Below are 57671 nucleotides of genomic sequence, written 5' to 3'. Positions count from 1 at the left end.
GCGCCGCGTAGTGATCCCGCACCTCGCGGGCGGCTTCCGGCTCCGCGCCCTGGAAGCTGAAGATCGATTGCTTCTGGTCGCCGACCGCGAAGATGGTGCGGGTGGCGCGGTCGGGATTTTCCGCCGCGGCGCCAACGCCCGCGAAGAACTCGCCGGTCAGCGCCTTGATGAGGTCCCATTGCTGATGGTTGGTGTCCTGCGCCTCGTCGACCAGGATATGGTCGATGCCGCCGTCGAGCTTGTAGAGCACCCATTGCGCGATGCCCTGCCGCTGCATCAGGTTGCGGGCTTTCAGGATCAGATCGTCGTAATCGAGCACCGCGCGCTGCGCCTTCAACGTCGTGTAGCGGCGCAGGATGTCGAGCGCCAGGATCGCGAGCGCATGGCTGTCAGCCAGGCATTGCGCGAGGCGCAGGCGCTCGAGGGTCGCGGCGATTCGATCCGCCTCGGCGCGCAGGGCTTCGGTGATGCCGGGCCAGGCCTGCTCGACGGCCTTGGTGGCAAGCCTATCGCGATGCTTGCCCTTGTCGGTGAAGTAGATGTCCGCGTAATCGTCGAAACCCTGGATGCGCGCATCGCGCTCGGCATGAAGCCAGAGCCGCAGTTGCTCGGCGCGCGCCTGGTCGGTCTTGCCGCCGTTCGACAGCTCCGCGATCGCACGCTTCAGGGCGGCGGTGTCGCAGGCGCCTTCGGCGCAGGCTTCGGTGAGGATAGCCTCCGGCGTCAGGTCTTCGGCGATGCCGAGCGTGGTCGCCATGGCCCGGCGCAAGCCTTCGACCGACCCCATGCGGTCGTCGCGGAGCGTTTCCAGCCGGTCGCGCTCCTGCATGAAGCCGTCGAGCAGCTCGTTGAGGCGGCTCTCATGCATCCGGCCGACGACATGGTCGAGCGCGGCGGCCAGCGATGCCGATTGCCGCGCTCGCGCCGCAATCAGCATCCCCTCGCGTGCCTCGAACAGCAGCTCGGCTGCGTTGTGCTCCTCGATCAGCTGGAAATGCGGCGCCACCCCCGCTTCCAGCGGGAAGCGCCGCAGCAGCGACTGGCAGAAGGCGTGGATGGTCTCGATCCGCATGCCGCCGGGCGCGTCGAGCACGCGCGCGAAGAGACTGCGCGCCTGCCGGATCATCGCGTCTTCCGGCCGGGCGCCGGTCAACCGGGTCAGGCTTGCGACCAGCGTCTCGGAATCGAGCACCGCCCATTCGCGGAGCTGGGTGGCGATGCGGTTCGCCATCTCCGCCGCCGCCGCGCGCGTGAAGGTGAGGCAGAGAATGCCGGTCGGCCTCGCGCCGGCCAGCAGCAGGCGCAGCACGCGGTCGCGCAACACCGTGGTCTTGCCCGAGCCGGCCGAGGCGTTGACCCAGGCACAGACCGCGGGATCGGCGGCCCGCCGCTGCGAGCGGGTCGCAATCGCCGTTGCATCCTCGGCCGGCCGGAACGGGATTACCTCAGCCATAATCGCCCGCTTCCTCGTCGGTCTGGTTGACCGACCATTCGCGAATCCGTTCGAGGTGTTCATAGTCATTGAAGCGCGACGCATATTCGGCGCGCGGCACCGGCGGATAGGCGGCGCCGTCCTGGCCGAAGGCGCGCAGCAGGCCGATCAGGCCGGCGCGGGCTTGCGCCGCGATGTCTTCGGGGTCGATCGCCGTCTTCTTCGGCCCCTGCACCGGCTTGATCTCGCCGGAAGTGGCGCCGCCGGAGAGACGCCAGTATTCGAGGCGACCGACCGGGCCCTTGGCGAAGTCCTTGAAGGCGCCGCCCTGAATGATCGCGGCCTCCAGGGCGAGCTGTGGGGCGAGACCGAGCAGGACTTCCTTGGAACTCGGCGGCTGGCCGGTCTTGTAGTCGATCACCACCAGGTCGCCGTTGGCCTGGCGATCGATCCGGTCGGCGCGGGCGGTGAGCTCGAAGGCGGGTTTGACCTCGGTGAGCTTCAGGCTGCCGGCCAATTCCGTGCGGCTCTCGTCCAGGCCGGGGCGCAGCGCGCTCTCGTTGGCGACGAACCAGCGGGCAATCTTCTCGAAGCGCGGCCACCAGAAGGCCATGACCGCGGGCTTCGCCTCGTAGGGCTTGAACTCGGCGCGGCCGATCTCCAGCAGGCGCGCTTCGGCCTCGGCTGAAAGATCGCCGGGGAATTCCGAGACGAAGCGGTGCAGGGCCTGGTGCACGATGGTGCCGAGGTCGGAGAAATCCGGATCCTGGTCGATCGGATCGAGCGGCCGGAGATTGAGGATGTGGCGGGCATAGATCGCGTAAGGATCGCGCATCCAGAGCTCGATCTGGGTGACCGAGAGGCCGGTCGGGCGGCGCTTCGCGCCCGGCATCGGCTTCGGCCGCAGGATCGGCTGCACCATATCGGCGCGATCGAGCCGCTGGCGCCAGCCGCGCCAGACCGGCGCCGACTGGCCGGAAGCCGCGATCAGGTTCTGGTCGATGCCGAGCAGCTTCAGATAGGCTTCGAGGCGCAGCAGCCAGCGCGCGGGAATGGTCGGCTGGCCGTCGGCGCGGAGGGCGCGGGTCAGCACCACCTGCCGGGCGCCCATCGCCTGCTGGAAGTCATGCGCCGAGAGGCCGATGCGGCGCTCCGGCGCGGGCAGGCCGAACGCGCGGCGCATCGGGCGGTTGAGCCAGGAATCGACCGCGGGCTCCGGCGGCCAGACGCCTTCGTTCAAGCCGCCGAGCACGACGAACTCCGCCTGCTGCAGGCGGGCTTCCAGCGGACCCCAGATGAACAGCCGCGGATGCTGGCCATAACGCGGCCGCACCGCGATGCCTTCCATCAGCTCCGGCAGCAAGGCGGCATAGCCGGCGCCGTCGAAGACCGGCATGTCGCGGGACGCCAGCAGCAGGTCCTGGATGAAATCCGCCAGCGCTTCGCCATCCTCGCCGGCCCAGAGACGCGCGACCCCGGTCTCCGCATCGGTGGCGGCGAGCGCTTCGGCGACTTCTACCTGCGCCGCCAGGCGTTCGGCGATGGGACGCGGGCCGTCGAGGCGATCGAAGGCGGCGGCCTGCGCGGTCAGCGCTTCGACGAAATACTGCGCCGCGCGCAGGGCGTCGCGCTCGGCTTCGCGGGTGCTGGCCTTGCGCGCGGCTTCGATCGTGTCGCGCAGGCCGGCAAGACCCGGCTTCGGCCGCGCCCCGCGCAGAATCGCCCGCTCGAGCGAACGCACCTTCTGCCGGAACTCCGGCGTCGGCAGGCCGCCCGAGGCGAGCGGGTGTTTCAGCAGGCTGAGCAGCGGCACCGGCGCCCATTGCGCGGCGGCGGCTTCGGCGAGCAGCAGGAAGAAGGCGGCGGGCGGCGTCAGGCGGAGGGCCTCGCCGGCGGAATCGTCGATCGCGATGCCCCAGCGCAAGAGCTCCGCCTTCACCCGCCGCGCCAGGCCGCGGTCCGGCGTCACCAGGGCGGCCCGTTCCGGCGCCGGGCGCTCGACCGCCTCGCGCAGCAGCAGGGCGATGACGCCGGCCTCCTCCTGCTCGGTCGCGCAGTCGATGCGCGCGACGTCGCGCCAGGCCCGCTCGACCACCGGTTCGCCGCCGGCGGCGCGGGTCTGCTGGGCGCGCTTGTCCCAGCTTTCGGTCACCGCGGCCGGCAGCAGCGCATCGGCGACGAGGCGCGCGCGCAACGGCGGCGCGCCGGTGAAGCCGTCGCTCGGCCAGAGCGCGACCGCCTTCGGTTCGGTCTCCAGGCGGTTCAGCAATTGGTGCAGGCCGAATTGCGGATGGCTCTGGTCCTCGGCGATCTGCTTCCAGGTCTCGTCATCGGCATCGCGGTCGAGGCCGGGCAGAACGACCATGCCCTGCGGCAATCCGGCGACCAGCGCGATCAGGTCGGCGCTGGCGGGAACCGAGCCGGTCGAGCCGGCGGCGATCACCGGGTCCTGCGGCGGCCGCTCACGCCAGAGCACGCATTGCCGTTCCAGCAGGATGTTGCGGCGGGTCGGCGGGTCCAGCACGCCCTCCTCGTTCAGGATCCGCGGCCAGTTCAGCTGCACCAGATCGAGGAACTGCACGGTCAGCTGCCAGTAGACGGAATCCGCAGGTGCGAGATCCTTCACCTTGCTGAAATCGAGCCGCTCGGTCTCGACCTGGTCGATCAGGCGCGCGAGCTCGGCGGCGAGCCGCACCGCCTGGTCGAAGGCGATGGTGCCGCTGCCGGCGCCGAGCCGCGCCTGCGGGGCGTGGTGGATCAGGCGCGCCAGCAGCATGCGCCGCCGCAGGTCGCCGATCGCCGGCGGTATCTCCGCCGCAACGATGCCGGGGACGCCGGCTTCGGCGATCGACTGGCTCTCTTCGTCGGGCTCGCCGATCGGCTGCAGCCGCGGCAGCAGCAGGCCGCCGCCGGGGACACCATCGCTGCCGCCGGCCTGGCGCAGGAAAGCCTCAGCCAAGGCGCGGGCGGCGCGGCGGTTCGGCAGCAGCACCGTCATCTTCGAGAGCGCAAGCGGCTCACCACCCGCGCGCGCGATCAGGCCCGCGGCCAGGGCATCGGCGAAGGGCACACCGGTCGGAATGGTATAGACGGGCTGGCGCGGACTCATCCGCGGGATGATTGCTTAGAATCTGATTCCGTGGAAGCCGAGTTCGCGCTCGACCTCGCGGAGATGCTGCGGCGTCGAGACATGGTACCACTCGCCGTCATGGCGGATGCCGTGCAGCCGGCCCTGCTCGATCGCGCGATTCCAGAGCAGGTTGACCGAATAGGCGCCGTCGGGCGAGGCCTCGAACAGGCGCGGATGGGTGATGTTGACGCCGCTGTAGAGGAACGGCGCCACTTCCCATTCCGGGCGACGCTTCAGCTTGCCTTCCTGGTCCATCAGGAAATCGCCCGGCCCGTCATAACCGATCGCGGTCACGGTCGGCTGGAGCAGCAGCAGCGAATCCATGCGCTCGGGATCCCAGGCCTTGGCGAGGCGGTGCAGCGCATCCTCGCGGCCGTTCAGCCAGATGATCTTGGCATTGACGACAAAGAAGGGATCGTCGCCCAGCAACGGCAGCGCTTTCTTGGTGCCGCCGCCGGTCTCCAGGATCTCCTTCTCCTCGGAATAGACGATCTCGATATCCTTGCGATTCTTCAGGTGCTCGCGGATCACCGCGCCGAGATGATGCAGGTTGATGACCGCGCGCTCGACGCCGGCGGCGGCGAGACGGTCGAGCACCACGTCGAGCATCGGCCGGCCGAGCACCTTCACCATCGCCTTCGGCACCGTGTCGGTCAGCGGGCGCAGCCGCGTCCCGTAGCCGGCCGCCATCACCATGGCGGATTTCGGGAAAGTGGAGGCGCTCACGCAGGGCTCCGTTCATCGACTTCAAGAATGCGCCGGTCCGCCGGGGGCAGGTGGCGCCGATACCAGGCCGCCACCGGCTCGAGGGCCGGGTGCGCCGTATAGCGCTCGATCAGGAACCAGACGCGGGGCATGAACTTCTGATAATGCAGCCTGCCGTCGCGCCGCAACAGCCGCGCGAAGGTGCCGACGATCCGCGTGTTCCAATGCGCGGTCTTGACCGCGAAAGCCGTCATGAAGGCGTCCCGGTCGAGCGCCGGAAAGGCCGCGAGATAGCGGCCGATCAGCGCGTCGCGCAAGGCGTCGGGAATCGCGCGCCGGTCGTTGGCGAGGAGGGTCGCGAGGTCGAACACCACCGGCGCCTGGACCGCATCCTGAAAGTCGATCACCCCGCAGGCGGCGACGCCCGGGCGGTCGAGCTTGAGCAGGTTGTCGGTGTGATAGTCGAACAGCGCGATCGAATCCGGGACGCCGCGCATCTTCGGCAGGACGGCGCGCCAGGCGGATTCGAATTCCTGGCGCAGGGTCTCGCTCGCTGCTGCGCCGTGGATCGCCGGCCAGTACCAGTCGAGCATTCGGAAGAGGCCGTCGAGCGCGCGGTCATCGTCGAAGACCGGCAGGCTGGCGAGATCGGCGGGCGTCGCGCGGCGGTGCAGTTCGATCAGCAGATCGACGGCGAGTTGGTAGAGCGCCGTTTCGTCCCCGCCGCTGCCGAGCAGCCGCGAGAAGGTGGCGTCGCCGAAATCCTCGACCAAGGCGAGCCCGGCAGCCGGATCCGCGGCAAAGACTTCCGGCGCGCTGAGGCCGAGCTTGCGCAGCAGCGCATCGACCTTCAGGAAGGGCTCGATCGGAAGGTCCGGCGGGCATTCCATCAGCAGGCAGCTGCGGCTGCCCTGGACCAGGCGCGTGTAGCGGCGCACCGAGCCGTCGCCGGCCAGCGGCGTCGCCTCGGCAGCAGCCCAGCCCTGCGCACCGAGAAACGTCATGCGAAGGCCTTGGCGATCGCTGCGGCGCGATCCTGCCAGGCGGGTGTCGGCAGCAAGGTCGCATGCCGCGCGGCATCGCCGGTGATGGCGAGGCGCAGCTCCAGATGCTCGCGCGGCTTCAACGCGCCGAGGCGATCCGGCCATTCGACCAGCGAGATGCCTTCGCCGAAGGCTTCCTCGATGCCGAGTTCCAGGGTCTCGTCCGGGGATTTCAGGCGGTAGAGATCGAAATGCCAGATCTGCACCGGCGCGCCGCCAGCCGCGGCGTCATAGGTCTGCACCAGGGTGAAGGTGGGACTCGGCACCTCTTCCGGGGCGGGTGTTAACGCATTGATGAAGGCCCGGGCGAAATGCGTCTTCCCGGCGCCGAGGTCGCCGGAAAGCAGAATCACGTCGCCGGGACGCGCTTCGGCCGCGAGCGCGGCGGCCAGTCTCTCGGTCGCCGCCTGGTTTGGCAGGATCACGTCGCTTTCGATCAAGTCATCAGGCTCCGGCTCACTCCTTATCGGCGCTGCTTGTACCTGGGACCGAATGAACATGGCAACTACACGGACAAACGGACAACCAACGGCGGAAAACCACGAGGGTGGCCGCCTTGATCCGCTACAGCTGCGCGGTGCAGTATGCCGCGCTGGCGCGGTCGGTTTGCAATAGCAGGTCTCTGCCACGAAGATGCGGCTTTTCGGTCTCCTTTCAACGATAATAGCGGTTGCACTCGTCGGCTCGGCCAGTCCCCATTCCACCTTGGCGCAGAACCTCGAGTCATCGTCCGGGGCACCGTTCCGGGACTGTCCGAACTGTCCGGAAATGGTGTTGGTTCCCGCCGGAACCTTCACCATGGGCTCGCCGGCAACGGAGCCCGGCCGGCGCGAAAACGAGGGTCCGCAGCAGAAGGTCACCCTCGCAGCGTTTGCAATCGGGCGATTCGAGCTGACGGTGGGCGAATTCCGTAGCTTTGTGCGGGAGGCCGGATATCGCACGGATTCCTTTTGCGACGTCAATCCGGATGGCGGCGTTCGCTGGACGTCGCAGCAGGGCTATGACTGGGAGCACCCCGGCCTGACCGGGTATCAACAGACCGATCGCAACCCTGTCGGCTGCATCAGCTGGTTCGACGCAAAAGCCTACGTGGCCTGGCTCTCCCACAAAACCGGCAAGACCTATCGGCTGCTAACCGAAGCTGAGTTCGAATACGCAGCGCGCGCCGGAAGCACGGCAGCGTATCCCTGGGGAACGGATCCCGACCTCGGCTGCAGCAGCGCCAATGGCGGCGACACCACCGCAGGTGCCGCCACCTGGTGGCGCGCCGATTGGCCAAGGCACCTCGCCTGCAACGACGGCTTCCTCTATTCAGCGCCGGCCGGAAGCCATCAACCCAATGCGTTTGGACTTTACGACATGATTGGAAACGCTTGGGAATGGGTCGAAGACTGTTACGCCGAAAGGTATGTTCCAACCCAAGGCCCGAGCGACATCGAAGAATCTTGCGGCATTCGTGTCATCCGCGGCGGCTCTTGGGCGAACAGCGTGCCCAACTTGCGGTCAAGCCTGCGCTTCCCGGCGCCGCCCGGCGAACATGACAACACCACGGGATTCCGTGTCGCAAAGACCATATATGTCGGATCATAGCCATCAATCGCTTTGATCGTCAGTTTCGAATGGGAGAGATTTCAGATGGCAGGGCAAACCCATAAGACGGATGTGGCGATCATCGGGGCGGGGCCGGTCGGCCTGTTCGCGGTGTTCGAATGCGGCATGCTGAAGATGCAGTGCCATCTGATCGACGCGCTGGAAGGCGCCGGCGGACAATGCGTGGCGCTCTATCCCGAGAAGCCGATCTACGACATCCCCGGCCATCCGCGGATCGATGCCGCCGAGCTCATCGCCAAGCTGGAGCAGCAGGCGGCGCCCTTCAAGCCCACCTATCACCTCGGCCACCGGGTCGAGAAGCTGACCCGGAACGGCGAGGGCTGGACGGTCGAGACCAACCAGGGTGCCACGATCGAAGCGCGCGCGGTGGTGATCGCCGCCGGCTGCGGCGCATTTGGTCCAAATAGACCCCCGCTCACCGATCTCGAGAAATACGAAGGCAGCAGTGTCTTCTACCTGGTGAAGCGACGCGAGGATTTCCGCGGCAAGCGCGTGGTCATCGCCGGCGGCGGTGACTCGGCGCTGGACTGGACCATCGGCCTGGCGGATGTCGCCGAGCGGATCATGGTGGTGCACCGCCGGCCGAAATTCCGGGGTGCTCCGGAATCCGTCGCCAAGATGGAAGCGCTGGCCAAGGAAGGCCGCATCGATCTCGTGGTGCCCTACCAGCTGCACGGGCTGGTCGGCGCGAACGGCAAGCTGGAAGCGGTCGAGGTCGCGACCCTCGACGGCCAAGTGAAGCGGCTGGAAGCCGATATCCTGCTGCCCTTCTTCGGTCTCGCCATGGATCTCGGGCCGATCGCGCATTGGGGCCTGAACGTCGAGCGCAACCACATCGTGGTCGATCCGCAGACCTGCGCGACCAGCGCACCGGGGATCTTCGCGGTCGGCGACATCGCCAACTACGCCGGCAAGCTGAAGCTGATCCTCTGCGGCTTCTCTGAGGCGGCGATGGCGGCACACGCGATCTATCCGCTGGTCCATCCCGGCGAGGCGCTGCATTTCGAATATTCGACGACCAGCGGCGTCCCGCGCTGAGCGAGTCTATTCCCCGCTGACCGCGATCGGCGCGCGCGCGATGGCTTCGAGCGGCAGGCGGCAGACCACCATGCGATAGCCGGGGCCGCTGCGGGTTTCCATGCTGCCGCCATGGAGCTCGATCAGCGTCTTCACCAGCGCCATGCCGAGGCCGCGCGTGGTGCCGCGGCCCAATGAGGCGCGCGCCACCGAGGTCACGCCGAAATCGGTCGCCTCGCCGCCGATGACGCCTTGCAACCCGGTCTGCTTCACCGAGATCGCGACGTGGTGGTCCTCGTTGCCGGCGGTGATCTCGACCCGGCTGCCGACCGAGCCGGAGCCGACCGCGTTGCTGATGAGATTGGCGAGCGCCTGCTTCAGGCGCTGCTCGTCGGCCTTCAGCGTCAGGCCTTCCGCGACCTCGTCCATCTTCAGCTCGATCTCGCGGCTGTGGGCACGCTGCTGGTAGAGCCGCAACACCGATTCCAGCACCGGCCGCAGCCGGATCTCGGCGATGTCGAGGCGGATGTACCCGGCCTCGATCGCCGCCACGTCGATCACGTCGCCGACCATCAGCAGCAGGCCCTGCGCCGCGTCGAGGATGCTGGCCGCATATTCCGCCTGGCGCTGATTCAGGGCGCCGAAATATTGCCGGATCAGCAGCTCGGCATAGCCGATGATGACGTTCAAGGGCGTGCGGAACTCGTAGGAGACGTTGGCGATGAATTCCGACTTCAGCCGGTCCGCTGCAATCAGGGCCTCGTTGCGGTCGCGGAGCGCGCGCTCCATGTTAATGCTGTCGGTGACGTCGGCGTATTTGAAGAGCTTGCCGCCGTCGGGCAGAGGAATGCCGGCGATGTCGATGATGGTGCCGTCCTTGCGCTCCAGCCGCAGGCTGCGCGGCGTGCGCTCGACCGCGTCGCTGACGATGCGCTGCCGGATCTCCGCCCAGTCATAGGGTCCCTCGAAGAAGGGCCGGACCAGATCGACGATCTTGGTGACATGCGGCTCGCCCTCGAGATCCTCGGCCGCGAGGTTCCAGAGCTTGGCATAGGCGGGGTTGTGGATCTTCAAGCGCCCGTCGCTGCCGAACACGGCGATGCCTTCGTAGAGATTGTCGATCGTCTCCTTCTGCACCGCGATCAGGGTGTTGTAGTTGCGCTCCATGGTGAGCTTGTCGGTCACGTCCTCGAAGGTGAGGGTGACGCCGCCGAAGGGATGCGGGGTCGCCACCATGCGGAAGGTGGCGTCGCCCGGCGTGTGCATCAGGTCTTCGAAAGGCTCGACCAGGGTCATCACATGGCGGATGAATTCCTGCTTGAAGGAACGGAAATCCGCCTGTTCGGCGATCTGCCGGCGCTCGCGCAGGGCTTCCAGCACCTGGTCGATGGTGGGCTCGCCGCGCAGGAAGGCGGCATCGAGCCCGAACTGGTCGCGATAGGCGGTGTTGAAGAACTTGACCCGCCGGTCCGGGCCGAAGATCACGATGCCGTTGCCGAGCGACTGCAGCACGTCGTCATGGGCCGCGATGTGGCGCACCAGCTCGGCATGGCTCTCCTCGAGCGCGGTCTGGTCCAGCGCGTAGCCGATCAGCGTCCCGTCCTCGAGCGGCACTTCATGGAAGTCGTAGAGCCGCCGGTGGCCGTCGACCACCAGCTGCTGGCTCTCCGACTGCGCGAGGCTGAGCTTCTGCGCCCGCTTGGCCAAGGCCTTGGCCGCCGAGCTGATCTCGCGGCTCTTGGCGATCACCTCGCCGGGCGTCGCGCCGAACAGCCGCGCATGGGCGCGGTTGCAATAAGTGACGCTCATGCCGGCATCGCGCCGCCAGACCGGATAAGGCAGCCGGTCGAGCAAAGCGGAAAGCTGTCCGAGCTCGGCCTTGCCCTGCTCATAGGGTGCGACCGTCTTTTGCAGCAGGTCCTCGACGTCGTCCAGGCAGAGCACCCGTTCCGTGCCGGCGGCGGAGCCGCTGAGCTTGAGGCCGCGCCCGGTCGCCGCGCATTTCGCGGTGCAAGTGAAGGTCGTCCCCAGCCGCTCCAAGGCGGCCAGGCCGGCGGCGATCTCCGGGCGATCGGATTCGACGAACAGCGCCTGCAAAGCCTCGGCATTGTCGGCCGGCCCGCCGAGCAGGCGCGCCGCGTTTTCCCCAACCTCGAACCTGCCGCCCGCCCGCCAGTGGATCTGGCCGAGGGACAAGGCCGCCGCGCGGGCGCTCAAGTGATCGCGCTCGGCCTCGGCCCGGGCCAAATCGGCGCGGGCCTGTTGCAGGCGGCGGAGCAAGATGACCGAGACGACCGCGCCGGCCAGGGCGAACAGCACGAAGATCCAGCCCACGGGGCCGACCGCTGGGCCGACCGCAGGCCCGGCTCCCGCGGCGGCTTGCGCGAGGGCGTCACGGGGAACGGCCGCCAGTACGGCGACCGGCGCCAAGATGCGCAGACTTGCGACTCCACCCCGCGTTCCCATCGGAGCGCAGTCTAGCCCCGATTCGCACCAAAGCTCAAAACGAAAGGGAGCGGCCCTGCAGACCGCTCCCCCTGAAGCTCGCCGGCTTTTGGCGCGCGGTTTCTAGTAGCGATACTGGTCGGTCTTGAACGGGCCGGCCTGGGCGACGCCCAGATAGGCGGCCTGCTTCTCCGAGAGCTTGGTCAGCTTGGCGCCGACCTTGGCGAGATGGAGCGAAGCCACCTTCTCGTCGAGATGCTTCGGCAGGACGTAGACCTTGTTCTCGTACTTCGAGTGGTTGGCCCAGAGCTCGATCTGCGCCAGCACCTGGTTGGTGAAGGAGGCCGACATCACGAAGCTCGGGTGGCCGGTGGCGCAGCCGAGATTGACCAGCCGGCCCTCAGCCAGGAGCAGGATGCGCTTGCCGTCGGCGAACTCGATCTCGTCCACCTGCGGCTTCACGTTGTGCCACTTCAGGTTCTTCAGGCCGGCGACCTGGATCTCGCTGTCGAAGTGGCCGATGTTGCAGACGATCGCCCGGTCCTTCATCGCGCGCATGTGGTCGACGGTGATGACATCGACGCAGCCGGTGGCGGTGACGAAGATGTCGGCCTTGGGGGCCGCGTCTTCCATGGTCACGACCTCGTAGCCTTCCATCGCCGCCTGCAGCGCGCAGATCGGGTCGGCCTCGGTCACCTGCACGCGGCAGCCGGCATGGCGCAGCGATTCCGCCGAGCCCTTGCCGACGTCGCCGAAGCCGGCGACCACGGCGACCTTGCCGGCCATCATGACATCAGTCGCGCGGCGGATCGCGTCCACCAGGCTCTCGCGGCAGCCATACTTGTTGTCGAACTTCGACTTCGTCACGCTGTCGTTCACGTTGATCGCCGGAACCTTGAGATCGCCGTTCTTGGCCATCTCGTAGAGGCGATGCACGCCGGTGGTGGTCTCTTCCGAGATGCCCTTCACCTTGGCGAGGAGCTGCGGGTACTTGTCGTGCATGATCTGGGTGAGGTCGCCGCCGTCATCCAGGATCATGTTCGGCGTCCAGCCGTTCGGGCCCTGGATGGTCTGCTCGATGCACCACCAGAATTCCTCTTCGTTCTGACCCTTCCAGGCGAAGACCGGGATGCCGGCGGCGGCCATCGCGGCGGCGGCGTGGTCCTGGGTCGAGAAGATGTTGCAGGAGGACCAGCGCACTTCGGCGCCGAGCGCGGTCAGCGTCTCGATGAGCGCCGCGGTCTGGATCGTCATGTGCAGGCAGCCGGCGATGCGGGCGCCCTTCAAGGGCTGCGACTTGCCGAACTCCTTGCGCAGCGCCATCAGGCCCGGCATCTCGGTCTCGGCGATGTTGAGCTCCTTGCGGCCCCAATCGGCGAGGCTCATATCGCGGACCTTGAAATCTCCGGTCTTGGTATCGGGGGCGGCGGACATCGGCTTCTCCTGCGTGTCGGTTTCGCGCAGCGCTATAGCAGGCGAAGGGAGCCGGAGCAAGATGGCGCGCGAGTCGAAATCCTCTTTTTATATTAAGGATTTAATGACTCTAATAGGCGCGATTAGGCGGTTGAAATGACCGGCCGATCGCCCGCGCCGCGCCGGGAAGGGCGCAGCACGGGCGGGTCGCGATCAGGCGGCTTCCGCGCCGGCCATGCCGGCATGGAAGACGGTATAGACGTAGACCGGGATGCCGAGCCCGCCGAGATGCTTCTCGACCAGCGGCTTCACGTCCCGCCAGTCGAGACCGCCGACGCCGGTCGCCAGCTTGGGCAGCGCCAGGCTCGCAAGCTTCTCGGCCTCGACCAGCTTGGCCAGGGCGCGGAGCGCGTGGTTGACGTTCTCCACCGAGGCGGCACCCGGTTTCTCGCCGTGCTTGTAGGCGGCGCCTTGGGTCATCAGGTTGACGATGCGCTTGCCGTCCGCGCCGGCCCAGGCCCAGATCTCGCCGGATTTCGGGTGGCTGGTCTGGCAATAGTGGCGGAAGTCCTTGACCATGGCGGGCCAGCGCTCGCGCAGGCTCAAGGCCAGGCCGGAATCGAAATGGTCGTTCGGGGCCACACCATGCGCGATGGCCGCGGCCTTGCTCATCAGGATGTCGCCCTGGACTTCAATGATCATCGAAACAGCTCCTTCATTGCTTCGATGATGGATAGCGCGGGCCGAAGACGCGCCGCGTTGATTCAGGTCAATGTCGTATTTGGGCAAGGGCCGTTCAAAACTGCGCCAACACCTGGAAGGCGAAGGGCGTCCAAAGCGCGCTCGGCAGGCCGGCGGCCTTGAGCCCCTCGCCCACCCAGACGTTGCAGGACTTGAGCAGGCTGAAGCGGCCGTGCGCGGCATAGAAGAGATCGGTTGCGCCATAACCGGGTGAAGCCGGCCAGCCGGGCGAGGCCATGGTCGTGCCGATATAATCGCTGAGCGCGCGGTATTGCGGGATGCTGATCGTCGTTTGGCGGCAGTCTTCGCTTGCACCGGGTCCGGGGCGGTACTGCACATGAAGGGCGGCAGGACCGAGACCGGTCAGTGCGCGCAGAGCCGTGCCGATATCAAAGTCGGCCCAGGTCGGCGTGGTGCGGTAGAAATCGAGATCGCCCCAGCCGATGCCGACATGGTCGAAAGGCGTGACATCGACCGGGTAATGCTGCGGCGGGAAGACTTCGGACCAATCCACCTCTGCCGTTTTCACCGGCAGCACGAAGTCGGTGTGGACACCGTTGGAGCAGACGGCAATCGGCACGCCGCCGGGTGTTTCGGTGAAGTCGCGGTTGACCGGAATGAAACCGAGCGCCAAGGCTGCACCCAAATAGAGTGCACCCAATGCTAGGATCGCGCCGACGGTCCTGCGCAGCAGCTTCAGCATGGTCGCAACTCCCCCGATGCGATGGATCGGGAGGGATGCTGCACGGTCATCACGGCCCGGACGCGGCGAGATTGCGGCGCACTGGCGCCGGATTTATGGCAGACGTGTAACGGTTGGGGTCCAAGCGCATCATCACCACTTTCCCCCTGACATGGCTTCAGCGCGGGAGAACCAGAAGTCATGCTGGATTTCGGCCGCTTCAATCGGTTCTAGCTTGCCGCCATTCAGCACGAACAGCGCGACAACTGCCCTCTCATAGAGATGTGGGCCTCGCGCAAAGAAGCCGGGGCCACTGTAGCGAATCAGCAGCGCGGCAAAGGCGCGTCCCCCAGCACCGAACGGCATCCAACGAGCCGTCCAGTTGTTCGGATCGGTTGTCTCGACCACCCCCTCATCAGCAAGGTCTAGTTCGCGCATCGCAAGTGCTGTCAGTGTGGGTCCAGGCGCATTTGACAACAAGAAAGCGCGAATCTCCGCCAACTTATCGGACGGTGTGTCACGCGCGATGAAATCATCGGTTTCAACGAACCGCTGCCCGGGTGCGTCTTCCGAAAACCTCGACAGATCTGCCATTCGAGCAAGGTCGCTGTCCAACTTCGAAGCAACGAAATCGTGTGTCGTGCCATCAAGTTCAATAGATGGCCATCCCAGGCCCAGGCGAGACGAGAGATGAAACCCGACACGGCAAACTGGGACAAGCTCTGAGTCTTCCGGGTCAAACACCGTCATCACGAGAGGATCCTCACCCCCTCCCGAATAGCCTTCCAGGTCTCCGAAGGAAGCGGATCCCGGCGGTACCACGACATAGGGTTTCTTGTCGTCCATAAGCACCGCAAATCCACTGTCATCACAGTTGACATCCGCCTCGGTGAAGGCAAAGGCAGAGCGCGCCCATGACTCGTCGGCTTGCTGCTCGAACGCGGACAACTGGTCACAGCGGTCATGACCGTGGTGGCCGGTGAAAACAAACATGAAGCGGCTCTTCGGCCGTGTGTCGACGGTCTCTGTATGCCAGGCGGAGTCGTTCGGATACTCAAAGTAATCGGCAGCCTTCGTGTCCGCCGCCACCGGGCAGTTTGCCGCGCTGTCACATCTGAGGATGCGCGCGAGATCATCCGGTGAGAGCTGCTTTGACTCCAAATACCGGATCCCAGGTGGCAGCAACGCCATCAGATCCGTTGATAAGTCATAGAGTCCACTTCCCGGTCTTTGGGGTGCGAGCCTATTGACCTCTTGCGCGATTTTCGCGCAAACCGTCCGTGTTTCTTCGGCGAGGACCGAACCGCCGGTGAAAAGAAGAGCCGCGGCCGCGAGAATGCCCTTGCGGGCAGCACGTCTTTTCATGTCGCCAGGGCGTTGAAGTCGTCGAGCAGCATGGCGATGCGGCCGGAATCGGTCTGCTCCATGACGCTGCGGGCGCATCTGGCCGCCGCGGCGAAGTCGAGGCTGCGGATCCGCTGCTTGATGCGTGGGATGTTGCCGACCGCCATCGAGAGCTCCTGGATGCCCAAGCCGAGCAGCAAGGGCACGAACTTCGGGTCGCCGGCGATCTCGCCGCAGACGCTGATCGGGATCCGGCCGCGGAGCGCGGCTTCGCTGGCGAACTGGATCAGGCGCAGGACCGCCGGGTGCAGCGGGTTGTAGAGATGCGCCACCTGCTCCTCGCCGCGGTCGATCGCCAGCGTGTACATGGTGAGGTCGTTGGAGCCGATCGCGAAGAAATCCGAGCATTGCGCCAAGGCGTCGGCGGCGAGCGCCGCACCGGGGATTTCGATCATCACGCCGAGCGGCGGCAGGGGATCGGCGATCTTCACACCGCGCTTCTTCAGCCGTTTCGCCACCTGCTCCAGCGCGGCGCGGGTCTGCTTCACTTCGGAGACCGCCGAGATCATCGGCAGCAGGATGCGGATCGGGCCATGGGCGCCGGCCCGCAGCATGGCACCCAGCTGTGCGTCGAGGAGGTCGCGGTCGCGCAGGCTCAAGCGGATCGCGCGCAGGCCCAGGGCCGGGTTCGCGGTCTCGACCATATGGTCCTTCAAGGCCGGCGCCAGCTTGTCATTGCCGATGTCGAGGGTGCGGATGGTGACCGGCCTGCCGCTCATGCCCTCGACGATCTCGCGCAGGATCTCGTATTGCTGGTCCTCGGTCGGCAGATCCGGGCGATTCATGTAGAGGAACTCGGTGCGCAGCAGGCCGACGCCGGCGGCACCGGCGGCGAGCGCGTTCTCGACCTCGCGCGGCAGCTCCAGGTTGGCGTAGAGGCCGATGCGGCGGCCGTCGGTGGTCATCGACGGCAGCTTGCGCAGCCGGCTGAGCTGCTTCTGCTCCTGCTCGATCTCGGCGGTGCGGCGCTCGTATTGCGCCAGGCGCTCGCGGTTCGGGTGGACGACCACGCGGCCGGTATAGCCGTCGATGACGAGCTGATCGCCGCTCTTCACCTTGGTCAGGAGCTCGGGGATGCCGAGCACCGCCGGCAGTTCCAGCGAGCGCGCCATGATCGCGGTGTGGCTCTGGGCGCCGCCGATCGCGGTGGCGAAGCCGGCGACGCGGTCCGGGTCGAGCAGCGCGGTGTCAGCCGGGGTCAGCTCCTCGGCGATGATGATGGCGCCTTCGGGCAGGTGCTTGAACGCCTCGTAGGGCGTCTGGGTGAGATTGCGCAGCAGGCGGTTGCCGACCTCGCGCACGTCGTCGGCGCGGGCCGCGAGATAGGCGTCGTCCAGCGCCTCGAACTCCTCGGCGACCGCCGAGATCGCCGCCTGCACCGCGGCCTCGGCGTTGATCTTGTCGCGGCGGATCCGGGCCTCAACCCCGCGCACGACGCGCGAGCCGGACAGCATCTGCATATGCGCGTCGAGCAGGAAGCCCAGCTCCTCCGCCGCGGCGCCGTGCAGCTCGGCGCTCTTGGTCTTCAGCTTCTTCAGCTGACGGTCGGATTTGCGCAGGGCCTCGTTGAAACGCTCGATCTCGGCATCGATCTCGGATTCCTTGATGTCGTATTCCGGGATCTGGACGGCGCCGATCTCGACCACATGCGCTTCGCCGATCGCGATGCCGGCGGAGACACCTAAGCCCTTGAGAACAACCTCGCGCCGCTCGCCATCCGCAGGTTTGCGCTTGCGGCGCGGCTTGGCTCCGTCGTCGGGCTTCTCATTCTTCATCGAACTTCCGGTCGATGAGATCGACCAGAGCGGCCAAGGCTGGCCCGGCGCCGGGGCCCGACGCGCGGAGCTCGATCTCGCAGCCGATGCCGGCGGCCAGCATCATCAGCCCCATGATCGAGCGGCCCTCGACGTCGGTCTCGCCCTTGATGACGCGGATGTCGGCGTCATAGGCGTTGGCGACCTTGACGAACTTGGCGGCAGCGCGGGCATGCAGGCCCTTCTGGTTCTGGATCCGCGCCTTGACGATCTGCAGAGATTCGCCGTCTGCCATCTCAGCACTCGCTCGCCTTGAGGAGCTGGGACGCGACGTTGATGTACTTGCGGCCGGCTTCCTGCGCGGCGGTTACCGCGGCCGGGAGACTCATCGAACCGCGCACGGAAGCGAGCTTGATCAGCATCGGCAAATTCACGCCGGCGATCACCTCGACATTGGCCTTGTCCAGGACCGAGATCGCGAGATTGCTGGGCGTGCCGCCGAACATGTCGGTCAGCAGCACCACGCCCTTGCCCTGGTCGACCTTGGCGACGGTCTCCAGGATCTCCTTGCGGCGCTGCTCCATGTCGTCTTCGGCGCCGATGCAGATCGCCGCGACGCCGGTCTGCTTTCCGACCACGTGCTCCAGGGCCGCGACGAACTCGCTGGCCAGGTTGCCGTGGGTCACCAACACAATGCCGATCATCATCCCCTTCCCGATTGCGGCGCGCCCGCTCCGGCCGAACCCGTAGGCGGCACGCTGCGGTCCAGATCGCGATGGCGCAGAATCACCGGCCGGCCCTTCCCTTCCAGCCACTGCGCCAGGCGGCGCGCGACATGGACCGAGCGGTGACGTCCCCCTGTGCACCCGATCGCGATCGTCAGATAGCTTTTTCCCTCCCGTTCGAACCCCGGCAAGAGCGGCCACAATAGTCCGGTCATGCCGGCGAAGAAACCGCCATAGGCGGGGTCCTCCTCGACCATGTTCCCGACCTGCTCGTCCTCGCCGGTCAGCGGGCGAAGCGCGGGATCGTAATGCGGATTGTCGAGGAAGCGAACATCGAAAACGAGGTCGGCTTCCCGCGGCAGGCCGAGCCGGTAGGAGAAGGAAATGACGGTGATGGCAAGCTCGGCTTTGCCCTCGAGGCCGAGCTCGGTCGCGAGCAGGGCCTTGAAATCGCCGATCGTGCGGTCGCTGGTGTCGATCACCAGATCGGCGACCTGCTGCAGCGGGAACATGAGGCGGCGTTCCTGCGCGATGCCGTCGGAAACCGGGCGATCGGGCGCCATCGGATGCCGGCGCCGGGTCTCGGTGAAGCGGCGGCGCAGGGTCTCGTCGTCGCTGTCCAGAAACAGCAGGCGGACGTCGAGCGCCGGATCCGACTTCATGTTCTGGAGCAGAATCGCGAGGCCTTCGGCGGTGAAGTCGCGGGTCCGGCTGTCGATGCCGATCGCCAGCGATCCGATCTTCGAAGGTTGGGGCGCCTCGCCGGCGGCACTGACGCCGGAGACGAGATGCGGCAGCAGATCCAGCGGCAGATTGTCGACCGCCTCGAAGCCATGGTCCTCGAGGCATTTCAGCGCCGTGCTGCGCCCGGCACCGGCGAGGCCGGTCACCAGCAGCAGGCGGCGACGCGCGGCCGATGGGCGTACCTCTGGCGGACGCGGGTTGTCCAAGGGCGCTGCGGGGAGTGTCGCGGCTTCGGTCGCCGCCAAGGCTTTCGGGCTGCTCATTCGCGGCCCATTATTAGTCCCGGTCCGCAGGCGGCGGCAAGGCGGAGCTTGACCGCGGTCGAGGCTTCGAAGGCGTTGAGGCGGAGGACCGGCACCGCATGGCCGAGAAAATTGCGGGATTCCGCGGCCGGCAGCCGTTCGACTTCGGCCGCCGGGACCAATTCGACGACCCATTGCAGCGGTGTCGCACCGGTGGTCCGCGGCGCCGGAACGATGCCGATGCCCCGCGCCTCGATCCGCCCGAGCAGGCCCGGCGGGATATTGCCGGGCGCGCGGCAGCAGAGGCGGTCGCCCTCGACCACCAGCTCGACCCGGTCGTCGGAAATGAGGCGGGCGCCGCCGTCGATCATGCGCAAGGCGAGATCGGACTTGCCGCTGCCGGAGGGACCGGTCAGCAGCACAGCGGTATTGCCGATCGCGATGGCGGTGCCGTCGATCGCGAGAGTGCCAGTCGCGTTGGCGGAACCGCTCATTGCATGAGGATCAGATCGCGGGGAGATCGATGGTGAAGCGCGCACCGATCACCCGGCTCGCGCGGTCGCGGCGGTTGGAAGCGGTGAGCGTGCCGTTATGCGCCTCGACGATCTGCTGCGAGATCGAAAGGCCGAGACCCGAATGCGTGCCGAACTTCTCGCCTTCCGGCCGCTCGGTGTAGAAGCGGTCGAAGATCGCCTTCAGCTTGTCCTCGGGGATGCCCGGGCCTTCGTCCTCGACCTGGATGACGATGCGGCCACGGTCGCGGCGCGCGCGCAGGGTGACGGTGCCGTTGCGCGGGCTGAAGGAAAGCGCGTTGGTCAGCAGGTTGCGGAACACCTGGCCGAGCCGTCCCTCGGCGCCGAGCACGGTGAGGTCATCGGCCGGCGGGAGGTCGGCGACCACCTTCGGCTTGCCGTCGCCGTCGGTCACCGAGTGGATATCGACCAGCGCGCTGATGAGATCGTGGATCTTCACCTTGCTGGTCTCGGCGCGGGACATTTCGGCATCGACCCGGCTCGCATCGGAGATGTCGCTGATCAGCCGATCCAGGCGCTGAACGTCGTCGAGGATGATGCCCATCAACTTGCGCTGCTGCTGCGGATCCTCGACCCGCGCCACGGTCTCGACCGCACTGCGCAAGGAGGTCAGCGGATTCTTGATCTCATGAGCGACGTCGGCGGCGAACCGTTCGATCGCGTCCATGCGGCGCCAAACCGCCTCGGTCATGTCGCGCAAGGCACCCGAGAGATCGCCGATCTCGTCGCGGCGGCGGGAGAGATCCGGAATGCCGGCCGAGCGTCCCTTGGACCGCCGCACCCGGTCGGCGGCATCGGCCAGGCGATGGATCGGCAGCGCGATCGTGCTGGCGAGATAGAGCGAGGCCAGCACCGTGATGCCGAGCGCCACCAGCGAGACCGCGATGATGGTGAGGCGGGTCTTGCGCAAGGTGCTTTCGACGCCCTTGCCGGCCTTGGTGAGAAACAGGGCGCCCAGCACCTGGCGATAGCGCTGCACCGGCACTGCGACCGAGAGCACCAGCGCGCCGTCGCCGCCGGAGCGCACGAAGGTCCCGGTATCGCCGCCGAGCGCCTGCTGCACTTCCTGGTAATCGTCGGCGACCTGCACCGCGGATTCGCCATAGGGCGGATAGAGATCGCTGGTCGGGAAGCGGCCGAGCAGCCAGTCATAGGCGCCGCCGAGCGCCGCCAGGATCGGGCCTTCCGGCGGCTCCGGCGGCGGCAGCGGCTCGATGAGAAGAATGCCGCCGGGGCCGGAGAGCAGGAAAGAGTCCGCAATCAAGGTGCCGTTCGGCAGAAACAGCCGGGCACGCGTCTTCGAGACATCGACCAGGCGGCGGATGGTCTGGCGCGAGGTATCGGGCTGCAGCCGCTCGGAACCGTCGGGATCGGTGACGACGCCGCTGGACGCCAGCGCGCCGGAGAAGAGCTCGCCCTCGGTCTTCAGCAGTTCCAGCTCGGATTGGATCAGGCTGTCGCGATAGGTCGGCAGGTAGAGCAGGCCGAAGACCGGGATCGCCAGCGCCATCACGTTGAGCAGCAGGATCCGCCGGGTGATCGGCGACATCCAGAGGCTGCGCCGCGCGGGCGTCGATTTCGCGCGCGGCTTTTCCGGCGCGGGCTCGGGCTTCGACTTTGCGGGGCGTTCCGGCTTCGGCGCGACTTTCGCGACCGGCGCGGCTCTCGGCGCGGGCGCTTCGACCCGGCGCATCTGCGGCTCGCGCCGGTTCTCTCCGGCGGGAGCGGGCACCGGCTTAGGCTTGCGGCGGAAGAACGAGATGATGGTGCCGGGCTTGGACTCGGATTCCGGCAGCCTAAACTCCGCATGCGCGGCGCGCTGGCTGCTGCCCAGAGTCGGCTCGACCCTGCCGCTGTCCCTGATCGTTTCGGCCATCGCCGGTCAATCCTTCAGGGCGAGCGGCGTGGGACGGGCGCGATCAGGCTTCGCGGTACCGATAGCCCACGCCATACAGCGTCTCGATCTGATTGAAATCGGTATCAACGACCTTGAACTTCTTTCTCAGGCGCTTGATGTGGCTGTCGATGGTGCGGTCATCGACATAGATGTTCTCGCCGTAAGCGGCGTCCATCAGCTGGTCGCGGCTCTTCACATGGCCCGGGCGCTGCGCCAGCGCCTTCAGCAGCAGGAACTCGGTGACGGTCAGCTCGACCGGCTTCTCGGCCCAGGTGCAGAGATGTCGGGTCGGGTCCATCATCAGCTCGCCGCGGACCAACTGCGCCTCGCCGGTCGCCTGCGTGGTGCCGCGGCTCATCTCCCGGCGCAGCAAGGTGCGGATGCGCTCGATCAGCAGGCGCTGCGAGAAGGGCTTCTTGATGTAGTCGTCGGCGCCCATGCGCAGGCCCATGAGCTCGTCCACCTCGTCGTCCTTCGAGGTGAGGAAGATCACCGGCAGGTCGCTGGTGCGGCGGAGCTTTTCCAGGAGCTCCATGCCGTCCATGCGCGGCATCTTGATGTCGAGCACGGCCAGATCGACCGGCGTGGTCGCCAGCGCCCGCAGCGCCTCGGCGCCGTCGGTATAGGTCTTGACCGCAAAGCCCTCCGCCTCGAGCGTCATCGAGACCGAGGCGAGGATGTTGCGATCGTCATCAACCAGCGCGATGGTCTGCGGCGCGGCAGCGGCTTGGGCCACGAGAATTCTCCTTATCTTCGAAACATTTACAGAATTGCTGGTGTCCTGCCAAGGTTCGCCCGGAATGGTGACCGAAATGGGGCGAAACTGCGCCGATTCGGAGCCTTTGCCCAAATCCTTGCGGCTGCGCCGGATATGGGTGCAATCTCTTGTAACGCAAGCAAAATTACAGTGTGAAAGCGTGACTCTTAACCACGATGATCCGGTAAAAAACGTCCGCGCGCTGATCGACGGGGCGACCCGCGCTTATCTGGGATCGCTGGCCGAACGAAGCGGCAGCGGGGGCGGTTCCGGCAGCTTTCCCTTCGTATCGCTGGTCCTGCCGGCCCGCGACGGCACCGGGCAACCGCTGCTGCTGCTCTCCGACCTCAGCGATCACGCCAAGAACCTGAAGCGCGATCCGCATGCCTCGCTGCTCTATGACGGCACGCTGGGTCTCGCCGAGCCGCTGACCGGCGCGCGCGTCACCTTGATCGGGCGGGTGGCGGCGGCGGATACGCCGGAGAACCGGGCGCGCTACCTCGCCGCGCAGCCTTCGGCGCAAGGCTATGCGGGCTTCGGCGATTTCCATCTCTATCGCTTCGAGATCCAGGAGGCGCTGCTGGTGGCCGGCTTCGGGCGGATTCACCGCATCCCCGGCAATGCCCTGCTCTCCGCCGTCGTGTGAGGTTTTCTCGCCTCAGATGTGAACAATGATCGGTTTACCCCGGAGACCGGAACGCCCAATTGTGAGCGATCCAAGTTTTCCGGGAGAGCAGCATGTTGCAGCAAAAAGCGAAGGCGCCCGCGGTCCAAAATGCGCCGCTTGGCGGCGTCGAAGGCGAGCTGAGCTTCATCATCCCCGACGGAAAGAAGCCCTTCTCCCATCAATACGACCCGCCGCCGGGCCAGCCGGTGCGCTCGCATCAATACGAGAACCGCAAGGTCTTCATCCAGGACGGCCGCCCGCAAGCCGATGCCTTCTCGATCGACCGCGAAGGCTTCGCGCTGGTGCGGCATACGACCGAGGTCGCCGACCTCTATGACGAAGTCGCGCTGAAGCAGGCCTACTATCCGGAAACCGAGGCTTTGCTCAAAGCCGAGACCGGCGCCTCGAAGCTCGTGATCTTCGACCACACGATCCGCACCTCGCACAACCGGCCGCGCGGCGTCGGCCTGCCGCGCGAAGCGGTCCTGCGCGTCCACAACGACTACACCTTGAAGTCAGGGCCGCAGCGCGTGCGCGACCTGGTGCCGGAGGAAGCCGAAGCGCGGCTCCGCAAACGCTTCGCCATCGTGAATGTCTGGCGCCCGATCGTCGGTCCCTTGCAGCAATTCCCGCTGGCCTTGGGTGACGCCGAGAGCCTCGCGGCCAAGGACGTCCTCGCCACCGACCTCATCTATCCGGACCGGGTCGGCGAGATCTACTCGATCGCCTACAACCCGTCGCAGCGCTGGTTCTACTTCCCGGAGATGAGTCGCGACGAGGCGGTGCTGATCAAGACCTATGATTCCGATCCGGCGCGGGCGCGGTTCAGCGCCCACGGCGCCTTCGCCGACCCCAACTTCCCGGATCCCAAGGTGCTCCGTGAGAGCATTGAGATCCGCGCGCTCGTCTTCTTCGACTAGCTACTTCGCCAGCGGCTCTTCCAGCAACTCCTTGGCGAGGAAGCGTTCGGCGCGCACCCAGGACTCGTCGTCATCGCCACGGAAGGTGATCAGGCGCTCGAAAACCAGGCGGTCGGCCTCTACGTCGACCGCCTGGGCTTTCATGTTCTGCACCAGCGTGCTCATCTTATGGACCCCGCCATAGATCAGCACCCGCGCCCCGGCCTGCTTGGCGGCGGCGATCAGGTCCTCGGGAATCTGCGAGCCGACCGAGCAGGGATCCTTGCCGCAATCGAGCGTGACGACCCTGTATCGGCCGCTGGCCTCGAGATCCTTGCGCAGCGCCTCGGCGAAGCGGGTTGCTCGTTCCGCGTGGTTGGCCTGTTGATCCCTGATCTCGCCGGAACTGTCGTGATAGTCGACTTCGGCGACGCCGATGGTGATCGGCCCGCTTGCCTGGCTGCGCAGCCCGCCAGCCAGGACCAAGCCGAGCGCCATCAGAACCAAGATGTGCCGCATGTCGAGCCTCGCCTGTTTGCCCTGGCGATGCTCTGCGGCGACCTGCAGGCAGGCAAGAGAAATCCCGGCCTTGCCGCCACGGCGTGAGAATTTCCCGGTGCGTTACTTCGGCTCCAGCGAAGCTTTCAGCAGGGCTTCCGCGAGGTCGCGCTCGGCACGTTGCCAGGACTTGGCGTCGCCGGTGATCGTGATCGACTGATCGAAGACCAGCTTGGCCGCTTCGATGTCCAGCGCCTGCGCCTGCAGGTTCTGCGCCGGCGTCATCTCGTGCACGCCGCCATAGATCAGCACCTGCGCGCCGGCCTTCTTGGCCGCCGCGATCAGTTCTTCCGGCGCCTGGTTGGCGATCGAGCAGGGATCCTTGCCGCAATCGAGTTCGACGATCTTGAACTTGCCGTCGGCGCCAAGATCCTTGCGGAGTGCCGCAGTGAACTTCTTGGCCCGCGCGGCTTCGGTCTCCTTCTGGTGCTTCACCGGCGCGCCGGTGCCGTCCAGGAAGCCGAGTTCAGCAACGCCGATCGTGACCGGCTCGGCGGCTTGCCCGACCGTCGCGACCAGCAGCAGCGGGATGAGCAACAGAGCGCAGCGATACATGCGGGCCTCTCCGGATCGGGTCGCCGGTCTATAGAACGAAGAAACCCCGCCGCGGTTTCCCGGGCGGGGTCTTGTCCGCTTCGCTGTGGGGCCGGAAATCAGGCCTTGGCCAGCGCCGAGCCCTGGCGCTTGGCCATGAAGCTCTTCGCGGTTTCGACCGCCACGGCCGCGTCGCGGCAATAGGCGTCGGCGCCGATCGAGTTGGAGAAGGCTTCGTTGAGCGGCGCGCCACCGACCAGCACGACGTGGTCGGCTCGGATGCCCTTCTCGATCAGCGCGTCGATCACGACCTTCATATAGGGCATCGTGGTGGTGAGCAGCGCCGACATGCCGAGGATGTCCGGCTGATGTTCCTCGATCGCGGCCAGGTACTTCTCGACCGGATTGTTGATGCCGAGATCGACGACGTCGAAACCGGCGCCTTCCATCATCATGCCGACCAGGTTCTTGCCGATGTCGTGGATGTCGCCCTTCACGGTGCCGATCACCATCTTGCCCACCTTCGGCGCGCCGGTCTCGGCGAGCAGCGGGCGCAGGATGAACATGCCGGCCTTCATCGCGTTGGCGGCCAGCAACACCTCGGGGACGAACAGGATGCCGTCGCGGAAGTCGATGCCGACGATCCGCATGCCCTCGACCAGCGCCTTGGTCAGCACGTCGTAGGGGGTCCACTTGCGCCCCAGCAGGATATGGACGCCCGCCTCGATCTCTTCCTTGAGGCCGTCGTAGAGGTCATCGTGCATCTGCTGAACGAGATCGTCGTCGTTCAGGCTGTTGAGATCGAGTTCGCCGGCGTCGTTCGCCATGAGTCACCTGTGTTGCGCAAGCCTGCCGCCCCGTGGCCCACGATTGGGCGTTTCACCCTGGTCCGGAGCGGGGCGCAGAGTGCCGGGAGAGGCCAGAATTGGCAAGACAAGTACCGGGTTTCCGACTGTCGCAGCCGCGCCATCGCGACATGTTCTGAAGCGCGCGCGACAGCCTTCGCCGGCGTGCTGGACCGGGGACAAAACCGGTCTAAGCTGCGGAAAGCATAGGGATCCGTTGCGCAAGGTTCGGGGAGCTTGTATAGACAGGTACAGCAGGGTTGACCACCGGCTATTCCTTTTCCGACTTCGCCGGCGGCGGCCGTGGGAGAATTTATCATGAATGACGCGCCCTTCGTTCTGGAACCCGGCCGGCTCGGCCTCGCGGACTTGCGCGAGTTCGCAAAGAGCCGCCGCAAGATCAGCCTCGATCCCAGGGCGCATGCCGAGATCGACCGCTCCGCGCAGGTCGTGCAGTCGATTCTCGACCGGCACGAGGTCGCCTATGGCATCAACACCGGCTTCGGCAGCCTCGCCCATACCCGCATCCCCGACGACCAGGTGGCCGAGCTGCAGCGCCGCCTGGTGCTGTCGCATGCCGCCGGCATCGGCCCGGCGCTGGCCGACGAGATCGTGCGCATCATCCTGATCCTGAAGATCAACGCGCTGGCCAGGGGGTTCTCCGGCATTCGTCGGGTCGTGATCGAGGCGCTGGTGAAGCTGCTGAACGCCGAGGTCTATCCGGTCATTCCGTCCAAAGGCTCGGTCGGCGCTTCCGGCGATCTCGCCCCGCTCGCGCATCTTTCCGCGGTGCTGCTCGGCATCGGCGTGGTGCGCCATGAGGGCCGTACGCACTCCGCCGTCGAAGGCCTCAACATTGCCGGCCTGCAGCCGATCACCCTGGTCGCCAAGGAAGGCCTGGCGCTGCTCAACGGCACCCAGGTCTCGACCGCGCTTGCCGCCGCCGGCCTGTTCGCGGCGGAGGACGCCTATCTCGCCGCCCTGGTCGCCGGGGCGATGACCACCGACGCCTGCCTCGGCAGCGACGCGCCGTTCGATCCCAGGATCCACGCGGTCCGCGGCCAGCCGGGGCAGATCGACGCCGCGAAGGCGCTGAAAGCGCTGATGGCCGACAGCCCGCTGCGCGCCAGCCATATCGATTGCGGCCGGGTGCAGGATCCGTACAGCCTCAGGTGTCAGCCGCAGGTGATGGGCGCCTGCCTCGATACGCTGCGCCACGCCGCCGCGGTGATCGGCCGCGAATGCAACGCCGTCTCCGACAACCCGCTGGTCTTCGCCGATACCGGCGAGGTGATCTCCGGCGGCAACTTCCATGCCGAGCCGGTCGCGATCGCCGCCGACACCATGGCGATCGCAGTCGCGGAGATCGGTGCGCTCGCCGAACGGCGCATCGCGCTGCTGGTCGATGCCAAGATGAGCAGCCTGCCCGCCTTCCTGGTGCCGGAGCCGGGCCTCAATTCCGGCTTCATGATCGCGCAGGTGACCGCCGCCGCGCTCGCCAGCGAGAACAAGGCCATGGCGTTCCCCGGCAGCGTGGACTCGCTCCCGACCTCCGCCAACCAGGAAGACCATGTCAGCATGGCGACCTATGCCGCGCGCCGGGTCGGCGACATGGCGGAGAACACCGCGGGCATCATCGCGGTCGAGCTGCTGGCGGCGGCGCAGGGCATCGATCTCAGGAAGCCCGTCACCACGAGTCCGAAACTCGCGACGGCGCTGGCGGCGCTGCGGGCCAAGGTCGCGTTCTGGGATCAGGACCGCGAGATGGCGCCGGACATCGAGGCCGCCAAGGCGCTGATCGCGACGCCGCTGTTCCGCGACCTGGTGCCGCTGCGGGTGACGGACTAACCGGCGATCTCGCGCCGCATCAGCTTGGCGCTGGCCGGGCAGAGCTCGGTGAACTGCTGGGTCGAGGCGATCTCCGGCGGTGCGACGTCGCGGGCGCAAGGCGCAAAGCCGAGGGCGGCAAAGAACGGCACCGCGGTCTCGGTCAGCAGCCAGGCATCCTTCAACCCGAGCTTCGCGGCTTCGGCCAGCAGCCCGTGCACCAAAGTGCGGCCATAGCCATGGCCGCGCTCGCGGCCTTCGATCACAATCGAGCGCAGCAGCGCATGCGATCCCCGAAGCTCGAAGCCGCCATAGCCGCGGCACTGGCCCGCTTCCATCAACACGAAATAGCGCTTGCCGGCACCCAGGAGATCCGAGGTCGGCAGCTTCGCCTCGGCGAGGCAGCGGCGGAACTCCGCGTCGGTGGCGGCGATCGGCGCGAGGCTGGGGCCGGCCGACGGCTGACGCTCGGCCGGCGCAGTGCCCGGCGCCAGCACCCGCGGCGCCGGCGCGATGATGCGTTCGTCCGGCACGGTGTCGGCGCCGACCGGGAAATCCTCGATGCCGAGCGCGCGTTCGACGGTGATGCCGTCTTCGCCGGCGATCGGGAACATCGCCGATTCATATTCACGCTCGAGCCCGGATTCGGTGAGGAAGCGGCACACGCCGAAGGTTGGCCGCGCGTCCTTGATGAATTGCAGATGAAACGAAGGCCAGTCGGTATCGAGCTCGCTGGAGAAATCGAGTTCGTCGAGATAGCGGCCGGTGAAATCGCCGCCGGCATATTGCGCCAGCCAGGTGCCGACCAGCACGAAGCGGGCGCGGAACGGATTGCGCTCGTAGCGCGTCACCAGCAGATGCGGCAGCAGCGGCTTTATCTCGGCGGGATCGATGTCGGACCAGAGCGGCATCGGCCGCCGCCCGCGCTTGGCCTCCCAGTAGCGCGTGAGGCCCGCGATCTTCGACGAGCTCAAATCCAAGGCAGAGGCGACGCGACGCAAGGCAGGCTCCGATCCAGCTGGCCGCAAGCGGCCCACCCGAATGTTACGACATCCTGACGGTGCTTGCTGCATAGATGATTGCGCGGGGTGAACCGCTCGGACGACACCCAAATCACGCAGCGTTACAGAGTGAAACCCAAAGCTTCTTTCATTCACACGGACAATCGTCACACTGTGCCGGTAGCGGGATGCAGCGTGGGCGGCAGCGACGTCGACTCGGGACGAGAGCGCTGGCGCCATGGACGATCAGGGATTCCCGCTGCATGCCGCTCCGGGTCAATCGATGCGATCGATAGGCGGCCGGTCCCAAGCGACGCGGATCGGCATCAGCCGCCGCCATGCGCTCGGCCTCGGCCTGGCCGCTTTGACGCAGCCGCTGCTGGCGACGCCGAGCCTCGCCGGCGGACGCCTCATGCCGCCGCAGACTTCGGCGCCGCAGAGCAATCCCTTTCCGCTCGGCGTCGCCTCGGGCGATCCGCTGCCCGACGGCTTCGTGCTCTGGACCCGGCTGGCAGCCGAGCCGCTGTCGCAAGATCCGCTGTCCCCCGGCGGGTTGAGCGGCGGCGACGTGCTGCTCAAATACGAGATCGCCGTGGATCCGCTGATGCAGCGGATCGTGCGCAGCGGCCTGGCGCGGGCCGAGGCGGTGTTCGCGCATTCGGTCCATCTCGAGGTCTCAGGCCTCAAGCCCGGCCGGCCTTATTGGTATCGCTTCGTAACAAGCGAGGCGGCGAGCCCGATCGGCTGTGCCCGCACCGCGCCGGGCGAGGGCCAACCACTCGACAATTTCCGTTTCGGCTTCGTCTCCTGCGCCAACTACGAGCAGGGCTATTTCTCCGCCTATCGGCATCTCGCGGCGGAGGCGCCGGATCTGGTGCTCTTCCTCGGCGACTACATCTACGAGACCTCGGCGCCGCTGGATAAGGCCACGGTGCGGCGTCACGGCGATCCCGAGATCCCGACCACGCTGGCCGGCTATCGCAACCGCTATGCGCAGTATCGGCTCGATCCCGATCTCCAGGCCTTGCACGCCGCGGCGCCGGCCCTGACGATCTGGGACGACCACGAAGTGCAGAACGACTATGCCGGCGAATGGGCCTCGAATTTCGAACCGCCGGCGCGATTCCTGCTGCAACGCGCCGCCGCCTATCAGGCCTTCTACGAGCATATGCCGCTCCGCCCCAGCCGCTGCCTGCAGCCGGGGACGGCACCCGGGGCGGCGATGCGGATCTACGACCGCACCAACTTCGGCGACCTGGTCAGCTTCTCGATGCTGGACGGGCGGCAGTATCGCTCGCGCGAGGCCTGCTATGCCCCGCCTTATGGCGGCGGCCATGTGGTGACGGCGCGGCAATGCCCGGAGCTCACAGATCCGTCGCGCTCATTGCTGGGCGAAGAGCAAGAAGCCTGGCTCTATGACGGGCTGGCGGCCTCGAAGGCGCGCTGGAACGTGATCGGCCAGACCGTGCTGATGGCGCCGCTGCACGACAACCATCCCGGCACCGAGGCCCATGAATGGACCGAGGCCTGGGACGGCTATCCCGCGGCCCGCACGCGCCTGCTCGATCACATCGAGTCCAGCGGCGTCGCCAATCCCGTGGTCCTTTCCGGCGACAACCATGCCTTCTGGGCCAACGAACTGAAACGGGAGAGCGACGGCACGACGATCGCAACCGAGTTCGTCGGCACCTCGATCACCTCCTACGGCCCGCCTTACGAGATGGTGGCGAAGTGGCTGCCGTCGAATCCGCAGGTCAGATTCTTCGAGAGCCGCAAGCGCGGCTATTCGGTCGTGGACGTGAATGCCCACCGGATGGTGACGCGCTTCCAGGCGATCTCCGACGCCGCCGATCCGGAGGCCAAGGTCGAGACCTTGGCCAGCTTCGTGCTGGAAGCGGGGCGGAAGGAATTGATGACCGCCTAGCTCACTGCGCCACCAGCCGGGCATAGCGGCCGGGGGTCATGCCGAAATGGGCCTTGAAGTGGCGGTTCAAATGACTCTGGTCGGCGAAGCCGCAGGCGCCGGCGATCTCGGCCAGGGGCGTGCCTTCGGCGATCAGGCTGCGCGCGGCGGTGACACGGCGTGCCACCAGATAGCGATGCGGCGCCGTGCCGAAGCTGCGGCGGAAGGCACGCGCCAGGCTGAAGCGGTCGAGATCGGCGACGCGCTCGAGATCGGCGGAGTCGATCGGCCGCGCGAACTCGGCGTCGAGGAAGTCGCGGACCCGCAGCAAGGCGCGATGCGGCGTGGCGGCCGGGCGGCGCGCATCCTGTCGCGCGCGCCGCGCCAGGGCATCGGCAAGGCCCGCCAGCAGGGCGTCGCCGGCGAGCGGGTCCAGCCGGCCGGGAAAATCCGCGAAGGCCTCCTTGATCAACGCCGCCAGGGCACGGTCGCGGGTCACCGCATCGGCCACGAAGGGCAGGGCGTTGACGCCGTCATGTTCCAGCGCGCTGAGGATCAGCGCCGGGTCGACATAGATCATGCGGTAGCTGAAACCGTCCGGCACCGCGGCATGGCCGTCATGCTGCTCGTCGGGATGCAGCACCATGATCTGCCCCGCCCGACTGACCTGCGCCGCGCCGCGATAGCGGAAGCCCTGCGCCCCGTCCAAGGTCAGGCCGATCGCGTAGGTCTCATGCCGGTGGGGATCGTAGGCATGGCCGTGGAAGCGCGCCTCGAGCCTTTCGAGGCCCGGCATCGGGCTGTCGGTGGTCAGGAAGTCGGCCATGCACAAACGTCCAAGACGGGCGGCGGTGTCGCGCCGATGATGCCAGACATGCTGTACCCGACCAAGACCGCTCTCGTCATCCGCAACGATCTCGCCGCCTGGCAGAAGGCCAACGTCGCCGCCTTCCTCTCCGGCGGGCTCACGCATCATTTCCCGGAGATGGCCGGCGAGCCCTATCGCGACGCCGATGCGACGCTCTACACGCCGCTCATTCGCGAGCCGGTCTTCGTCTACGGCGCCGATGCCGAAGCGATGCGCCGGACCTATGAGCGGGCACGCAACCGCAACCTCACCTTCGCGATCTACACCGAGCCCTTGTTCAAGACCACCAACGACAACGACAACCGCGCCTCGGTCGCGGCCACGCCGCGGGATGCTCTCGATCTGGTGGGCCTCGGCTTCCATGCCGAGCGCAAGATCATCGACAAGCTGATCAACGGCTTGAAGTTCCTGGCCTGAGCGGGGTGCGACGACCCGCGCCTTGCCATTCCAAAGGAAACCGGCTATTTGCCTCCCCGCCCATTGGGGAGTAGCCGCCTGCGTCTTCAGCAGGGGTCCGGTCAACAGACTTGGCAGCGTGTCGCAACGCAGCCATGGCCGGAACGGTCGAGAGACCTGGCGAGACCTTTGGCGCGGCAGCCGGGTCCGGGTTGGACGGCGGTTGCCTCGCCGAAGTTCCGCCCGCGTCCGACCCGCCGATCATGGTTTGCCTGCCCCGATGTTTTCCCTGAACGCCTTCGCCATTTCCACCGGCCTGGTCGCCGTCGCCGAGATCGGCGACAAGACCCAGCTTCTGGCGCTGCTGCTGACGCTGAAGTTCCGCAGGCCCTGGCCGATCCTCTGGGGCATGCTGGCCGCGACCCTGGCCAACCACGCCGGCGCCGGCGCGGTCGGGCATTACCTCGAGACTGTGCTCCAGGACATCGCCGGGCCGGAAATGCTGCGCTGGGGCCTAGCGATCGGTTTCGCGGCGATGGCGGTCTGGGCGCTGATCCCCGACAAGATCGAGGGGGAGGAAGGCGAGGTCGCGCGCTGGCGCCGGGGCGGCGCCTTTTTCACCACCCTCGTCTGCTTCTTCCTGGTCGAGATGGGCGACAAGACCCAGGTCGCGACCGTGGCGCTGGCCGCGCGCTTTCCCGAGCTCGTCTCGGTGGTGCTCGGCACCACTTTCGGCATGGTGCTGGCCAATGCCCCGGTGATCTTCTTCGGCAACAAGCTCGCCGCGAAGATTCCGCTGAAATACGTGCGCTGGTCGGCGGCCGCCTGCTTCGCGGCGCTCGCGGTCGGCGCGGTGCTGATCTGAGCTTCAGGAGGGTGCCGATGATACCTTTCGCGGCCGGCCCTTTGCCGGGCGTGTAAAGGCCCACCAAGACGTTGATAAGGAATGGCTTTGTCCCAAGCCGGCGGCAAAATCCATCCTTGCCCCTGTAAAGGCCCTGTAAAGGTTCCGGGGCGCAAATGCAGTCCTGTCTGTGTCCAGTCTGCGTTGCAGGGGCCATCGCGCATTCGCTGAAGCGATCGGCGCCACGCCGTCATCGGGTCGGTCGCGTTACCGCGTTCACGATGTCAAACAGCAGGTCTGATTGTATCACGATGGACGGCGAAGATCACCGTTGATCGCCCATCTGTTCGGCCCGCCTGAATTCGGGAGTATGCAGTGGAATTCGGACCGATCGTTTCCCTCGATGGCGGCGATCGGTATTTTGCCGCTTTGAAAACCGATTCCGGCACGCCATCTCCAATTGAGAATGATTCGCAATTGGGTTACAAGATGGCGATGCTGAGCGATCTGGTGAAATCCGGGACCTGGGCTTTGGTGCAGATGGCGATCGGCTTCGCTATCGGCCTGGGCGTGACCGGCTCGGCCGGGTTCGCGGTCCTGATCGCGATCAGCGCCGGCTCGATCGGCAGCTTCGCCTACTGGCTGCACCAAAGGCTGTGGAAGACCTACGCCAAGTGGTGATGGGTGTAGCCGAACAGCATGGTGACCCGCGCGCCGTCGTCGGAAAGCGGCATCATCAGGATGTCCTCATCGCCCATCCGGCCGTCCGGCGCGGTGAAGTCGCGGTGCATGAAGAGCGGTGCCCGGGTCGCGACGACCTGGTCCAGGATGGCGAGGGCGTTTGCGAGGCTCGGGGCGAAGAAGCCCTGCAGGATCGACTGGCCGGTCGGATCCTTGCCGCGCATCGCGACCTCCCGGGTGCCGACCAGGCGATAGACATAGCGGCGTTCGTCATCGACCACGTCGATCAGGATGAGGCCGGGCAGGAACCGCTTCAGCTCGAGCGGGTCGATGTCGGCGCGGGACGGCATCTCCCGGCCGCGGCGTTTCCCGTCCCAATAGCGGTGCACGGCAAGAACATCGGGATGATGATCGCCGGGATGCGGTTGGTCCTGCAGGTCGTGCGGCCCGGCCGTTGGAAGTCTCCCCGAGCGAAAGTCGCACAGAGAGCATAGCGCGAAGCGGCCTTAGTGAAAATCCCGGCTGCGGACATCCAACACGGGCGGCGGATTCCAACCTTTGGGCGGCTCGGGATCGCGCGGGTCGGGCCGGGTGTTGTGATGCGCCACCTCATCGGCCCGGGCAACCGGCACCCGGAACGGTTGGTCCGGTGCTTGCGGATTTTCGACCGGCGTTTCCGAATCCTCGCGCAGGGTCTGCAGCATGCCGGTGAGATCGGTGAGCCGCTCCGCCACCACGTGGATCACCTGGTGCGGCGGCTGGCCTTCGATCTGCAGCTTGCCCTCGCAGCCGATCAGCTTGGCGGTCATCACCACGCCGCGGAGCTGCTCGAACAGATGATTCCAGACCACGACGTTGGCGATGCCGGTCTCGTCTTCCAAGGTCATGAAGATGACGCCGCTGGCCGTGCCCGGCCGCTGACGCACCAGGACCAGGCCGGCGACCCTGATCTTCTGGCCGTTCCGGCAGGATGCCAGCCGGTCGTTGGCGACGACGCCGCGCCCCGAGAGACGATCGCGCAAGAAGGCCATGGGGTGCTGCTTCAGGGTCAGTTGCAGCGAGCGGTAATCCTCGATCACGTGCTGGGAGAGCGGCATCTGCGGCAAACCGGCGCCCTCCTCCGCATGCTGTTCCTGCACCGCTTCCCGAGCGGCGAAGAGCGGCAGCGGCTTTTCGCCCAGGCCCTTCACCGACCAGAGCGCCTGGCGCCGATCCAGCCCCATCGAGCGGAAGGCATCGGCATGGGCGAGCTGACCCAGGGTGCGGGATTCCAATTCGGCACGCAGCCAGAGCTGCTCGGCGCTGCGATAGCCCGCGCCGCGGGCGGCGAGCAGGCGCTGGATTTCCTTTCCGCTGATGCCTTTCGCTTGGCGGAAGCCGAGGCGGATGGCGGGGTGCTTCTTCTTAGCAACGGATGGAATCTTCGACCCCTCACCCCAGCCCTCTCCCGCAAGGGGAGAGGGGGATTGGTTTCGCTGTAGAGCGAGAGAGTTTTGTAAAGGCTGACGCAACAGCGTCCCCTCTCCCCTTGCGGGAGAGGGACAGGGTGAGGGGTCGACGGGTCTATCCGCCGTGTTCTCCAGCGTGCTGTCCCACTGACTTAAATTCACATCGACCGGCCGCACCTCGACGCCATGCACGACGGCGTCGCGCACGATCTGCGCCGGCTGGTAGAAGCCCATCGGCTGGCTGTTGAGCAGGGCCGTCGCGAAAACCGCCGGGTGGTGGCATTTGATCCAGGCGGAGATATAGGCGAGCAGCGCGAAGCTCGCGGCATGCGATTCCGGAAAGCCGTAGCTGCCGAAGCCCTCGATCTGCTTGAAGCAGCGCTCGGCGAAATCCAGGTTGTAGCCGTTGCGCTTCATCCCCGCCATGAAGGGCACCCGATACTTGTCGACATCGCCGTTGTGCCGGAAGGTCGCCATCGAGCGGCGCAACCCATCGGCCTGGTCCGGCGTGAAGTCGGCGCATTCGATCGCGATCCGCATCGCCTGTTCCTGGAACAGCGGCACGCCCAGGGTCTTGCCGAGGATCCGCTCCAGCGCCGCATGGCCCTGATAGTCAATCGGCTCGCGCCCATCGCGGCGGCGCAAATAGGGATGCACCATGTCGCCCTGGATCGGGCCGGGCCGCACGATCGCGACCTCGATGGTGAGGTCGTAGAGCTTCCGGGGTTTGAGGCGTGGGAGCATGCTCATCTGCGCCCGGCTTTCGACCTGGAACACGCCGATCGTGTCGGCGCGGCAGAGCATGTCGTAGGTCGCCTTGTCGTCCTGGGGAATGGTGGCCAGCGTGTATTGCGGCCCACCTTGGCTTACGGTGAGGTCGAAGGCCTTGTGGATGCAGGTCAGCATGCCGAGCGCCAGGATATCGACCTTCATCAGGCCCAGGGATTCGAGGTCGTCCTTGTCCCATTGGATGACCGTGCGCTGATCCATCGCCGCATTCTCGATCGGCACCAGCGAAGACAGCGGTCCGCGCGAGATCACCATGCCGCCGACATGCTGCGACAGATGGCGTGGGAAGCCGATCAGCTCGCGCGCATATTTCAAGGCCATGCCGAGCCGCTGGTCGGCGGGATCGAGGCCGAGCTGGCGCACCCGCTCCTCCGGCACGATCTCCTGCGACCAGCCCCAGATGGTCTTCGCCAGCGTGTCCGTGACATCGGTCGAGAGGCCGAGCGCCTTGCCGACGTCGCGGATCGCCGAGCGCGAGCGATAGCGGATCACCGTCGCCGCCAGGCCGGCCCGGTCGCGGCCGTATTTCTTGTAGATGTATTGGATCACCTCCTCACGCCGTTCATGCTCGAAGTCGACGTCGATGTCGGGTTTCTCGCCGCGCTCGGCGCTGATGAAGCGGGCGAAGAGGGAATTGCCCTCGGCGGGATCGATCGAGGTGACGCCGAGGCAATAGCAGACCGCCGAGTTCGCCGCCGAGCCGCGGCCCTGGCAGAGGATATTCTGCGATTTGGCGAAACGCACGATGTCGTGGACGGTGAGGAAGTAGGCCGCGAAGTCGAGCTGCTCGATCAGCGCCAGTTCCTCGCCGATCTGTTTGGCGACCTCCGGCGGCGTGCCTTGCGGGTAGCGCCAGGCGGCCCCTTCCCAGGCGAGCCGGATCAGGGTCTGCTGCGCGGTCTCGTCCGGGCCGACGACCTCGGTCGGGTATTCGTAGCGGAGCTCGGCCATCGAGAAGCGGCAGCGCTCTGCGATCTCGCCGCTGCGGTCAACCGCGGCCTCGAAGCCGCGGAACAGGCGGCGCATCTCCACCTCGGGCTTCAGATGCCGCTCGGCATTCTTGCGCAGGCGATAGCCGGCCGCATCGATCGTGCAGCCATGCCGGATGCAGGTGAGGATGTCGGCCAACGGCCGCCGCTCGGGCTCGTGATAGCGCACGTCGTTGATCGCCACCGTCGGCAGGCCGCTGCGATCGGCCAGGGCCTGGTCCTGCTCCAGCCGCCGCCGGTCGCCGCCGTGATAGCGATGGCAGAGCGCCAGATAGGCGCGCTTCGGGAAATCGCGGCGGAGGCGGGCGAGGAAGGCCGGGAAAGCCGCGTCGCTCTCCTCCGGTGTGATCGCCACGGCGATCAGGCCCTCGCCGTGCTGTGCGAGATCGGCGTAGTCGAGATGGCATTCGCCCTTGGGCGCACGCCTTCGGCCCAGGGTCAGCAGCTCGCAGAGCCGGCCATAGGCGTCGCGGTCGGTCGGGAAGACCAGAACCTCGCGGCTGTCTTGAAACATCAGCCGGCAACCGACCACCAGATGGAAATTGAGCGCGGCGCAGGCTTCATGGGCGCGGGCGATGCCGGCCAAGGTGTTGCGGTCGGCGATGGCGATGGCGCGATGGCCGAGCCGCTCCGCCGCCGCCACCAGTTCCTCGGCATGCGACGCGCCTTCGAGGAAGGTGAAGTTGGTGAAGGCGGAGAGCTCGACATAAGCCATCAGGTGACCGCGCGGTTACGCGAAGACACCGTGCAGGAACCAGCGCGGCTGCTTGCCGCCCTGGTAGAGGCCGGCGCGGTAGAGCCAGTAACGGCCGCCGGTCTCGTCCTGGACCCGGTAATAGTCGCGGGTCTCCAGGCTCTCGTTTGCGTCGGACGTGGCCGGGCGCCACCATTCGGGCGCCACGCGCTCCGGTCCCTCGGCCCAGACCACGCGATGCCGGATCCGGCGCCAGTGGAAGGTGATCGGCGGATCATCGGGAACCGGCGCCATGACGTCGATCGGCTCGGGGTTGGGCAGGAGGCGCGTGGGCCGCGGCGGCAGCTTCGGCCACTGCACCTTCTTCTGGCCCTCTCTGGATTCTTGGGCCAGCGGCGCCACCATCTTGATCGCGCGTTCCGGCACATGACTCTCCACGGGGATGGGGCGCGCGAGACGCTCGGCGCCGAGACGGTTGGCGAGACGGTCCATCAAAGGCGCGAGATCGGCGGCGGAGACCGCGGCCTCGTCCAGGTCAATCATGCTGGGGTCGATCATGCCGGATTGCACGGCGGTCACCACCTCGGTGCGTTCGGCGGCGAGGCTCATGAATTCGATGCCGGGGCCGGGATCGATCCGCTCCAGCTTCTCGGCGATGAGATGGAAGAGATGGCGCGGCTCGGCGCTGGCCCGGGCGGTGCCGATGGTGAGCGCGGAAACGACGCCGTCCAGACGATAGGCGGAGAGCTTGAGGGCGCGGGCGCCGCGCTGATGCGTGGCGAGCTCGCGCGACAGGCGCTCGACCAGAATCTCGGCGACGCGGTGAAGCGATTCCGGGGCGGAGATCGGCTCGGCGAAGCCGAGGCCGATCCGGTGTTCCGGCGGCGGCAGGAGCGGCGACAAGGTCTCGGCGGCACAGCCCAGGGCCTGGTCCAGGCGCGTGAGCAGCCTGGTCCCGAAACGCTGGGCGAGGCCGGCGCGCTTCATCGGGTAGAGATCGCCGATTTTGCGCAAACCCAGGCGCTGCAATCCGTCGACGGTCGCGGCGTCGATGCGCAGGGCCTGCACCGGCAAGCCGTCCAGCGCGCCGGAGACGGCGCCGGCCGGGATGATCGTGCCCTGCCTGGACTGGCTGAAGCGCGCGGCAGCCCAGGCGGCGCCGATCGTCCCGGCGATCGCGCCGACAACGTCGAAGCCATGGCTGCGCAGGCGATGCAGCGCGTCGGCCAGCAGTTTCTCCTCTCCGCTATCCCCTGGGGCCCAGAGATGGGCGCAGCCGGTGATGTCGAGCATCAGCCCATCGCTGGGATCGGGCGCCACCAAAGGCGAGAAACGCGTCGCCCATTCGGCGAGCTTATGCAAAGCCGCGAGGTCGCCGGCGGGATCGGCCGGCAGGACCAGGAGATCCGGCACCAACGCCTGGGCATCGGCGACGCCCTGGCCCGGTGCGATGCCGCAGGCGATGGCGCGCGGATCGGCGGCGCGCACTTCGCGGCGCGGGCCGACGGTTTCGACCAGGACGAAAGGTCGATCAGTTTCCTGTGCCCGCCGCCAGCGGTCGGCCGCCCAGAAGCGGAGCCAGATCGCCAGATAGCGGCGCGACCCGGTCCGGCTCATGCCGTTGTGGCCGGGTGCGGAGTTCATCCGATCCATGTGCCTTCTCCATGATCCAGGTGTTGGGGCGGCCGCCGCGACAGCGCGCGAGATCGACCTGCCAGCAGATTTCGTTTTCGCTGGGGAGCGCCCTCACGCGCCAGCGGGTGACCGCGGCGATCGGTTGCGCGGCATCGCGCGCCGCGCGTTCCATCAACCGCCAGCGCCGCAGCACGAAAGCAGTGACGCCGCCGGTCTCCGCCGCGAGTTGCAGGCGGCGGCTCGCGGTCAGGTCGAGCTTCTCGACTTCGCCCAGCACCGCGCCGAGGCTCTTCGCCTTCAAGCCTTCTTCCATGGCCCACAAGGCTTCGTCGTCGCGCTTGGCGGCGACCAGGATCAGACGCTTCGGGTCGAGCTCCTGTTGATGCAGGCCATGGGCGTGGAGATCGATGGCGGCGCGATTGCCCGCGCGGACGATCCAGAGCAGCGGCCCGGTCTCCTGCAGCCGCGCCAGCCAGAGCGCGGCGAAGCCGGCCGCGGCCGCGCCCTCCTCCCGATCGGCGCCTTCGCCCGCGACTTCATGCAAGGCCGCGCGCGGCAGGCCGCCCCAGGGGAGATGCCGGTCCAGCTCGGGTAATCCCAGGGTGATCGGACGCAGCTGTCCGCGTCGGTTCGAGGTGGCGCCAAGCCGCTCCAGCCGTGCGACCTGGTCTCGCAGACCGCTGATCGTAAGCGGCTTTACCCGCGCCGGCGCAGCCTCGGCGGGGTGGTTCTGGTTGGCGGCAAGGGCCGGCGGCATTGGTCGGCGCTCAGGCATTTGTTCATCATGTGTTCTCACCGGTGCCTGAGTCAAGAATTAGGAACAGACAAAGAACTCTGGTCTTTCTCGTAACCGGATTACATCTTGAATCGTAATCCGGTTACGACATATTCTGATATCGAAAGGAAGCAGGCTATGAAGGACAGGACCGCGTCAGAGCGGGTCCGCCGCTACCGGCAACGGCAGCGTGCGCAACGCGAAATCGATCGGGTTGAGGTGCAGGTACCCTCTGCCCTCTCCGAGGACGTCAAGGCGCTTGGGCACAAAGCGCGTGAAGCACTCAAGAATGCGCGCCAGGCTTCGGAACGCGTCGATTTTGTCCTGGGCACCATCAACGCACCCCGCCCAAAAGCCATCGATGTCGGCACGCTTATCCATTGCCTCCTTGCCATCGCGCCGCAAAAACAGTGGCAACCGCATATCGAAGCCCTCTTCGATGAAGTTTCCGAAGAGGCGGTCCATGATCTCGTGCTTGCGAAGATCGTGAGCTTTGAAGATCTCTATAGAGCGTCTCGAACCTGGAACGTAGGTCATGGCCGAATCGCCGGATGGGTCAGAGAAATGGCGAACTTCCGATTGGCAAGCGCTGCTGCGTAGCGCGCTGACGCTGATCGATACCATTGAGGGAAACGTGCCGTGGTCATTTGGCGGCGGCACAGCTCTCGCCGTCCAGCTTGCCCATCGCATCAGCTACGATATCGACATCTTCATTCCAAATGCCGATGCGGTGACGGAACTCTCGCCCCACGCCAATCCTGCAACGCGAGCGCTGCTGGGCGGCAGGAAATACGAGTTCCCAGGCAGCTATCTCAAGCTCAAGCTGGATGCAGGAGAGATCGACTTCATTGTCGGCGGCAAGAGAACGACGGATCCAAGCCGGCCTTGGCGCTTCGAAGACCGTGACATTCTCATCGAAACGCCTTGGGAGATAGCCATCAAGAAGCTCTTCTATCGACCCTCAACCTTCAAGGTCCGAGATATCTTCGACCTCGCCGCGATTATCGAGACGCAAGCCGAGAAGCTCTCTCCCTATGTGCCTGTCGTTGCGGACAAGCTCGACAAAGCGATCGATCGGATCAGCCTCGTCCTGCCTTCCTATGAGGAAAGAGCGCTGAATGACGTCAATTCGACAGAGCTTGGCAGAAAGTACGCCACAAAGGCCGCAGCGCAGAGCGTCCTGGACTTCCTGATAGAGCATCAACCCAAGCAAATATAAGGCCCTGAGTCGCCTGACTCTACGCGTGCAACGCCCGGTCGATCGGGGGGCCGATCTCGAAGTCGCGGAAGGTGACTTCGAAACCCTCGCGTTCCGGCGAGCAGCACATCACGCCGACCTGCAGTTCCGCCGCCGGCTTGAGGTAGGCGAGGCGCAGCATCTGCCATTGGCCGGTGCCGGGGTCCTCGAACTGGATGCGGATCGCCTCGCCGTGGCGGGTCACGCGGATCGAGACTTCGTCGCGGGCCTGGCGGTAGGGCAGCACCGACCAGTCGGAGAATTCGTTGGTCACGACCGCCGAGAGATGGCGCTCGCCGTCGGTGTATTCGATGCCGGTCTTCGCCCAGTGACTCTCGTCGGCGCGCAGCATCAGGCCGGCCTGGTCGTAGAGCGCCTCATAGCGGCCGGTGAACTTGACCGAAGCCGTGAAGTCGCCGGTGACCTTGCGCTGCAGGAAATGTCCGCTGTGCCGGCGGAAGCCGTAGAAGGTCTGCTGCCAGAAGTCGGTGGCGCCGCGGGTCTTGACCGTGAGTGCGTTATCGGCACGCGTCTCTGACAGCGGCGGGTTGAGCCAGGTCAGCCCGTCGAAGCCCACTAATGCGCCTGCAGGATGGCGTCGATATCGGCTTCGAGCTGCTTGGTGCGCTGCTTCAGCCGGTCGAGCTCGGCCTGGCGCTGGGCCAGGGCGCCGCTGGTGTCGGTCTGCGCCAGCTTGGTCTGGTCTTGCACCCGCTGCAGCTCGCGTTGCGCCTGGGCAAGCCGCTGCTGGTCGACCTGGCTGTTGGAACGCGCTTTCTGGATCCGCGTGTTCAGGGTGTTGAGCTCGGTGTCGAGGTTTCTCAGCTCGCCGGAGATCTTGTCGATCTGCCGGTTCAAGCCCTGCTTCTGCGCCGCCAGGTCCTGGTTCTGGCGCTGCAGCTGCACGTTCTCGTCCTGCAGGTTCTCGGCGGCCTGCTGCTTCTGGCTCACCTGGTTCTGATAGGCGCCCATGTTCCGCTGCGCGCAGAAGTAATTGTCGGTGCGCGGATCGCCGGTGCAGGAGGAGGAGCAGCCGGATAGCGCGCCGATCAAGCCGAGCAGCAGGGCCGGCAGGATTGCGCCGGTGACGCGCGACACTTTTCCGCTCATTGCAGGACCACGGCCTTGCGGCGTTCCACCAGCTTGTCGTATTCGCGCTCCAGCTCTTCGTTCTGGTCGCGCATGTCGGCGATCTGCTGGTCGAGCGCATCGACGCGCTCTTCGTCGATCTTGCGGCGGGTGCCCTGGGCCATCTGCTGGGTGTCGGAAGCCATCTGCTGGTATTGCTCGCTGTTCGCCTTCATCGAGGTCATGCGGGTCTTCAGCGCAGCGGAATCGGCGTCGATGGCGGCCAACTCCTTCTGCGCCTGGGCCTTGGTGATCCGCTTGTTGGCGTAGTCGTCCTCGAGCTGGTCGAGCTGGCGGCTCAGCGTATCGACCGAGGCCTGCAGCGCTTCGCCGGAGGCCTTGAGGTTGGCATTCTCGGTGCGCGCCGCCTCGAGCTGGCAGTCGTAGCGCGCGAGCTGCACCGCGTAATACTTCTTCTGCTCCGCGGTCTGCACGCCGGAGGCGGCACCCAGCGCGCCGCCGGCCACGCCGCCGATCACCGCACCGGTGGCCGCACCGCGACCCGCGTTGTTCGACATCATCGCGCCCGCCGCCGCGCCGAGCAGCGCCAGCAGCACCGCGCCGGCCGCCGTCGCCACGCCGACGGTCTCAAAATAATTCACCGGCACCTGGTCTTCGTTGATGTTCATGCAGGCGGCGACGCCGCCCGACTTCACCACCGAGCCGAAGTTGCCGGGCTGGACATTCGCCGTCTTCGCGCCGGCGCCGCGGTTGGGATCGTAGCCCGGGGGCGGGCCGCCGCTGCTCCACGCGCAGCCGCCGCCCTGGAAGACGGTCAGGCAGGCCACGGCCAGCAGGAAGCCGCGCGCAGGTGCTGGAACTCTCATCTCACTCCCGCTAGTTGGCGCGAACGCCAACAATCCCTTTGAGCCACTCTTCCGACCGGACGGTATTGTCCGACCGGTATTTCTGGATGGCCGCAAGCAACGCCTGGCTGAAGGGATTCAAATAGGACGCCCCGCGCTGAGTCAACTCGCCCCCGAGAGCCTCAGCCTGGCCCTTCAAGAGGTTTTGATCATAGTCACGCAGTTGTATGATCAGCGACCCGTAAAGCGTTAAATTCGAGTCAATCCGCTTCTTCTGGTCGTCCACGCTCGCCTGTGCCACGGCGATCCGGGCGGAATCCTGCGGTTGATCTTTCTTGCGTCGCTCAAGCTGCTGTTCCAGCAGCACCAAATATTCGTGATCGTGCTGGATCAAGGCGCCGAGCCAGGCGCCCTGGTGGATCAGCGCCTGCGCCGCCTTGGCGCGCTGCTCCTCGACCCGGGTCATCTGCTCCTTGACCGTGCCGGCCAAGGTCTCCAGCCGCGCCTTCATGGCGGCGTCGTCGGCCATCCGGGTCAGGGCCTTGATCTCGTCCAGCGGGTCGGCGAGCGGCTGGCTGGATTCCGGGGCGATCGATTTCCCCAGCTTCTCCCAGGCGTTTCGCGCGTCCTCGACCGCCGCGTCGTCGGTCAACACCGGCGCGGTCACGACGATGCGGAAGCCGGTCGCCTTTGAGCGGCGCGCGCCCCCAGGCGTATAGGGCGGGTATTCGACGCGATAGGCGGAGCGGATCGCATCCTTGGGGGTCAAATAGCTGCCGCCCTTCACCACGTCGCCGCCGGCGCGGCCATGCAGCCGCTTCACCCGGTCGAGCTGGTAGAGATCGGCGACGAATTCCTCGGCATTGCCGAGCATGTCGTAGAGGCCGAGCGGGTTGGGCTTCAAGAGGCCGGTCACCTGCAGCTTGCCGTTGGCGGATTCGGGTCCGGCATAGGCGACGTATTGCGGCATGCCCTCCGGCATCGGGAAGAGCGGTTCCTCGAACTCCGGCGGCGCCACCGCGATGCCGCCGCGCGCCGCGAATTCCCACTCGACCTCGGTCGGCAGCCGCGCGAAGGCGACCTCGCGGCCGACCGCGGGCAGCTGGTCCTTGGCGTTGGCGAGCAGCCAGACCGAATAGGCGTCGGCGAATTGCTCCGCCTCCAGCCGGGTCACGCCGGTGACCGGCAGGCGGCCCTTGATCTCGGCCTTCGGGCAGGCCGGCTTCATCAGCGCGTCGAACTGCAGCTGCGTGGTTTCGTATTTCGCCAGCAGGTAATAGCGGCTGGACGATTTGTCGGCGAAGGGACCGTCGATTGCGCCGGCGCGGGAATATTCGGAATAGGCGTAGTTGGGATCGGCGCCGCCGATGGTCATCTGGTAGTCGTCGAGCAACCCGCCGCCGGGCACCGCGATCTTGCGAAAGGCCATGGCGCCGCCACAGGGCATCGGCAGCAGGACGTCGTCGCCCAGGGGAGCGGGGTTGGCGAGCTTCGCCGGCCAGGGCGTGTCCGCCGCCAGGGCGCTGTTGCTCAAGGTTGCCGCCAGCACAAGGGCGGCTGCGCGTTCAAGCTTCACGAAGACACTCTGCAGGTTCGATGCTTAAGACCCGCGCCCCGCCGATCAGGGCGCCGAGCCCGCCGGCGATCGCGGTGACGAGGAAGAGCAGAAGGAACTGGCCGGGCGCCAGGCGGCAGATCGGCCCGTCGATGATCTCCACCGCGGCGATCAACCTGTCGGCCAGCGGCGAAAGGATGAGGAAGACAAGACCGGCGAGGAGGAAGGCACAGGCGGCAACCACCAGCGCCTCGGCGACCAGCATCAGCAGCGCGTTCGAACGGGTGAGGCCGATCAGGCGCAGCACGCTGATCTCGCGCCGACGCCGCTCGACGCCGAGCCATTGGCTGACCGCGATCGAGCAGGCGACGCCGACCATGCCGAGCAGCACGATGATCCCCGCGACCCAGTTGAGCCCGTGGTCCAGCGTACGCACCACGGCGATCTGCTGGCTGCGCATCCGCACTGAGACGCCGGTCGCCTCGACCGCGGCGGCGAGGGCTTCGACCTGGTCGAGATCGCGGGCATAGAGCCTTGCCGAGGCATAGGCGCGGGCCTGCAGCGCGGAGGCGTCCGGGCCGGCCGCGTTGATGCTGTCGACGGCGCCGTCGCGGTAGTCCTCGCTCAGTACCAGCAGGCGTTGGCTGACGAAGGCGAAGTCGCCGGTGGCGAGGCTTTCCGGCGCCAGCGCCTGCACCAGGAGCGAGCGGACCGACGCCTGATCCGCGCCGTCGATCCGGCGCTGCACGGCGGCGCGGACGGTATCGCCGGCCTTCACGCCGAGCTTGCGCGCCGTGGCTTCGGAGAGGATCACCGCGTCATCCTCGGTCGGCACCGGCAGGTCGGCCAGCAGCGGATCGCCCGGCGCGGTCGGGATCATCTGCACGTCGCCGATCATGCCGCCCTGCTCGTTGGCGAGCGCGATGGTCGCCGAGAGCGAGCGCGTGTTCGGCACGATGAAACCCAGGGCCGGGCTGCCGGAGACGGTCTTGAACCAGCCGCCGTCGAGGCTGCGGTTGCCGACGATGATGACTTCGAGATTGCGCGGGTCGGCGCGGAGCTGCGCCAGCATGCCTTCGATGAAGCCGTTCTTCAAGCCGGCGATCAGCAGCAGCGGCACCAGCACCGCCGCGAGACCGATCGTCTGGTAGAGCGAGAGCCGGCGGTGAAACCACAGGCCCTTGGCCGCGAGGGTCGCGACCTGGGCCAGCCGGCGCCCCGCGCCGGGGGTCAGGCTGCGGCGGCGATTCGACATTCGACCTCGCTCGGGCCGACGGGCTTGGCCTGAAGCGTGATACGGCGCGTGCCGGCCTTCTCGGTCAGGCGCGGGTCATGGGTGGCGATGACCGGGGTGATGCCGTATTTCGGCGCGACCTCGACCAGCATCTCGGAGACGACGGCGGCGCTGACGGTGTCGAGCGAAGCGGTGGGCTCGTCGGCCAGCAGCAGGCGTGGGCGATGCGCGAAGGCGCGCGCCAGGCAGACCCGCTGGCGCTGGCCGATCGAAAGCGCCTGGGGTTTGAGCGCGAGCAGGATCGGGGTGATCTCCAGCGCGTTGCAAAGCTGGTCGATGAAGGCGGGATCGCGCCGGCCGCAGAGCATCGCCGGCAGCGCGATATTGTCCTCGACCGAGAGGAAAGGCACCAGGCCGCCGGTCTGCGGCATATAGCCGATCTCCGAGCAGCGGATGTCGGTCAAGGCGGTGTCGTTCGCTTCGGCGAGCAGGGACGCGAGATCGACCGCTTCGCCGTCGCGGCCATGATAGGCGAATTGTGCAGTGCGTGTCGGCCGCAGCACCAGGCCGATCACGTCGAGCAGCGAGCTCTTGCCGGAGCCGTTCTCGCCGGTCAGCAGGACCGGCTGGTTGCTCTCGAATTCCAGGCGGTCGACGACCATGCGGAATTTGGAATCGCCGGTGCCGCGCTGCATCTCCAGGCCGGCGATGACGAGGACCGGTTCCGCCATTTCAGGGCAGCGCGTCGAGCGGCACCGGATAGACCTGCTCGCTGGCCGGCGCCCCGGGGGTCAAGGTCACCCAGCGGCTGACATCCTCATTATAGGCCTTGTAGAGCGCCAGCTTCCGTTCGAGCTCGTCGAGGAAATAGTTCTGCTGGGCGATCGGCCAGGATTTCCAGGTGTCGGCATCGATGTTGAGCACGGCGCTCTTGTAAGGCAGGCCTTCGACATACTCGCCGAGCAGCCCCATCTGGCTGAGCGAGGTCGCCTTGGGATCCTGCAGCTTCGCCGGATCGCGGCCGAGCGCGGCGGCAACCGACTTCACCGCGTCGTAGAAGCCGGCCGGATCGAACTGCTTCTCATGCGCGGCGTCGAGCACACCTTTCAGGGTCTGCTGCAGGTCGCTCAGCTGCGCCTTGGTCAGCAGCACACGGACGTCCACGGTCGCAACCGAGGGCTTGGCGAAGTCGCGGTCGATCATCCAGGACTGGACCAGCTTCGGCGCGGTGGTCTTGGCGGCGCGGCCGAGATAGGCGAGCCGCATCGCATGGCCGACCGCGGCGGTATCGGCCTCGATGTCGCTCTTCGCCTGGGCCGCGGGATCAGCGCCGATCGTGGTCTTGCCGGAGGAGGCCTCCTCGATCTGCTTCACAACCGCGTCGGCCAGCAGCTCGACCGCGGTGCCGAGCTTATCGACGCTGCCTTCGGCGATCGGGTAGTAGAGCGGCTTGGTGACACCGGGATAGGTGCTGAGGATCTCGTATTGCGACTTCGCCCCGGCATGATCCTTGGCGCCGGCCGGCGTCAGGAGATGCAAGGTGTAGATCGCGGCGCCCTGGTCCTTGGCGTAGAGACGGACCTGGTCGGCATTCATCTTGGTCGAGGAGATGGGATCGTTGCCGCCCAAGGGTCCGGCATCGGTGATCAGCACGATGTAGCGCGCGCCGAAATGCGACCAGTCGATCTCCTTCAAGGCGCTCATCACGCCGGCCAGCGAATCCTCGTCGAAGCGCGGGGTGGAGACCGTGGCGGCGGAGAGGTCCTTCACCGCGTTCATGAAGGCGGCCTTGTCGGTCGCCTTGTTGGGATCGACGAAGACTTTCGACGTGTAGTCGATCCCCGCCTCGTTCCCCCCGGCGCGGAAGGCGACCAGGCCGAAGGCGACCTTGCTGCTGACCGCCTTGCCGCTGATATCCTCGTAGAGCTTCTCGACCGCCTCGCGGGTGCGATCGATATAGGGGCCCATCGACTTGGTGGAATCGATGACGAAGACCACGCCGGCGGTGAAGTTCTGCAGCATCTCGGCGTCGCTGGGCGCCGCCGGCGGCTGGTTCGCATCGACCGCGACGGCGGGCAAGGAGGCCAACTGCAGCTCGATGGTCTGGGCGCCGGTCTGGGTCATCTGCTCGCGCGAATCCAGGATCGGCAGCAGATAGAACTGCTTGGTGAAATCGATGTATTTGTTGGGCTCGGTGGCGATCACCGGAAAATCGGCCGGCAGGTTGCCGCCGGCGATGGTCTTGCGGAGCTCGCCCGCCGCCGCACCCGGATCGTCGGCGTTCAGCACCTTCTCCAGGTTGTCAGCGCTGTCGAACATCAGCGCGGGGTCGCGGTTGGAGGGATTGGTGAAGGTGAGGACGATCTGCTGCTTCCAGTCGAGCGCAGCCGTCGCCGGGATCCAGCCGAGGGTCTTGCCGTCGGCGGCGGGGCCGACTTCCAGCCAGGCGGCGCCGCCCACATCCTGGCGCGCATAGACATAATAGATGCTCATTGCCGGCACCGGCTTGCCGTCCTTGGCGCCGGGCTTGGAGAAAAGCTGGGCATCCGGCTGGGCGAGGACGCGCTGATAGAGCGTCTTCTTGCCTTCCATCAGCAGCGGCTTCCTTTCGGCGGCCGAAGCCGGCGCGATCAGAAGCAAGGCCGCGAAAATGAGCGCGAGGCTGCGCAGCATCATGGACCCAACTCCTTCAGTTTCGCGGCGGCATCGGCATCGCCCTGTTGCGCCGCCTGCTTCAGGAGGTCGATGCCTTCCTGATATTTGGGCGTGTCCTTGCCCGGCGCAACCAGCATGGCGCCCAAGCGGCGCATCGCCTCGACCGACTTGCCGTCGATCGCCTTGCGGTACCAGAAGGCGGCGGTGTCGGAGCTCACGGTGCGGTTCGGCGCGCCGACCTCGGGACAGACCGGGTCCACGGGATCGTAGAAGCGGCCCATCGCCAAAGCCGCCTCGGCATCGCCGGCCTGGCCGAGATCGCGGTAGAGCACCGAGGCCCAGTTGAGCTGGCAGGCGGCCAGGGTCTCGCGTGCCTTCGCCAAACGCTCCGGTGCGTTGGGGTTGGCGGCCAGGAAGGTCTTGATCTGCTCCAGTTCGCTTTGCGCCGGGGCCGCGGGTGCGGGCTGCGGCGCTTCTTCCGTCGCGCCGAGCAGCTTGTCGCGGAAGAACCAGCCGGCCACCGCCAGCGCCAGGACGAGGATCAGGATCACCACGATCAGGCCGAAGCGGCTGCCCGACGATCGCTCGATCGGCGCGCGATCGGGATCGGCGGTGAGAGTCGGGCGTGACGGCGGCGGCGCGGGTTCCGGTGTCGGCGGCGGTGGAGGCGCGGGTTCGGGTTCCGCTGCGCGGCGCTGCGGCGCGCCGGCGGCGCCGGAGGCGAGCAGAATCGGCTGCTGCGGGATGATGATGGTGGCGCTGGCCACGCCAGCCGGCGTTTCGATCGTGACCTGGAAAGCGTTGCCGGCGAGCGCGGCGGCGATCGGATCGACGATCTCCGGGCCGACGGCGATGTCGAGGCCGTCGGCGGTCGGCGTGCGGCTGGAGGCGCTGACTGGGAACCAGAAATCCGGCGAGCTCTGCCAGCGGCCTTCGCCGCCGAGATAGGTGTCGGGGCCCTGGTTGCGGCGGATCTGCAGCCGGAGACTGCCCGCCTCCGCCGCCAGCCCATGCAGCCGAAGCTGCGCGCGGCCCGGATCCTGGCCGATGAGTTCAGCGCGGAGAGCCACTATTGCGCCCCTCTCATTGGACCAATGCGCGCGCCTGCACGTCGACGGCGGCGACGATGGCCGCGAGCGTGCGGGCCTGGGCCGGCGAGAGTTCGGAGCCTTCGCTGAAGCCGGCATTTTCGATCACGAGATCATGCAGAGCGGTCAGCCAGTCGGACATCAGCAGCAGCGCGTGCGCGCCGTGATCGGCTTCGTCGAGCTCCGGCAGCGCGATCGGCGCCTTCTGGGTCTCGAAGATGCGGCGGTTGCCGACCACCAGGTTGATCGGGCGCGGGCGGTTCAATGCGCCGAGATAGCTGGTGAAGGTCGCCAGCTCCTGGCGCGCGATCAGCACCTGCTCCTCGGCGACCTGGGCGCGGCGTCGCGTCGCGCTCATCTCGGTCGCGGAACAGGCCTTGGCGATCTGGTCGGGCAGCTTCGTGCGCAAGGCGCCGGCGATCATCTCCTCAACGATGACCCGCGCGGCTTCCGCCTGCAGGCGCACGTGGCGGAGCTGCTTCTCGTTGTGCGGCAGGTCGCGCAGCTGGTTGACCCAGGCGGCGATCACCACGTCGGCGAAGTGGCGGGCACGGTTGCTCGGCGCGGGCGCCGCCGAGGCGCCTTTGCTCTTCAGGAGGTCGCGGAGCGAGCCGCTGACGCCCTTGCCGTTGGTCAGGCCGCCGCGGGTGTCGATGCTGAGATAGCAGGAGCGCATCTGCTCGGCGTCCAGCAGCAGCACGTCCAGCAATTCGGCGAAGCGCGGCGGCTCGTTGTCGGCGATGGCGCCGACCAGCCATTCGGCACGCTTGCGCTTGGTCTCCAATTCCTCGCCGCCGATGCCGACATGGAAGATCTCGAGCTTGGCGCGGGTCTCGGTCACCAGCGCCAGCAGCTGCTCCTGCAGGCGCTGGGCTTTCAGCTTGCCGATGCCGATCGATTCCAGATATTTCACGATCCGGCCGACGCCGCCGTCATTCGGCGCCAGCATCGCGTCCCAGGCATCGGCCGGCTCGGCGACATGCTTCAGCACTTCGTCGCCGGCCAGGAAATAGTCGCGGATCTGCGCCAGGCGGCCGAGCTGCGAGGTCACCACCCCGGTTTCGTGCCCGTCCCGCATGCCGAACAGCAGGCTCTCGACCCGCGGCTTGCGGGTGAGGAAGAGATTGCGGAACGGGCGGCCGTCCCAGTCCCGCACCCAGTCATAAGTGCGGAATCGCTCGAAGGTCATGTGCATGACCGCGTCGCCGGCCACACGAAGGGTCTCCGGCGTCTCGTTAGCGGTGGGCAGCAGGCGCAGGTCCCACATCGTGGTGACGATCAGCAGGCCGGACGGACGGCGGGCGCGAATCTGCGGCGTCTCGCCCTGCACGGTGCGGACCCAGTCGTCGAGCACCGGGCCGATATCCTGGACGTCGCTCTGCTTGGTCGAGGGCGCGCAGAGGATCAGCGCGTTCATCTCCTGGTCCTCGGTATAGCGCTCGAAGAGATAGGAGACCTTGCCGCGGAGCCAGATGTCGGAGACGTGGTAGCCGTCCTCGCGCTCCTCGGTCGCCGAGAGCAGTTCGCGCTTCGGATCGGTGATCTTCAACCGGCCGCGATAGCCGGGGAAGTCGATGAGATCGGTGCTCTCCAGCACCGCGGCGACCGGCTTCTCGGTCAAGGTGAAGCGCAGCTCGGCGGTCACGCCGGCGAGCAGCCCGCGCGGCAGCTGCTTCACCGCGCCCATCTTGGAACCATCGGGGCCGGCTTCCAGGACCGGGCGCACCTTCACCAGATCGCCGCCGTCGCCGTCGAGCAGGCGCAGGCAGTCGACATTGTTGATGCATTTCGCCTGGGAGAATTCACCGCTCTCGTCGCCCTCGACCAGGGCTGCGAGCTCGCAATGCAGCGAGCGCGCATGATCGACTTCCGCCAGACCGGCCTGCAGGCGGAGATAGAGATCGGAAAGCTGCTCCAGCCCGCCCCAGAGCAGGCCGAACAGATCGGCGCGCGCGGTTGGCAGAAGATGGGGCGCGAGCTCGATCGCATTCGGCCAATAGGCGCCGCGCAGGCTCTGGCTGGTCTTGCGCGAGAGCCGGTCGAAATAGTCCATGAGATCGACCACGTCGTCGGCGGTGAGGCCGGGCACCGGCGCGCCCTGGCGCTGCGGGCCGACGCGGCGCAGGACCTCGTCGATATTCTCGGCCTCGACCCGCGCGGTCATTGCCTCCTGGTCGAAGTCGCGGATGTAGGAGTTCCAGAGGATCTTGATGAGATCGGCTTCGCTGACCAGCTCGACCTCAACCGGAAAATCGGCCGGCGCCTTCGACCGGGTGCGGGTGAAGCGGGTGACGAGACCGGTCGCCTCCTTGCCGCCGCCCGGCGGGTTCACATGCTTCATGAAGTCGAGGCGGGTGTTGCCGAACATGGATTCGACGCGGCCGTTCTCGCCCTTGGAGAGCGAGTCCACCAGGAAGGACTTGCCCGCCTGGCTGATTCCGAAGATGCCGATCGCCGGCGGCCGCGACGCCGCCTTGGCCAGGCGGCGGCTCTTGTTGCGGATGCGGCGCAGCGATTCGATGGTCGGGTCGGCCTCGCGTTCGACGGATTTCGCGTTGGCGCGGGCATCTTGGACCCAGTCGATGGCGCCGCCGATCGCCTGGCCGAGAGCGGTGCCGGTGCTGGAGAGAGAGTCGGTCATCCAATAATCCTCAGACCAGGACCGAGCCGGTGTCGAGCCAGTAGTCGTTGGCCTCGAGCACATTGCTGTTCAGCGTCTTGAAGCGCAGCAGCAGCCGGTCCTTGCCGATGCTGCGGCCCTCGCTGCCGTCCGCTTCCCGCACGGCAACGCGCGCGATGCGGAAGCGTTCCAGCCCCTGGTCGCGCGCCGCCTTGGCGCGGCGATTGCCGCCGCTGCGGTCCAGCTCAAGCGTCACCAGAAGCGTGAGATTGTGCAGCTCGGCGCGGGCGTCTTCGCGGTAGCTCAGGGAATAGAGCGGCGCCGCGGTCCAGAACGGGGTCGACAGCTGGCGGAAGCCGAGGCGCATCGGGCCGGAGATCACGATCGCCCGGTTCGGCAGCTGGTAATCCGGGTCGTCGAGATCAATGTCGGCGAAATAGACATCTTCCGGCTGGATGAGGTTGTTGCCGTCGAGCCGGCCGAAATAGCGCATGGTCGATTTGAGATCGAATTTCTGCGAGAGCAGGCTGAAATTCGGCAGCCGGCCTTCAGCCAGCACGCAAAGCATGGCGCCGACTGCCGCCGTGGTCTTCGGGTCCTGGATCCGGCCATGGCGGTGGAAGGGATACCAGGCGCCGGCGCGGTAGTTGTGCAGCGGCACCACGCGGTCCGGCGAGACCGGCATCAGCGAGCGCACCAACTCCTGCACGCCGGGCAGGCGCGAGGGACGGCCGGTCAGCAGCAGCACGTCGCAGGCATAGCGCGCGACCACTTCCGAGAGCCAGCTCAATGGGCCGTTCAAGTCGATGTCCTTGCCGATGAACATCGCATGCAGCCGGTCGAGATCGACCGCGACCGGCACCTTGATCACGTTGAAGGCCGCGCCGTTCGGCAGGCTCTTGCGCGCACCCTTGTTGAAATAGGCGAGCGCGCGGTCCTGGGGTTTGCGGCCCTGCAGCAATTCCTCGATGGTCATGCTGCGCACCGGCGCACGCTCGACCGGATCGTAGTTCTCGTAGAGATGCAGCAGCGAGATCGCCGCCGGCACCAGGACCTGGGCGGTGAACTGCTGGCGCAGCACCTGGTCCTCGATCTTCAGGTTCTCCGAGCCGACCAGCTGCGACATGAGCGACTCGATCTCGTTCGCACCGGCAGCGGCGAGGGCGGATTCGATCGCCGGCAGCAGCTGCGACTTGATGGTCTCGAGCACGATGTCGTCGCCGGCGAGCTTGAAGCCGTCGCGGAACAGCTGCCGCGGCTCGATCTTCACCGCATTGCCTTCGGCCGGCAGCAGCACATAGTCGGTGACCACGAGATCGGTGGTGCCGCCGCCGATGTCGATGGTGCCGACGCGCAGACGCTCATCGCCGCTCGGCGCCACGTCGCGGCGGCGCATGGTCTTGAAGAAGAGCTTGGGATCGCCGCCGAAATGGTTGGCGCATTCCGAGAACAGATAGACCACCTGGCCGCAGGTCGCCTCGTCCCATTTCATGATGATCTCGGGGAAGGGCAGCTTCGGCGGCCTGGTCTCGTCGTCGGGCGCCGCGGTCTCGTCGTGCCAGGACATCGCCTTCCAGACCGTGGCGACCGCGTCATCCATGCGGCGCTTCAGGATGCGCTGCTCGGGCAGCGGCATCGAGGGCGGCACGGTCAGCACGATCCGGCGCAGGCGCCGCGGCAGGTTGGACTGCGCCTGGCGCATACGCTGCATCGGGCTGTTGATCTGCGACAGCGCCTGCAGCAGCACCTCACTCAGCATGATCATCATCAGCGAGCTGCGAGAGTAGTGCGGATCGAAGACCGGAATGCGGCGCGGGTCGGTCTGCTCTAAAGCATAGAGCGGCTCGCCGGCCTCGTTGATGAACTGGCAATAGGGATAGGCGGTGGCGAGACGCTCTCGTGGCTCCTCGCTCTCGAACTGGTTGAAGCGCCAGCCGTGGAGATAGCTTTCCTCATCCCAGAGATAGCGTTTCGGGCTGCTCAAGCCCGTCGAGCCCTCGGTGCCGCGGCGCTGCGCCGCGAGCTTGGTCGCTTCCGGCCCGACCCGGGCGATGGTCGGCCAGCTGAAGGCATTGGCGCGGCCGCTCAAGGACGACGCGCTCTCGGAGCCGAAGGTCGGCTGGTTGAATTCCAGCCGGCTCTCGAAGGGTTCGCGATAGACCAGCTGCGGCTCGGAAAGGTCGCGCAAGGCGAGTTCGTAGCGGTTGTGCAGCGAGGAATCCTCGCGGTCGTGGTCCTCGATCAGGATGCCGCAGGTGCGCGAATTGCCGACGTCGAGCACCAGGTCGACGTCGATGGTCGGGTGCGCGCGGTCGTCCTCGTTGCGCAGCAGAGTGATGCGTGGGATCTCGAAGAACTGGTCGAGCAGGCCGATGAAGGTCAGGTAATGCGCAACGTCGAAGCCGCGGCCGATCTCGCGCTCGATATCCTCGGACTCGTAACGGAGATGCCGCGCCGCGTTCTGGCGATAAGCATCGCGGATCCAGCGCGAGACCCAGTCGAGGCCGACAAAGGGCAAGGGCTCGAAGCCGCGCGCGGCGAGCATGAAGGGCTGGCCGGCGCCGATGTCGTTGCCATGCGGCGCGAGATAGCCGATCGCCTTGTCTTCCGGCACCGGCAGGACCGCGGTGTCGATCGCGACGGTCAGGCGGTGGGTGAAACCGTCCTCGTCGGGTGAAGCGAGTTTCGTGAGCCGCGCCCGCGCCCAGTTGGTCGGGCCGAGATCGAAGCTGCGGCCGGGCCGCGCGCGCAGAATCGGAATCGGCAGCCAGGTCGAATCCAGCAGGGCGACGGTGTCGCCCATCGAAATCTGGATGATCGGCTTCTCGCGGCCGCGCACCGTGCCCGCCGCCGCTCCGGCCTGCGCGGGAAGGCGATAGCTGTCGTCGGCCTCGTCATAGTCGAGGCGCACCAGCGCGCCGGAGCCGTCGCGCGCGAAGCCGACCTGCGGCGCCCGGTTGATCCGGTCGAAGGCGACGCCGAAGTCGAGGAATTGCAGACCGCTCTCGGCGATCAGCATCACGCCTTCGCCGAACTTGGTCAGTTCAGCGAGCATGGCGGTCTCCGCTCGACGTCCGGGGTCGCGATGGATGGGCGCTCGGCATGATTTCCCCTATTGCCCCAGCAATATGTCGTATGTCTGCCCATTTGGGTAGCGCCCTACGCAATGGGTCTTGCCGTCCGCGGCCTTGCTGCATTCGACGGTCGAGCCCTGGAAGTTGGAGCCGTCGCTGCAGTTCAAGCCGCCCTGATCCTGGATGGTCAGCTTGCCGTTCTGCGTGGTCGCGGCCGAGGCGCCGCTGCAGGTGACGCCGTTGCCGAGCTTCAAGGTCGTGGTGCCCTTGCCCTGCTTGTCGAACTGATAGCCGATGGTCGCCGGCGCGTTCGAGCCCGATGCGCGGAGCCCGGTCTGCGAACGCCACTGGCCCTGCATGAAATCGGCCGGACCGTTGGCCGCACTGCCGTCGGCCGGGAGCTCGATCGGCTTGATCGGCGGTCGCGCACCGGCCTGCTGGTCCGGGTTCTGCTGCTGATCCGGATTCTGCTGCTGGTCGGGCGACTGCGCATCCGGCGGTGTCTGCTCGCCGGTCTTCGGTTGATCGGGATTCTGCTGGTCAGGATTCAGTTGGTCCGAGTTCTGCTGATCTTCAGGCGTCTGCGCGTCGGGTGGCGTGTTCTGATCCGCATTCGGCTCGGCGCCCTGATCGGGAGTCTGCTGCGCGTTCGGGTCTACCGGCGTGGTGCCGGGCAGAGTCGCGTCGGGCTGGACTGGTGCGTTCGGATCGACTGTGCCATCCGGCACGACGACCGTGCCGTTGGTGGTGCCGTCGATCGTGCCGCTGCCCGGGACGGTGCCGGTGACCGTGCCGCCGGGGACGGTGACAATCGTGTTGTCAGGCGTGTTGTCGGGCGGCGTCTCGCTCGGCCAGACGATGCCTTCGTTGCTGAGATAAGGCACCGGCGCCTCGATCACGTCGCAGGAGCGCAGCGCCATCAGCAAGATCAGGAGGAGCAGCAGCAAGCCCAGCAGCCACCACAGCCAGCGCCACCAGCTTGCACCCTCGGCGACCGCCACGGCTGCAGCCGCGCCACCGGCGGCGGGCGCAATCGGCGCCGCCGTCGCCACGCGCTTGATTGGTTCCTGCTTCACGATGTCCGCCAGGCGGTGGCGGCTCGGATCGGCGCCGGCGGGGATGAAGCCCCAGAAGGTGACGACCGGCTGGCCCTTGATGATGAAGATATGCGAGCTGTCCGGGATGAAGGGGCAGAGCGCCAGCAGACGCCCGAACACCAGCTGGTCGTTGCTCTGCGGATCGGCCACGATCCGGCGCGCATGGCTCTCGATCTTGTCGTTGAGCTCCAGCAGTCGGCGGCGCGCGGCGTCGCGCTCTTCGGGCGAGGCGGCATCCCAGGGGACGATGTCGCCGTCTTGGGTCGCATACCAGTCGATGTTGCGGCCGACGGAATCGAATTTCGGCACGGCGAAGAGATCGGCGGCGTCACGGCCGATCTGGTGCAGGACCGCGGTGCGGATCTGATCCGCCGCGTCATAGACCGGCTGGCCGATCTCGCCCAGCGGCGTGTAGTCGCGCAGGTTGCCTGACTTGAGAAGCGGGCCGGAATACATCTACGGTTTCCCTTTGCACGCGGGCGGCAATGCCGTCGGATAGGTCGCCTGCTGCATGGCTTGCTTGATCTCGGCGGGCGTGCGCGCCGGCAAGACCTTGCCGCCGCCGTTCTGGGCGATGCAGGCACCGCCGCCGGTGCCGCTGACATCGACGACGTTGATCGTCATGTTCGGATGGCTGGCCTTGGCCGCGGCGGCCACCGCGCAAGGATCCTTTTCGCCGCAGGAATCCTCGCCGTCGGTCACCACCACCATGACCGTCGGCTTCTTCTTGCTGAGGATGTTGGCGGCGCGCTCCATCGACCGGCCGAGCGGCGTGCCGCCCTGCGCCTGCAGGCTGTTGACCTTCTGCTTCAGCGCGTTGCGGTCGATGAAATAATCGTTGTCGATCGAGTTGCAGCCGTTGAACTTCACCAGCGCGGTGTCGACATCGGCCGGCAGGTTGTCGGCGATGACCGCGACCGACGATTTCGCCGCGTCGAGACGGGTCTCGCCGCCGGCATCCTCCCGCATCGAGCCAGAGGCATCGATCACGAACACCACTTCCGGCGCATCCCAGGACTTGCGCTCCTGGATCGCCTGGTCGCAGGCCTGCGCGGGCTCCGGCGGCGGGGGCGGCGGCGCCGCGGTCGCGACCTGCGGCGGCGGTGCGGGCTCGGGCGTCACCGGCTTCGGCTCGACCTTCTTCGGCGGCAGCTCGACCTTCTTCTCCGGCTTCGGCGCGGGCGGCGGCGTCTCCACCTTTTTCTCCGGCGGCGGGGTCGGCTGCGGCGGAGGAGGTGTGGGCTCCGGCGGCGGCACGGCGCAAGCGAGCTTCTTCGTTTCGAATTCCTGGCGCAAAGCCTTGACCTGCTCGCGCAGGGCCATCGCGCGCTGGCGCTCGGCTTCGAGCTGGTTGACCAGGTCCAATCCCATGCTGATTGCGGGATCGAGCGCCGTAGCCTCGGGCGGCATCAGCCAGGCGACCAGCTTCTCGCGCTGGATCCAGCCCATCCAGCCGAGCAGCCCGACCAGCAGCAGCAAGGCCAGCAGCGCCGGCAGCAGCCAGGATCGCGCCGCCGGCGCGGCAGCAAGAGCGGCGGCGGCGGGCGTC

The 57671-nt window shown here is 66.9% G+C and carries 49 protein-coding genes (1 of these 49 running past the window's edge); 10 read left to right on the top strand and 39 right to left on the bottom strand.

Annotated elements, in window-relative coordinates; translation table 11 throughout:
• The 5 genes in view from addA to tsaE are tightly spaced (at most 15 nt apart) and all read right to left on the bottom strand, a layout consistent with a single transcriptional unit that may run on beyond the window.
• On the bottom strand, positions 1-1453 hold the 5' portion of the coding sequence (gene addA / locus ACH2CY_RS24085; protein ID WP_395022306.1) for a double-strand break repair helicase AddA. 2129 nt of this gene lie to the left of the window's left edge; 1453 of the gene's 3582 nt are visible here — the first part of the coding sequence; it begins with the start codon at positions 1451-1453; the stop codon falls past the left edge of the window.
• The gene (gene addB / locus ACH2CY_RS24080) at positions 1446-4541 is read right to left on the bottom strand and encodes a double-strand break repair protein AddB (protein ID WP_395022305.1); all 3096 of its coding nucleotides are present in this window, start codon (positions 4539-4541) and stop codon (positions 1446-1448) included. Before addB ends, addA begins: the two co-directional genes overlap by 8 nt.
• Before the next feature lie 15 nt (positions 4542-4556).
• The gene (locus tag ACH2CY_RS24075; RefSeq protein ID WP_395022304.1) at positions 4557-5288 is read right to left on the bottom strand and encodes a nucleotidyltransferase family protein; all 732 of its coding nucleotides are present in this window, start codon (positions 5286-5288) and stop codon (positions 4557-4559) included.
• A complete protein-coding gene (locus tag ACH2CY_RS24070) occupies positions 5285-6271 on the bottom strand; it encodes an aminoglycoside phosphotransferase family protein (protein ID WP_395022303.1) in 987 nt (328 codons plus the stop codon). Before ACH2CY_RS24070 ends, ACH2CY_RS24075 begins: the two co-directional genes overlap by 4 nt.
• A complete protein-coding gene (gene tsaE, locus ACH2CY_RS24065; protein WP_395022302.1) occupies positions 6268-6750 on the bottom strand; it encodes a tRNA (adenosine(37)-N6)-threonylcarbamoyltransferase complex ATPase subunit type 1 TsaE in 483 nt (160 codons plus the stop codon). The genes ACH2CY_RS24070 and tsaE overlap by 4 nt, the downstream gene beginning before the upstream one ends.
• Positions 6751-7015: 265 nt before the next feature.
• Here tsaE and ACH2CY_RS24060 point away from each other — a divergent pair, with 265 nt between their 5' ends.
• The gene (locus ACH2CY_RS24060; protein WP_395022301.1) at positions 7016-7900 is read left to right on the top strand and encodes a formylglycine-generating enzyme family protein; all 885 of its coding nucleotides are present in this window, start codon (positions 7016-7018) and stop codon (positions 7898-7900) included.
• A gap of 45 nt (positions 7901-7945) precedes the next feature.
• Positions 7946-8959, top strand: a complete 1014-nt coding sequence (locus tag ACH2CY_RS24055; protein ID WP_395022300.1) for an NAD(P)/FAD-dependent oxidoreductase — start codon at positions 7946-7948, stop codon at positions 8957-8959.
• A 6-nt stretch (positions 8960-8965) separates the two neighbouring features.
• Here ACH2CY_RS24055 and ACH2CY_RS24050 read toward each other — a convergent pair whose 3' ends face one another.
• The 12 genes from ACH2CY_RS24050 to ACH2CY_RS23995 all read right to left on the bottom strand — a co-directional run bounded on the left by ACH2CY_RS24050 (position 8966) and on the right by ACH2CY_RS23995 (position 22254).
• On the bottom strand, positions 8966-11272 hold the full coding sequence (locus tag ACH2CY_RS24050; RefSeq protein WP_395022299.1) for a PAS-domain containing protein: 2307 nt from the start codon (positions 11270-11272) through the stop codon (positions 8966-8968).
• Positions 11273-11506: 234 nt separating this feature from the next.
• Entirely contained in the window at positions 11507-12817 is a 1311-nt protein-coding gene (gene ahcY, locus ACH2CY_RS24045) for an adenosylhomocysteinase (RefSeq protein WP_395022298.1), read from the bottom strand.
• Positions 12818-13009: 192 nt separating this feature from the next.
• Complete coding sequence (locus ACH2CY_RS24040; RefSeq protein ID WP_395022296.1) at positions 13010-13498, bottom strand: macro domain-containing protein; 489 nt, start codon at positions 13496-13498, stop codon at positions 13010-13012.
• Between the two features lie 94 nt (positions 13499-13592).
• Complete coding sequence (locus tag ACH2CY_RS24035; RefSeq protein ID WP_395022295.1) at positions 13593-14240, bottom strand: TIGR02117 family protein; 648 nt, start codon at positions 14238-14240, stop codon at positions 13593-13595.
• A 132-nt stretch (positions 14241-14372) separates the two neighbouring features.
• Positions 14373-15584: a hypothetical protein gene (locus ACH2CY_RS24030; RefSeq protein WP_395022293.1), complete on the bottom strand. Its 1212-nt coding sequence runs from the start codon at positions 15582-15584 to the stop codon at positions 14373-14375.
• Entirely contained in the window at positions 15581-17398 is a 1818-nt protein-coding gene (ptsP, locus tag ACH2CY_RS24025) for a phosphoenolpyruvate--protein phosphotransferase (RefSeq protein ID WP_395022291.1), read from the bottom strand. The genes ACH2CY_RS24030 and ptsP overlap by 4 nt, the downstream gene beginning before the upstream one ends.
• The gene (locus tag ACH2CY_RS24020; RefSeq protein ID WP_395022290.1) at positions 17388-17672 is read right to left on the bottom strand and encodes an HPr family phosphocarrier protein; all 285 of its coding nucleotides are present in this window, start codon (positions 17670-17672) and stop codon (positions 17388-17390) included. The genes ptsP and ACH2CY_RS24020 overlap by 11 nt, the downstream gene beginning before the upstream one ends.
• 1 nt (position 17673) lies before the next feature.
• Positions 17674-18081: a PTS sugar transporter subunit IIA gene (locus ACH2CY_RS24015; RefSeq protein ID WP_028098699.1), complete on the bottom strand. Its 408-nt coding sequence runs from the start codon at positions 18079-18081 to the stop codon at positions 17674-17676.
• On the bottom strand, positions 18081-19109 hold the full coding sequence (rapZ, locus tag ACH2CY_RS24010) for an RNase adapter RapZ (protein WP_395022289.1): 1029 nt from the start codon (positions 19107-19109) through the stop codon (positions 18081-18083). Before rapZ ends, ACH2CY_RS24015 begins: the two co-directional genes overlap by 1 nt.
• Positions 19106-19582, bottom strand: coding sequence for an HPr kinase/phosphorylase (locus ACH2CY_RS24005; protein WP_395022287.1), 477 nt, complete (start codon positions 19580-19582; stop codon positions 19106-19108). Before ACH2CY_RS24005 ends, rapZ begins: the two co-directional genes overlap by 4 nt.
• 10 nt (positions 19583-19592) lie before the next feature.
• A complete protein-coding gene (locus ACH2CY_RS24000) occupies positions 19593-21497 on the bottom strand; it encodes a stimulus-sensing domain-containing protein (protein ID WP_395022285.1) in 1905 nt (634 codons plus the stop codon).
• Positions 21498-21540: 43 nt separating this feature from the next.
• Entirely contained in the window at positions 21541-22254 is a 714-nt protein-coding gene (locus ACH2CY_RS23995) for a response regulator transcription factor (RefSeq protein WP_395022284.1), read from the bottom strand.
• A 181-nt stretch (positions 22255-22435) separates the two neighbouring features.
• Between ACH2CY_RS23995 and ACH2CY_RS23990 the strand changes: the two genes are divergently transcribed.
• Positions 22436-22921 (top strand): hypothetical protein, encoded by a 486-nt coding sequence (locus tag ACH2CY_RS23990; protein ID WP_395022283.1) that lies wholly within the window; start codon positions 22436-22438, stop codon positions 22919-22921.
• A 92-nt stretch (positions 22922-23013) separates the two neighbouring features.
• Positions 23014-23862: a CmcJ/NvfI family oxidoreductase gene (locus tag ACH2CY_RS23985; RefSeq protein WP_395022282.1), complete on the top strand. Its 849-nt coding sequence runs from the start codon at positions 23014-23016 to the stop codon at positions 23860-23862.
• On the opposite strand, the gene ACH2CY_RS23980 is transcribed toward ACH2CY_RS23985, so the two are convergent.
• The 3 genes from ACH2CY_RS23980 to ACH2CY_RS23970 all read right to left on the bottom strand — a co-directional run bounded on the left by ACH2CY_RS23980 (position 23863) and on the right by ACH2CY_RS23970 (position 25760).
• Positions 23863-24360: a DUF2380 domain-containing protein gene (locus ACH2CY_RS23980; protein WP_395022280.1), complete on the bottom strand. Its 498-nt coding sequence runs from the start codon at positions 24358-24360 to the stop codon at positions 23863-23865. It lies immediately after the preceding gene.
• A 102-nt stretch (positions 24361-24462) separates the two neighbouring features.
• The gene (locus tag ACH2CY_RS23975; protein WP_395022279.1) at positions 24463-24954 is read right to left on the bottom strand and encodes a DUF2380 domain-containing protein; all 492 of its coding nucleotides are present in this window, start codon (positions 24952-24954) and stop codon (positions 24463-24465) included.
• 98 nt (positions 24955-25052) lie between these two features.
• On the bottom strand, positions 25053-25760 hold the full coding sequence (locus ACH2CY_RS23970; protein WP_395022277.1) for a corrinoid protein: 708 nt from the start codon (positions 25758-25760) through the stop codon (positions 25053-25055).
• A gap of 333 nt (positions 25761-26093) precedes the next feature.
• Here ACH2CY_RS23970 and hutH point away from each other — a divergent pair, with 333 nt between their 5' ends.
• Positions 26094-27626, top strand: a complete 1533-nt coding sequence (gene hutH, locus ACH2CY_RS23965; RefSeq protein WP_395022322.1) for a histidine ammonia-lyase — start codon at positions 26094-26096, stop codon at positions 27624-27626.
• Here the strand turns inward: hutH and arsN2 are convergent.
• Positions 27623-28606 (bottom strand): arsenic resistance N-acetyltransferase ArsN2, encoded by a 984-nt coding sequence (gene arsN2, locus ACH2CY_RS23960; protein WP_395022276.1) that lies wholly within the window; start codon positions 28604-28606, stop codon positions 27623-27625. The genes hutH and arsN2 overlap by 4 nt on opposite strands.
• 283 nt (positions 28607-28889) lie before the next feature.
• Between arsN2 and ACH2CY_RS23955 the strand changes: the two genes are divergently transcribed.
• Positions 28890-30530, top strand: a complete 1641-nt coding sequence (locus tag ACH2CY_RS23955) for an alkaline phosphatase D family protein (protein WP_395022274.1) — start codon at positions 28890-28892, stop codon at positions 30528-30530.
• 1 nt (position 30531) lies between these two features.
• Here the strand turns inward: ACH2CY_RS23955 and ACH2CY_RS23950 are convergent, their stop codons facing one another.
• A complete protein-coding gene (locus tag ACH2CY_RS23950) occupies positions 30532-31335 on the bottom strand; it encodes an AraC family ligand binding domain-containing protein (protein WP_395022273.1) in 804 nt (267 codons plus the stop codon).
• 48 nt (positions 31336-31383) lie between these two features.
• Between ACH2CY_RS23950 and ACH2CY_RS23945 the strand changes: the two genes are divergently transcribed.
• The 3 genes from ACH2CY_RS23945 (at position 31384) to ACH2CY_RS23935 (ending at position 33298) form a co-directional block, all read left to right on the top strand.
• Positions 31384-31794: a DUF2000 family protein gene (locus tag ACH2CY_RS23945; protein ID WP_395022272.1), complete on the top strand. Its 411-nt coding sequence runs from the start codon at positions 31384-31386 to the stop codon at positions 31792-31794.
• 259 nt (positions 31795-32053) lie between these two features.
• Complete coding sequence (locus ACH2CY_RS23940) at positions 32054-32638, top strand: TMEM165/GDT1 family protein (protein WP_395022271.1); 585 nt, start codon at positions 32054-32056, stop codon at positions 32636-32638.
• Positions 32639-33106: 468 nt separating this feature from the next.
• Positions 33107-33298 carry a DUF2061 domain-containing protein gene (locus tag ACH2CY_RS23935; protein ID WP_395022270.1) on the top strand — a complete coding sequence of 64 codons (192 nt, stop codon included), beginning with the start codon at positions 33107-33109 and terminating at the stop codon, positions 33296-33298.
• Here the strand turns inward: ACH2CY_RS23935 and ACH2CY_RS23930 are convergent.
• The 5 genes from ACH2CY_RS23930 to ACH2CY_RS23910 form a co-directional block, all read right to left on the bottom strand.
• The gene (locus ACH2CY_RS23930) at positions 33283-33735 is read right to left on the bottom strand and encodes a PAS domain-containing protein (protein ID WP_395022320.1); all 453 of its coding nucleotides are present in this window, start codon (positions 33733-33735) and stop codon (positions 33283-33285) included. The two genes, ACH2CY_RS23935 and ACH2CY_RS23930, sit on opposite strands and share 16 nt — an antisense overlap.
• A gap of 69 nt (positions 33736-33804) precedes the next feature.
• Positions 33805-37239, bottom strand: coding sequence for an error-prone DNA polymerase (locus ACH2CY_RS23925; protein WP_395022269.1), 3435 nt, complete (start codon positions 37237-37239; stop codon positions 33805-33807).
• Positions 37240-37254: 15 nt separating this feature from the next.
• Positions 37255-38862, bottom strand: a complete 1608-nt coding sequence (locus ACH2CY_RS23920; RefSeq protein ID WP_395022319.1) for a Y-family DNA polymerase — start codon at positions 38860-38862, stop codon at positions 37255-37257.
• Positions 38750-39610, bottom strand: coding sequence for an ImuA family protein (locus ACH2CY_RS23915; protein WP_395022268.1), 861 nt, complete (start codon positions 39608-39610; stop codon positions 38750-38752). Before ACH2CY_RS23915 ends, ACH2CY_RS23920 begins: the two co-directional genes overlap by 113 nt.
• A gap of 174 nt (positions 39611-39784) precedes the next feature.
• Positions 39785-40165, bottom strand: coding sequence for a hypothetical protein (locus tag ACH2CY_RS23910; protein WP_395022267.1), 381 nt, complete (start codon positions 40163-40165; stop codon positions 39785-39787).
• Between ACH2CY_RS23910 and ACH2CY_RS23905 the strand changes: the two genes are divergently transcribed.
• Positions 40164-40847: a nucleotidyl transferase AbiEii/AbiGii toxin family protein gene (locus ACH2CY_RS23905; protein WP_395022266.1), complete on the top strand. Its 684-nt coding sequence runs from the start codon at positions 40164-40166 to the stop codon at positions 40845-40847. The genes ACH2CY_RS23910 and ACH2CY_RS23905 overlap by 2 nt on opposite strands.
• Before the next feature lie 19 nt (positions 40848-40866).
• Here the strand turns inward: ACH2CY_RS23905 and ACH2CY_RS23900 are convergent, their stop codons facing one another.
• The 12 genes from ACH2CY_RS23900 to ACH2CY_RS23845 form a co-directional block, all read right to left on the bottom strand.
• Positions 40867-41442 (bottom strand): DUF1349 domain-containing protein, encoded by a 576-nt coding sequence (locus tag ACH2CY_RS23900; protein WP_395022264.1) that lies wholly within the window; start codon positions 41440-41442, stop codon positions 40867-40869.
• Positions 41442-41975 carry a hypothetical protein gene (locus tag ACH2CY_RS23895; protein ID WP_395022262.1) on the bottom strand — a complete coding sequence of 178 codons (534 nt, stop codon included), beginning with the start codon at positions 41973-41975 and terminating at the stop codon, positions 41442-41444. Before ACH2CY_RS23895 ends, ACH2CY_RS23900 begins: the two co-directional genes overlap by 1 nt.
• The gene (locus ACH2CY_RS23890) at positions 41972-42820 is read right to left on the bottom strand and encodes a hypothetical protein (protein WP_395022261.1); all 849 of its coding nucleotides are present in this window, start codon (positions 42818-42820) and stop codon (positions 41972-41974) included. The genes ACH2CY_RS23895 and ACH2CY_RS23890 overlap by 4 nt, the downstream gene beginning before the upstream one ends.
• A 10-nt stretch (positions 42821-42830) precedes the next feature.
• Positions 42831-44375 (bottom strand): formylglycine-generating enzyme family protein, encoded by a 1545-nt coding sequence (locus ACH2CY_RS23885; protein WP_395022259.1) that lies wholly within the window; start codon positions 44373-44375, stop codon positions 42831-42833.
• A complete protein-coding gene (locus tag ACH2CY_RS23880; protein WP_395022258.1) occupies positions 44365-45609 on the bottom strand; it encodes an ABC transporter permease in 1245 nt (414 codons plus the stop codon). The genes ACH2CY_RS23885 and ACH2CY_RS23880 overlap by 11 nt, the downstream gene beginning before the upstream one ends.
• Positions 45585-46319, bottom strand: a complete 735-nt coding sequence (locus ACH2CY_RS23875) for an ABC transporter ATP-binding protein (RefSeq protein ID WP_395022257.1) — start codon at positions 46317-46319, stop codon at positions 45585-45587. Before ACH2CY_RS23875 ends, ACH2CY_RS23880 begins: the two co-directional genes overlap by 25 nt.
• A gap of 1 nt (position 46320) precedes the next feature.
• Positions 46321-48264 (bottom strand): vWA domain-containing protein, encoded by a 1944-nt coding sequence (locus ACH2CY_RS23870; RefSeq protein ID WP_395022256.1) that lies wholly within the window; start codon positions 48262-48264, stop codon positions 46321-46323.
• Positions 48261-49313, bottom strand: coding sequence for a hypothetical protein (locus ACH2CY_RS23865; RefSeq protein ID WP_395022254.1), 1053 nt, complete (start codon positions 49311-49313; stop codon positions 48261-48263). The genes ACH2CY_RS23870 and ACH2CY_RS23865 overlap by 4 nt, the downstream gene beginning before the upstream one ends.
• A 13-nt stretch (positions 49314-49326) precedes the next feature.
• The gene (locus ACH2CY_RS23860; RefSeq protein WP_395022253.1) at positions 49327-51972 is read right to left on the bottom strand and encodes a virulence factor SrfC family protein; all 2646 of its coding nucleotides are present in this window, start codon (positions 51970-51972) and stop codon (positions 49327-49329) included.
• A 10-nt stretch (positions 51973-51982) separates the two neighbouring features.
• Positions 51983-55006: a virulence factor SrfB gene (locus ACH2CY_RS23855; RefSeq protein WP_395022251.1), complete on the bottom strand. Its 3024-nt coding sequence runs from the start codon at positions 55004-55006 to the stop codon at positions 51983-51985.
• 57 nt (positions 55007-55063) lie between these two features.
• Entirely contained in the window at positions 55064-56578 is a 1515-nt protein-coding gene (locus ACH2CY_RS23850; protein ID WP_395022250.1) for an SrfA family protein, read from the bottom strand.
• A partial coding sequence (locus ACH2CY_RS23845; protein ID WP_395022248.1) for a VWA domain-containing protein occupies positions 56579-57671 on the bottom strand: 1093 nt, incomplete at its 5' end.

Source organism: Dongia sp. (genome assembly GCF_041905885.1).
In the GTDB taxonomy this organism is placed as follows: domain Bacteria; phylum Pseudomonadota; class Alphaproteobacteria; order Dongiales; family Dongiaceae; genus Dongia.
The sequence above is the reverse complement of the archived record's forward strand: the minus strand, read 5'-3'. Positions and strand labels throughout refer to the sequence as shown.

Bases quoted from the DNA above. Each gene is read 5' to 3' on its own strand.
- ACH2CY_RS23850 (WP_395022250.1), bottom strand. From the start codon at position 56,578: ATGTATTCCGGCCCGCTTCTCAAGTCAGGCAACCTGCGCGACTACACG.
- ACH2CY_RS23910 (WP_395022267.1), bottom strand. From the start codon at position 40,165: ATGACCTACGTTCCAGGTTCGAGACGCTCTATAGAGATCTTCAAAGCT.
- ACH2CY_RS23980 (WP_395022280.1), bottom strand. From the start codon at position 24,360: ATGCGGCACATCTTGGTTCTGATGGCGCTCGGCTTGGTCCTGGCTGGC.
- ACH2CY_RS24040 (WP_395022296.1), bottom strand. From the start codon at position 13,498: ATGATCATTGAAGTCCAGGGCGACATCCTGATGAGCAAGGCCGCGGCC.
- ACH2CY_RS24000 (WP_395022285.1), bottom strand. From the start codon at position 21,497: ATGGCCGAAACGATCAGGGACAGCGGCAGGGTCGAGCCGACTCTGGGC.
- ACH2CY_RS23940 (WP_395022271.1), top strand. From the start codon at position 32,054: ATGTTTTCCCTGAACGCCTTCGCCATTTCCACCGGCCTGGTCGCCGTC.
- ACH2CY_RS23860 (WP_395022253.1), bottom strand. From the start codon at position 51,972: ATGACCGACTCTCTCTCCAGCACCGGCACCGCTCTCGGCCAGGCGATC.
- ACH2CY_RS23855 (WP_395022251.1), bottom strand. From the start codon at position 55,006: ATGCTCGCTGAACTGACCAAGTTCGGCGAAGGCGTGATGCTGATCGCC.
- ACH2CY_RS23945 (WP_395022272.1), top strand. From the start codon at position 31,384: ATGCTGTACCCGACCAAGACCGCTCTCGTCATCCGCAACGATCTCGCC.
- ACH2CY_RS24070 (WP_395022303.1), bottom strand. From the start codon at position 6,271: ATGACGTTTCTCGGTGCGCAGGGCTGGGCTGCTGCCGAGGCGACGCCG.
- ACH2CY_RS24020 (WP_395022290.1), bottom strand. From the start codon at position 17,672: ATGGCAGACGGCGAATCTCTGCAGATCGTCAAGGCGCGGATCCAGAAC.
- ACH2CY_RS23975 (WP_395022279.1), bottom strand. From the start codon at position 24,954: ATGTATCGCTGCGCTCTGTTGCTCATCCCGCTGCTGCTGGTCGCGACG.
- ACH2CY_RS24015 (WP_028098699.1), bottom strand. From the start codon at position 18,081: ATGATCGGCATTGTGTTGGTGACCCACGGCAACCTGGCCAGCGAGTTC.
- ACH2CY_RS24005 (WP_395022287.1), bottom strand. From the start codon at position 19,582: ATGAGCGGTTCCGCCAACGCGACTGGCACTCTCGCGATCGACGGCACC.
- ACH2CY_RS23870 (WP_395022256.1), bottom strand. From the start codon at position 48,264: ATGATGCTGCGCAGCCTCGCGCTCATTTTCGCGGCCTTGCTTCTGATC.
- ACH2CY_RS23875 (WP_395022257.1), bottom strand. From the start codon at position 46,319: ATGGCGGAACCGGTCCTCGTCATCGCCGGCCTGGAGATGCAGCGCGGC.
- ACH2CY_RS23880 (WP_395022258.1), bottom strand. From the start codon at position 45,609: ATGTCGAATCGCCGCCGCAGCCTGACCCCCGGCGCGGGGCGCCGGCTG.
- ACH2CY_RS23970 (WP_395022277.1), bottom strand. From the start codon at position 25,760: ATGGCGAACGACGCCGGCGAACTCGATCTCAACAGCCTGAACGACGAC.
- ACH2CY_RS23985 (WP_395022282.1), top strand. From the start codon at position 23,014: ATGTTGCAGCAAAAAGCGAAGGCGCCCGCGGTCCAAAATGCGCCGCTT.
- ACH2CY_RS23905 (WP_395022266.1), top strand. From the start codon at position 40,164: ATGGCCGAATCGCCGGATGGGTCAGAGAAATGGCGAACTTCCGATTGG.
- ACH2CY_RS23925 (WP_395022269.1), bottom strand. From the start codon at position 37,239: ATGGCTTATGTCGAGCTCTCCGCCTTCACCAACTTCACCTTCCTCGAA.
- ACH2CY_RS23895 (WP_395022262.1), bottom strand. From the start codon at position 41,975: ATGAGCGGAAAAGTGTCGCGCGTCACCGGCGCAATCCTGCCGGCCCTG.
- ACH2CY_RS24055 (WP_395022300.1), top strand. From the start codon at position 7,946: ATGGCAGGGCAAACCCATAAGACGGATGTGGCGATCATCGGGGCGGGG.
- ACH2CY_RS23915 (WP_395022268.1), bottom strand. From the start codon at position 39,610: ATGCCGCCGGCCCTTGCCGCCAACCAGAACCACCCCGCCGAGGCTGCG.
- ACH2CY_RS23935 (WP_395022270.1), top strand. From the start codon at position 33,107: ATGGCGATGCTGAGCGATCTGGTGAAATCCGGGACCTGGGCTTTGGTG.
- ACH2CY_RS24035 (WP_395022295.1), bottom strand. From the start codon at position 14,240: ATGCTGAAGCTGCTGCGCAGGACCGTCGGCGCGATCCTAGCATTGGGT.
- ACH2CY_RS23950 (WP_395022273.1), bottom strand. From the start codon at position 31,335: ATGGCCGACTTCCTGACCACCGACAGCCCGATGCCGGGCCTCGAAAGG.
- ACH2CY_RS23955 (WP_395022274.1), top strand. From the start codon at position 28,890: ATGCGATCGATAGGCGGCCGGTCCCAAGCGACGCGGATCGGCATCAGC.
- ACH2CY_RS23890 (WP_395022261.1), bottom strand. From the start codon at position 42,820: ATGAGAGTTCCAGCACCTGCGCGCGGCTTCCTGCTGGCCGTGGCCTGC.
- ACH2CY_RS24030 (WP_395022293.1), bottom strand. From the start codon at position 15,584: ATGAAAAGACGTGCTGCCCGCAAGGGCATTCTCGCGGCCGCGGCTCTT.
- ACH2CY_RS23920 (WP_395022319.1), bottom strand. From the start codon at position 38,862: ATGAACTCCGCACCCGGCCACAACGGCATGAGCCGGACCGGGTCGCGC.
- addB (WP_395022305.1), bottom strand. From the start codon at position 4,541: ATGAGTCCGCGCCAGCCCGTCTATACCATTCCGACCGGTGTGCCCTTC.
- ahcY (WP_395022298.1), bottom strand. From the start codon at position 12,817: ATGTCCGCCGCCCCCGATACCAAGACCGGAGATTTCAAGGTCCGCGAT.
- rapZ (WP_395022289.1), bottom strand. From the start codon at position 19,109: ATGAGCAGCCCGAAAGCCTTGGCGGCGACCGAAGCCGCGACACTCCCC.
- ptsP (WP_395022291.1), bottom strand. From the start codon at position 17,398: ATGAAGAATGAGAAGCCCGACGACGGAGCCAAGCCGCGCCGCAAGCGC.